The organism is Herminiimonas sp. Marseille-P9896 (genome assembly GCF_903993245.1).
Taxonomy (GTDB): Bacteria; Pseudomonadota; Gammaproteobacteria; order Burkholderiales; family Burkholderiaceae_D; genus Oxalicibacterium; species Oxalicibacterium contaminans.
Map to the genome: position 1 here is coordinate 459648 of NZ_CAJEVT010000003.1, position 57671 is coordinate 517318.

A 57671-nucleotide genomic window follows, 5' to 3' on the forward strand; every position below is an offset into this window, starting at 1 on the left:
CTTACTTGAGCGCCACGCTGGCACAGACAGAAGCGCACAGCGGCAGCAGCGTCGGCGTATTTTTGGAAGCGTATAGCGTGCTGCAGCGCCTGCCCGGACGCGCGACGCTGGTCAGCAATGCGATCACAGTACCGGGTAACGACGGCATGCAATTGTTATCGGGTGTAAAGCCCGGAGCCAGCGGTAGTGCGGTGATCGGTGGTGCCGGATTGGTATTGGGTGTAGTGGTGTCGCGGGTAGCCGCTGGTTCGTCGACGCAGGGTGTGGTGTCGAGCACCATGCTGAGTCGGGCCGCGGCAGCGGGTGTGCCGACCGGATCCAGTCTGGTACGCACGGTAGGGATCACGCAGATCAAGCAATTCCTGCGGGATGGCGGCATACCGTTTGTGGAAAGCGATGCTGCACAGCTGGGTGCGACGCAGTCACCGGCAGCACGCGCAGCAACTTTGTCGGTAGGGATTATTTGTGGCTGAGCACGATGCTGTGCGCGGCCCGTATTGAAACCAGTATTGAATATGAACGGAAAGACTATGCAAGAAGCAAGCTCGGCAGCAGTAAGCGACCAACCTGGCATGGCTAAACGTGCCTTGCATCGTGTCCTCAAAATGATGGGCGTAGTCGGCGTCGGCCTGACCGTATCGTCAGCGCCCGTCATGGTGCAAACCGCAATGGCGCAATCGGTGCCGCAGCACTGGATCAGCTATGCGCAAATGGCTGCTAATCAACTGGAAGCGTGGCTCAGTGATCCGGCCAATGATGCGGTTGTACGCCTGCATGAATGGATGCAGCAGCGTCTGCTGCAGGAAGGACAGCCATTGCCACCACCACTGGTAGTCAAGGTTTGGGTGGCACCCGATGGAAAAATATCGCGTACAGAATTTGCCTCACTGGGACAGACGCAGGCCGATGCCGATCTGCGCTCACTGATGATGACGCAATCATTGTCTGAGCCACCACCGCGCGATATGCGCCAGCCTATGGTGTTGCAACTCAGCCTGAGCTTCGCGGCCAAGACCTGATGTCCAGACTCGCGCTCTGTCTGTTACTGGCATCCACCTTCATGCTCAGTGCATGTAGCGGGATGCAGAATGGCGCATTGTGGAGCGCACCGGACTTCTCATCACTGGCGCGTAAATATGGCCCGGCGGTGGTCAACATCGGGGTAGCGCGCGACCAGACACAACAACGTTTGCGTGCGCCGCAGAGCCAGAATGAAGAAGCCAGCCTCGGTTCCGGTTTCATCGTCAGCAGCGATGGTTACATCCTGACCAATGCGCATGTCGTTGCACGCGGTACGCAGATCAGCGTCAAATTGCCGGATCGTCGTGAGTTCAAGGCGCGCCTGATAGGTAGTGATGCAGTCGCTGATGTTGCCTTGCTGAAAATAGATGCGCAAGGCTTGCCGACAGTGCGCATAGGTAATCCGGATTATGTCGAAGTGGGAGACTGGGCGCTGGCGATAGGTTCACCATTCGGCTTCAGCAATTCAGCTACCGCCGGCATCATCAGCGCCACGCGTCGCATCCTGCCCGGCGCGGATTACATCCCTTTCCTGCAAACCGATGTCCCGGTCAATCCGGGTAACTCAGGTGGTCCGCTGTTTAATCAATACGGTGAAGTCATAGGCATCAACTCACGTATCTATAGCAATAGCGGTGGTTATCAGGGTTTGTCGTTCGCGATTCCCATCGATGCGGCGATGCGCATCAAGGAACAATTGCAGGATAAGGGCGCCGTCACGCGTGGTCGCATCGGCGTGAGCGTGCAGGAAGTCAGCCAGCCGCTGGCTGAATCCTTTCACCTGCCGCGACCTGCAGGCGCACTGGTCAGCTATGTGGAACGGGGCGCAGCAGCGGATCGTGCTGGTGTGAAGTCGGGTGACGTGATCCTGCAGGTCAAGGGCAGGGATGTGATCCAGTCCGCCGATGCCTTGATTTTTATTGCCGATTCGGCGCCGGGTGAAGCAGCCGTTTTAAAAGTATGGCGCGAGAAAAAAGCGCTGCTGTTGACAGTTGTGCCGGATCGCTTCGATGCGGTACCGGCGCCGAAGATAGAGCCGGAACTGGCGACACCGTTGGGCTTGGTGGTGCGTCCCTTATTCCCGCAAGAACAATTGGTGTTGCGGATAAATGGCGGTTTGTTGGTGCAGCGTATCAACGCCGCAGCCGTGCGTGCCGGTGTGAAAGTCGGGGATGTGATCATGGCGGTCAATGGTCGTACGGTCAGCACCATCCAGGGTCTGGCTGACGAAGTCGGGGTGGCTGACGGTGCTGCTGCATTGCTGATACAGCGCGGTGCGGCACGTTTGTTTATTCCGATTGAAACGCAAAAGCAGGCGACACGTGAGCCTGAATAAACAGCAACGAAGAGCGACAGGAATGGTGAGTGTATTACTTCCGTGTTGCAAAAAATACCGTCATGGAGCGGTCATATTTTCTTCATGGAATGGCTGCCGTAAGCAAAGGCGCAAAGGCCGCCATGAATATCTGCCTTCCTGATTTCCTCCAACACCCCGCATGAACAGGCATCCAATCTCATATGGCAAACATAGTCGCATATACCGGTGTGCGCCCATTGATGGGATGTATGGCTGCGCTGGCCTTGAGCCTGGTATACCACCAGGTGCGTGCCGGCACCAATCTGTCGGTGTTCTTTTCTTCCGAGCTGGCGGCGGGCAAGGTATCGAGTGCGGTGCAAGGCTTTTTCCTGCCGCGACAAGCCTTGCAAATGCTGCTGGAAGGTACCGGGCTGACGATACAATCGGTCGCATGATGATGCTTTTGTACTGATTCCTGTGGCGGGCAAAGCATCACCTTCGCATTCTGTGGTCACGTCCGCGTCGCGCTATTTTGACGGCCTGGTTCGCAATGAAGCGCGTAAAAACCTGCCATCGATCTTTACGGTACGGGTGCTTGGTTTTGGAAATGAAGACGGAGAAATGCCACGCCGTAACGATGAAGGTAACAAGAAGCCGACTGCTTACGATCCTAACGGTGCAGTGGAGGTACTGGGCCAGATGGATTTGAGCGAGAAGCAATTGCGCCAACTCACGGAGACAGAGAGACGGAACCTGCGACGCTGATTGGTGGGTCGCCAGGTCCAGGGAAGTGGAGGGTTTCGACCAGGACCTCCTCACATATCCTGGGCCTGGATGCTGGTATTTATCCTTGCATATCAACGCTGAAACCAAGCAAGTCAGCGCGGTATTTACCCGGCGATACGCCGACAAAGCGTTTGAAAAAACGGGACAGATGCGACTGGTCGGCATAGCCGCAGGCAAAGGCGATATCGACCAGTGATAATTTGCGGTCGTGCAGTAATTGCTTGGCGCGATTAACCCTGAGTATTTGCAGATACTGGTTAGGCGTGTACTTCATCGTATGTACAAAGCGCTCAAAGAAAACAGTCCTGCTCAAGCCAATGCTGGCCGCCAGGTCGGCGATTTGGAAAGTGCCGTGCAGATGGGCTTGCAGGTAATCGTTAACCCGTTTCATCTGTCCCTGCGACAGCGGCACCCTGCTATCCATGACCCGTGGTACATCGCGCAACTGCGTATGTTTCGTATAGAACTGGGCCACTATCGCCTGTGCAATATAGTCGCTGCGAAAACTGCTGTCATGTGATTCATTCAACATGTGGCGGCAACTGTGGAGCAGGGATTGCAAGCCTTTATCCGTTTCCTGCAAAGGCGAAAACATATCGACGTCATCCAGCCGTTTGCCAAAAATCTCATCCGCTACATTCACCAAAATCTCATTCTTGATGAATAGATAGAAGAAGGTGCCTGGCCGCTGCAATTCAACCGTGTAGCTCACGCCGGGGGCAATAATGCCGTGGCTATCGGCCGGCATTTCAGCCTGGTGTATCCGGCCTTCGGTTTCGATGGCCAGGGGCATATTTTCGAGCGGGACGGCAAAAAACAGCGAAGAATTGGCAGGGACGAAATCTTCCAAGGGTTGACTGCGCGTGAGCGCCGCCACCATATTGTTCCACCCGAGGCCATCGCTGCCCTGGATGAGTTCGCGTTTTTTTTCAAAGACTAATGTTGTTTCGTTGAGGATAAATTCAGAGTGTGCCGATGATAATGGCCTGAGATCGCGAGCTGTATCTTCCGTGATAACGGAAGTGGGAAGGGGGAGTGGCGTAGTATGGTTTTCGCTTGAAAATACTTGTTTCATGTTGCGCCTCGACGATCAAGAAATATTCTTGCTACAGACTTGTCGGCACATGGTCTTGCTTGCTGATTTATACAATCCAAAAATAGGAATAAATGGAGTTGTTGAAATTCATCTTATCAGGGTTTTTTCGCTTGTAAACACCGCTTGATATGCGTAGGCCAATTTTTTGTGCACAAAACAAATCCGGATATATGCGTGCCTGTCATACCGGCATGGCTAGCTATTGCTAGAACAGGATCCGGAGTCCGACGGTCGCACCCAGCGAGGTGCTGTCGCCAAAATTATTCAGGCTGGTGTTGACGCTGCCCTGGCCGTAGACCATGTATTTGCCATCTGCCCAGCTGTACGAAGCACCGAGGCCCAGGCCGCCCCACAAGCGTGTATTGCGATTGATGAAGCTGAGGTCAGATACATGGACCTGCATGCCATCCTTGAATTCGTTATAGAGGTTGACGATGGCGTAAGTATGTTGACGGTTCGCCTTGCCGCTGCCGTCGTGCCATATCTTTTCATTTTCCAGCGACAGGCCCAGGCGTGCGCGCAGGCTGCTGCCCTGGTCCAGCGATACGCGTGCGCCGAAGCCATCGGTGAAGTCATCAAATTTCACCGTGCTATAACTGAGTTGCGCCTGTGGTGTCAGCGTCCAGCCGGGTTCTATCTGAATACGTTGGCCGGCTTCGATCGACGCCGTATAGGCCCGGCCATCATTGCCTTTGGCCAGGCTGATGCCTGCGGTCGGGGAGCTGATGTCGCTATTGTAAAAATTGGCCTGTACTTGTCCGTCGGCATAGAAGCCATTATTGCCATACCAGGTCAGGCTGGCACCGACACCGTAGCCGGCGGTATTGATGCGGCCATTGCCGGCGGGCGAAGATACGGCGCTGCGGCCGTTCGCATATTGTGCCGAGAGGCCGGCGATCAATTTGCCACTTGCTGCTTCTTCATAGAGCAAGCCGTCTATGCCGCCCTGGATCCGGTAGATGTCCGTGTTGTAGCTGGCTTCGGAGGTCGAGCGCGCAGGATTGATGTTATCGCGCCGACCTTCGATATTGGTCCACATCCCGGTACCGGCCTTGTCGCTGCCATAGCGAGTCGCCGCAGCGCTTGCATCAGGCTCTGCCCACATGCGATTGCCGACGCGTTGCTGCAAGCTGGGCAGGCTGCTCAGCGCCAGCAAGGTTTGTGGATAGCTTTCATACGTTGGTACACCGGCCTGATAACGCGAGCGCAAGTACCAGCCGCCATCGGCTGGAATGCCGACACCGTTCTGTTGCAGGGTATATGCATATGGGCCGACCACCATCGCCGCCAGGTTGTCGATGCGGTAGTGGCCCTTGAGTTGGAATGTGCCATTGGAAGCGCCGGCGACATCGATGATCTTGATGCCGGTACCGGTAAGGGCACCAACCCCGCCGATATTATTGATGACGACCGTCGTTGTGCCGGTTGTATCACCTTGTATATTCAATTTATCGGTGGCGCTGTCGTCGCCACCCAGTGCCGTGTTGAGTACGATGCTGCCACCGTTGCCGCTGTAATTGCCGCTAACGGTCAAGACATTGTTCAAACCGCTGCTGGCGATATTGACGCGGCCACCATTATCCAGGCTCAGCAGCGTTTGCTGGAAGCCACGGGTGTCGAGGGTGCCACCGGCTGTTATCGTGTAATCCGAATTGGCACTGAAGCGATTCGCTGCGCCAGCCGCCAGCGTGCCGCCCGAGACCGTGGTGCGGCCAAAATAGTCATTCGCACCGGTCAGGATGGTCGTACCGGCTAACTGATGCACTTCGCCGATCATGGTGTTGTCGAGAGAGATGATGTCGGGAGAAAAGATGTAATCATCGTTGAGGTGATTGAAGACGATTTGGCCAGCGCCGAAGCCAAAGTAGATAAGCGGCGTGTCCAGTGTGCCGGCAGCTTCAGCGGCTGCGCCCGGTGCACCGCCGATCGCAAGTGTGCCGTTTGCATTGCCAAAACTCCCGATACTTACAACGGGTGTGCTGACGACGCCGCCATTGGCTATACGTAGTAAAGCTTCTCCATCGTAGCCGATAGAGATACCCCCGTCATTTTCCCAGCGTGAGCCTGTACCTGTGACATGTACCTTACCTGGCGCAGTAATGCTAAAACTTATGTAAGCGAGACTGCCGCGCAGAATACCGCCATCCTTTATATGTAATTCACCTTCGCCGGTAAAGCCGACGATGGTCATATTGCCGCTATTGAATTCGCCGCCGGCTCCTATCGTCACTCTGCTGGTGCTTGCCGGGCCACCTATCTGGAGATTGGCTGCGTTGACGATACCGTCCGCATTGACATTGAGTTCACCGCTGCCGACGGAACCGACAACCAGGGTATCTCCGACATTCCACGGCGATGCCAGCGTGCCCGGCACGTTGACGACTTCGTCATTCTCTATGTAGACCTGCGCCATGGCTGGCGCAGCGCCCAAAGACAGCAGCATGGCGAGGGCGCTTTGGCTTGACCAGACCAGGCAATGCCGACGTGGAGTGGTAATTGAACATTCGTACAAATTTGGCGAAAAGGCTTTCATGGCTAATCCAATTTCACAATGTTGATCCGACTGGGATGAGCCGGCTTGCAAGGCGACGCAAAACTTTTTGGGGAATGCGTGCCGCCAAAAACATTTATTGCCTCAATGCAATAAGAATGTTCCTGTCTTGTGAGGATTATCTGTAAATAGCTGTTTCCAATATTTAACTATCGTTCATATTTTGGATAATCGTCCTTAAATTTTGATTTTCGGAAAAATTGTCTTTGGAGTAAGGATGCGAATGCGCTGTCTATGTGCATGGCGCGTATTTGGCTGCATCTTCATGGGCAGTTTGCATGTCCGTGAACAGGTGTTTTTATTTTTTAATATCGTTCAGGGCGCTTCTCTTTTGAACCTTGGCCCTTGAGTTTGCTTCCTCCTGGGAGGATGGCTGATTGTCAAAGTAGTCCTCCAGCACTTCTGCCGGCGACGCTATCCGATGCACTTCCCGTTCATACAGATTTCCGGACGATCATTCTCGATCTGGATGATCGTCAAATATTTCCTGAACGCCATCTTGGACAATGGTCCACGCTAACGCTTAAGCCGAGGCATAGGGAGATGCAGAAACCACCAACATAAAACCACCCGCAGAGGTGGTCTTCATGACTTGGTGCGATGCATCAAATGGTATTTCTGTAATCAGGAATTCAGGAAGGATGCAATGAAATTCACCTTGTCCGGTGTACGTCCATCTTCGATGGTGCGGCCTAGTCATGCCCATCGTTTTCTTCATTCACAACACATAAAAATCAAGCTGCGCAATCTGCCTGAAGGTCGGGCATCGTCTTCTTGCGGATGGTGATTTGCTTCACGTCATTGAATGTACTTTTTGTATTCCGGCAAAAACATGATGGATGAAACAGAAAACGGCAATTTGAGTAGTGACTATATCGCCTGGACTATCGTGGCGAATGTGTTGGCGAAGCAGGCAAATATGGCAGGTCCGTCCGTTGCGTATAACGGCCAGGCACCGTTATCGGAAGCACAGATGAAGCGAGTGCATGATTATCTTTTTAATCGTTTGCATGGCGGCTTCCAGATCGCCGAGCTCGCCGCCACCCTAGGCATGAGCAGGACCAGTTTCTTCAAACGCTTCGGACGAACGGCCAGGGTCACGCCGAATCAATATCTGCAAATATTACGGGTCGAAAAAGCGAAAATCCTCTTGCGGAACGAGAATCTCACTCTGATAGAAATTGCGTTTGCCTGCGGCTATGCCGACCAGTCGCACCTGGCGCGCTTTTTCAAACGTTATGTGCGGATGTCGCCGGGACGGTACAGGAGCAAGATGCGCGAAGAAGATGTCGCTTAGTTAATGAGATATGCCCATCGCTATGGGTGTGCACGACGATGGTGTGGAGCATCCGATATGCGGCCTGCAGCATACCGGTGCCGCGGAATTTGGATAGAATAGGGCCTTCGTAGTGGTACACACCCTGGTAAAGCAAAATCGTGGATATCCCCGTCAAGAAATACTTCGCCTTCGCCGTCTTGGTCATGTTTGCATTCGTGACCAACGTTGGCTTATGGAGCGATGATCATTTCAACTGGCTGACCCACGAACTCGAACACAGCGTCAATGTAGTGCCTGATACTGCCACTGCCGATTTTGTATTGCTGCACCAGACCGAGTTGGCGGATGGCACTGACGCAAGCAATTCCATCGCGGTCGAACATGAATTGCTGCATGCGGCGAGTCACCTGCAGCTTTTCCTCGGTATCAGTACGCAGCTCGCCTTCCTGCCGGCAGAGAAATCAGCGGGCTCCTGTTTTCATCTGGTCCTGTCTCCTTGTACAACTGCTGACGCGCCTTTCCGTCCTCCCCGTTTTTCCCCTGTCCTGAGCTAGTAATCCGTCCGTCGTTGCGGACGCGTGTTATCTGGCCTCAATCTCAAAACAATGCAGTGCATCCTGGCCGGGCTTCATCCGGTCGTATTGGAGGACGCTGCGTGCGCAGCATTTGCAGCACGGCACACGTATAGCCGAAAAAATATAAAGAGATTCAGATGGAAAATTTGCATCCTATTCACGGGGTTGATGGGAGTGGCTTGTCGTCGTACAAACTGACAGTGGTGGTGCCGCTTTTTAATGAAGAAAGCGTATTGCCCTTGTTTCATGCACGACTGGAAAGTGTGCTGAAACATATCCGGCATGACTGGGAAATCATTTATGTAGACGACGGCAGCACCGATCAATCACCCATCATCCTGCAGCAGATAAAGGCCGCCAGTGCGCGCGTTGGCGTGGCCCGTTTTACGCGGAATTTCGGCAAGGAAGAAGCGATGAGTGCAGGCCTGAGCCTGGCAAGCGGCGACGCCGTCATCATCATAGATGCAGACTTGCAGGATCCGCCCGAGCTGATACCGGCGATGCTGGATGCCTGGCAGGCCGGTGCCGACATCGTCAATATGCGCCGGTTGCAGCGCAGCGGTGAGTCGTGGTTCAAGAAGGCGACCGCACATGCTTTTTATCGCGTCATCAACCGCCTGAGTGAAGTACCAGTGCCGGAAGATGTCGGCGATTTCCGTTTGCTCAGTCGGCGCGCGGTTGACGCGCTGAATTTGCTCGAAGAAAGAAACCGCTTCATGAAGGGTTTGTTCGCGTGGATAGGCTATCGGAATGTGACGCTGGACTATAACCGCGATGCGCGAGTGGCGGGCAAGAGTAAATGGCAGTACTGGCGCCTCTGGAATTTTGCGCTGGAGGGTATTACCGGTTTTTCCATTGCACCGTTGAAGATTGCCACTTATCTCGGTTCGGCTTGTGCCGGGATTACTTTTATTTACGCTGCTTACTTCTTCCTTAAAACCGTGCTGATCGGTGAATCGGTAAAGGGGTTTCCCACTCTTATCGTGACCGTGATGATACTCGGCGGCCTGCAGTTAATGGCGATAGGGATTATCGGTGAGTACCTGGGACGTTTGTTTGTTGAAAGCAAACGGCGGCCGCTTTACTTGCTGGAAGAGTATGACGCGCCGCAGGCAACCGAAGACTTGCATGCGTACCGGGAACAGCGGAAGTGATGCGTGCGTGGGCAGGACAGCGCTGCCGGCGGGAAAATAAGATGCGGGCAGATTCAATTCAGAATCTGCCCGTGCTGTGCAATGTGCCGGCTGGCGCCAACTTAGCCCCGGTACAACTCTCTGTCGATACGCTTGCTTTCGCCGCTGCGTTTGCTTTGTTCCAGCTCTTGTTTGATTTGCTCGCGTGTCTTGGTGCTTTTTTCTTGCGGCAGGATCGGATAGTCACTATCACTAGCCGACATCAATCCTTTTTCATACGCTTCTTTCAGTTCCCGTTTTACTTCGGCACGCGTTTTAGCCGGGCCATAGGACTGGAGTACCGGATAGTTGGATTCCTCTGCCTGTGCGATTTGCACGCTGCTTGCATGACTGGCATTTGCAGCAGGGATAAAGGCGATGCCGGCAACGATAGACAGTGCAGTCGCTGCGATGAGTTTTGTATTGAGGTGTTTCATTTTATTTCTCCAGATAAAAGGTTGTGGTCATGAATCTCTGCGCTACGTTGCTTGTACTCCTTGCTGCTCAACGTATCGATGACTGCAGTGTAGGAAGGCAGTGCGCACACAGACATGACGACAGCATTACAAATTTGTAATCCATCCCCGGTTTGCTATCAGCGAGAATCAGGATTCAGACAAGACGGGAAGTGACGCATGAAAATACTTTTGGTTGAAGATGAAATTAAATCGGGCGAGTACCTGCGAAAGGGTTTGCGTGAAGCAGGTTTTGTGGTTGATTGGGCGCGGGATGGTGCAGATGGTTTGCACCTTGCGCTGCAGGACAGCTATGACCTGATCATCCTTGATGTGATGTTGCCGGTATTCGATGGCTGGCATTTGCTGCGCGAGCTGCGCAAGACACGTGACACGCCTGTGCTCTTCCTCACCGCGCGCGATGAAGTCGAGGACCGGGTCAAAGGCCTGGAATTGGGCGCAGACGATTATCTGGTCAAGCCTTTCTCGTTTATGGAGCTGACAGCGCGGGTACGCACTTTGTTAAGACGCGGCCCGGTACGCGAATCAGGCTTGATCGAGATTGCCGATATGCAGATCGATGTATTGAAGCGCCGGGTGATGCGGAACGGTGAGCGGATAGACTTGACGGTCAAGGAGTTTGCGCTATTGCACCTGTTGGCACAGCGTCGCGGCGAAGTGCTGTCGCGCTCGGTCATCGCTTCGCAGGTATGGGACATGAACTTCGATAGCGATACCAATGTAGTGGATGTAGCGGTACGCCGCTTGCGCGCCAAACTGGATGATGCGCATGCGCACAAGCTGATACAGACAGTACGCGGTATCGGTTATGTGCTGGAGGCGGGAGAATGAAATTGATACGGCATATGTCCCTGACGACCAGGATAGGTTTGTTGTTCTTTCTGGTTGCTCTTTTTACTTTCATCGCGGTGGGCACGTATTTGTATCGGTCCCTGTTCAATCAGCTGGAGTATCGCGATGATCAGGAATTGATAGGGAAGATTACGCTGATGCGCCATCTGGTCGAAGAGTCGGGAAGCAGCGCGGCGATACGCGCCAACCCGCATGCCTTTCTGGATGCCGCCGCCCATCATGACCGCCTGATCGTCATGCTGAAGGAAATGAATGGAGAGACCATCCTGCATACGAATGCTGACCAGGGGCATTTGCCTGTGATTTCGGTATTGCCTGCCGATATGGCGGTCACGCAAAAGGCCATCACTTTGCTGTGGACTTCCCATGGTTTGGCCGCGCGCGCAATTGCAACCAAAAGCAGATTGATGAACGGTGAGCAAATACTCATCGTGGTGGCACGTACGGCGTCGGATCGCATGGAGTTACTGAAGGCTTACCGGATGGAAGTGTGGATAGCGGCGTTGGCCGGAACCCTGCTGGTGGCAATTTCTGGCTACTTTCTGGTGCGGCGTGGCTTGCGTCCGCTACGTATGATTGCGGCGCAAGCCCGATCCGTCACTGCGCATAAATTGGATAAGCGGCTTGATATTGCTTCGGCTCCTCAAGAGCTGCATGACCTGGTGCAAGCGTTTAATGCGATGCTGGATAGACTGGATAGTAGCTTTCAACGGCTCAGTCAGTTTTCCGCCGACCTCGCACATGATTTGCGTACGCCTATCAACAACCTGATGGTGCAGACGCAGGTGGCGCTGGTGCAGGCGAGGAGCGTGGAGGATTACCAGACGCTGCTGATCTCCAATGTGGAGGAGTATGAGCGGCTGGCGCGCATGGTAGAAAGCATGTTGTTCCTGGCGCGCGCCGAACATACGCATGTAGTGGTGAATAAAAGCGTGGTTTCACTGGCGGAAGAGTTGCAGCGTATCGCTGATTACTTTGAAGGCCTGGCGGAAGAAGCGGGGGTACGGATAGCAGTCCACGCGCAAGGCAAGGTCTATGCAGATGCCATCCTGCTGCGACGCGCACTCGGTAATCTGGTGGCGAACGCGATCCGTTATACCCCGCGCGGAGAAGTTATTTCACTGCATGGTGAGACCAGGACAGACGGTGCCACGATACGTATCGTCAATCCTGGCCCCGGGATTGCGACAGAACACATCCCACATCTGTTTGATCGCTTTTACCGTGCTGATGCAGCACGGTCCAACACAGCGAGTTCGGCTGGATTGGGTCTGGCGATAGTGCAATCCATCATGACCCTGCATGGTGGTAAAGTCGCGGTGCGCAGTGAAAAAGATGGTCTGACGGTGTTTGCACTGATATTCCCTGCCAAATAAAAAGCCCCGTCGTAACGGGGCTGTTTGCTCGATCAGTAACGCTGGCTTACACCGCTTCTGCGCTGTGGATCTCGGCGATTTGCTCGGCCGAGTACCCCAGTTCTGCCAGTACTTCATCAGTGTGCTCACCCAGCAGCGGCGAACCTGTGATTTCCACGGTGGCACCGGACATCTTGATGGGGCTGCCGACGGTCAGGTATTTACCGCGGACTTTGTGCTCGACTTCGACGATGGACTTGCTACGACGCAGCGATTCGTCATACGCAATTTCTTTCATCGACAAGACCGGGCCGCAAGGGATGTCGAATTTGCGCAGGATTTCAATTGCTTCGAACTTGGTTTTATCTGCCAGCCAGGTTTCGATGTAGCCAAAGATATCGAAGATCTTGTCTTGACGTGCTTTGGCGGTCGCATACGCAGGATCGTTGACCCATTCAGGTTTGCCAATCGCGCGTGCAGTTGCTTCCCATGCCGTGCCCTGGATGGTGAAGTAGATGTAAGCGTTCGGATCTTGTTCCCAGCCTTTGCATTTCAGGATCCAGCCTGGCTGACCGCCGCCGCCGGCGTTACCACCGCGTGGTACGACGTCGGTGAAAGTGCCGTGCGGGTACTGTGGATATTCTTCCAGTACACCGGTGCGTTCCAGGCGCTGCTGGTCGCGCAGTTTGACGCGGCACAGGTTCAATACGGCATCCTGCATCGAGACGGCAACCTTTTGCCCGAGACCGGTCAGGTGACGATGCTGGAGTGCAGCGAGGATACCGATGGTCAGATGCATGCCGGTGTTGCTGTCGCCGAGTGCCGCGCCGCTGATGGTCGGTGGGCCGTCCCAGAAACCGGTAGTGGTTGCCGCACCACCTGCTGCCTGTGCCACGTTATCGTAGACCTTCAAGTCTTCATAGAAGTGACCATCGCTGAAACCTTTGACCGATGCCAGAATCAGGCGCGGGTTCAGGCTCTGGATGTGCTCCCAGGTGAAGCCCATGCGATCCAACGCGCCTGGTGCGAAGTTCTCGATCATGATGTCCGAGGTACGGATCAGTTTTTCCAGCACTTCCTTGCCCGCTGCTTTCTTGGTGTCCAGTGTGAGTGAACGTTTGTTGCTGTTCAACATGGTGAAGTACAGGGCATCGGCATCTGGAATGTCGCGCAGGGAAGTGCGCGTTGCATCGCCGGAACCTGGACGTTCTACCTTGATGACGTCGGCACCGAACCACGCCAATTGCTGGGCACAGGAAGGACCGGCCTGGACGTGGGTAAAGTCGATAATCTTGATGCCGTCTAATGGCTTACTCATGATATGCATTCCTTTTAATCGTTTGCTTGGCTGGATTGGCATTTTCGGTAGCTAGTCTTGAAAGCGCCTGTTCCAGATAAAAATCACCACTTGAACAAGACGTCTGCGGAGCAGCTGCAAGGCGCTTATCGGATGGTTCGAAAACGATTCTGCACAGTATGGAAAGGCATTGCCACGCCTATTTTTGGCTTGTCCGTAGAAGGTGGAAGCGCGTCATGACATGAGCGCAGATGTGGCTGAAAATGATCTATGTATAAAAAATGGCCATGTGGGTAAATGGCTGAAAAACGACATTTGACGAAATTTCGCCGGGCGCTATTCCTTAGCGGCGAAGCGCCGCCGATACTCGGCCGGGTCTATCGAAATCCGCCGCATAAACGCTTTACGCATCGCATCCAGGCTGCTGAAGCCACAGCGTTGCGCTATGCGTTTCAGTGGCTGCTTTTGTTCTTCTATGAGGCGACGTGCGTGGTCCAGCCTGGCAGCTTCGACGAAGGAGGCGGGCGTGCTGCCGCTTTCCGCTTTAAAGATGCGGGAGAAACTGCGCTCACTCATGCGTGCACGTTCGGCCAGTGCAGGCACTGACAAATCAGCGCGTAAATTGGCGAGTACATACGCTTGTATGTGGCCGATCGCCGAACCTTCCGTTTGTTGTGCTGCGAGGTGGGTACTGTATTGCGATTGACCGCCTGGCCGTTTGACGAACATCACCATCTCGCGCGCGACCCTGAGCGCCAGTTCACGGCCGTAATCCTCTTCCACCATCGCTAATGCCAGATCCATGCCGGCAGTGACACCAGCTGAGGTGTAGAGCTGACCGTCGCGCAGGTAGATGCAATCCGGATCGACTTCGGTGTGTGGGAACATGGCGGCGAGTTTTTCTGCGCTGTTCCAATGCGTGGTGATGCGTTTGCCTTCGAGCAGGCCTGCCATCCCGAGTATCAATGCACCGGTGCAAACCGAACCCATGCGTCGCACATTCTTCGCACGTTTGCGCAGCCACGCATCGCGTGTGCTGTTCTCTGTGATGACGTCGGTATCCGGACTGCCCGCCACCAGTAGCGTATCGATGTTGCCTCTGTATGTTTGCAGTGTGGCGTCGGGTGTGACCTGCAAGCCGGACGAAGATTTGAACGGGCCGGATTCGGTACCTATGATGTGTACACGATAGGCGGAGGCGTCATTGAGTTGGCGCGCCGCTTCCATGAACACATCGGCAGGACCGGCGATGTCGAGTAATTGCACGCCCGGAAAGGCGAGGATGGCGACCTGGATAGTCATAGGCTAGGAAGTAAACCAATTTGGCGGAAAACGACGTAAATATACAGTTTCCGCCAATTCTTTAACAGTTCAAAATAAACGGCATACCGGATGACATGGTCATCGCGACTACCGGGCTGGTCGCGTGTATGGCCATAGAGCATCCCTATTAAATCCCGGCAGCGCATGCAGATACGCAAACATGCTGTTGCCCGGCACAGGCTATCTTGCATGGAAGCCTGGCCTGGATTTCTCCATTTGAACTGAATTAAAGGAAGTACTATGAGTAAAGCGCTTGCAGGTCTCCGCATTCTTGATATGACCCACGTACAAGCCGGTCCTTCGGCTTCACAGTTGTTGGCATGGATGGGTGCGGACGTCATCAAACTTGAACCACCACAAGGCGACATCACACGCGGTCAGTTGCGTGACATTCCTGGTGTCGACAGTCTTTACTTTGGTACGCTGAATTGCAATAAGCGTTCTCTTACCGTGAACATGAAAACGGATGAGGGCAAGGCCATCTTCGCTGACCTCCTGACCAAGTGCGATGTGCTGATGGAAAACTTCGGCCCTGGTGTGCTGGACCGTTTTGGCTTTACCTGGGAGCGGGTGCACGCGATCAATCCTATGATCATCATGGCGTCTATCAAAGGCTTTGGTTCGACCGGTCCGTATGCCGATTTCAAAGCGTATGAAAACGTCGCGCAAGCCATGGGTGGCGCGATGGCGACCACCGGCTTCAGCGATGGGCCACCGTGCGTGTCAGGCGCACAGGTCGGTGATTCCGGTACCGGCCTGCATTTTGTCATCGGCATCCTGGCTGCGCTGCATCACCGCGTGCAGTACGGCGAAGGACAGTACGTCGAAGTAGCGATGATGGATAGCGTACTGAACCTGATCCGTATGAAGATGCGCGATCACGAGCGCCTGCAAAGCGGACCCTTGCCCGAGTACTCGGTACCGACCGAAGGATTGTTTTCAGTGCCGCGTGGCGGTAATGATTCCGGCGGCGGTCAGTTGGGTAATGTCTTGTGGTGCGCGCGCGGTGGTGCCGAGGAATATCTGTACGTCGTGGTGCAGGAAGCCGTATGGCCTGCGCTGGCGAAGCTGGTGGGCGGCGAGCATTTGCTGGAAGATCCGCGCTTTGCCACCATCGACAGTCGTCGTGCCAATCAGCAGGCGATGTGGGCGATCTTGAACGGCTTCGCCGCGCAGTACACCAAGAGTGAACTGATGGCAGTGCTGAATGAAATCGATGTGCCTTGCGGCCCGGTGCTGTCTACCGCCGAGTTGGCAGAGAATGAACATTTGCATGCACGCGAAATGTATATCGAAGTCGACCATGCGCAGCGCGGCAAGTACTGGACGGTAGGGATGCCGATCAAGTTGTCGGCATCGCCCGCGGTGGTGACACCAGCGCCATTGCTGGGTGAGCATACGGATGAGATCCTGCAACAAGTGCTGGGTTATGACGCCTCTCGTATTGCGCAGCTGCGCACTGCCAAAGCTGTCTAGTCCGAAAGATTAAAGCGCAAATAAAAAAGGCCGGGTCTTATGGACCCGGCCTTTTAGTTTGAAGTCAGCAAGACTTCAGTTCTGATTCAGTGTTGATTAACGCTCGCCGAAAGGACGGCGTGTCGCGCCTGCATCACCGGTACGTGGACCTTTGCCGTAGCTGTTGCCGTCTTTACGCGGTGCGTTAGGCTTGCTGAAGGTACGCTGACCCGGTTTGGAGTTGCGGTTGTCGCCTGGTTTCCAGCCACCTGGTTTGTGGTTCGAACGCGGTGCCGAAGCGCTGCGTTTTGGTTCGAAACCTTCGATGACTTCGACCGGGATCAATTGCTTGATGAAACGTTCGATACGTTTAACGTTCATGCTTTCTGCATGGTTCACCAGCGATACTGCGATACCGTTACGACCGGCACGACCGGTACGACCGATACGGTGCACGTAGTCTTCCGGGAATTTTGGCAAATCGTAGTTGACGACGTGGGTGATGCCAGGCACGTCGATACCACGTGCAGCAACGTCAGTCGCTACCAGTACGCGGATCTGGCCACGACGCAAGCCGTCCAGTGTGCGGTTACGTGCGCCCTGGTGCATGTCGCCATGCAGTGCTGCAGCAGCGAAGCCAGCGATGTTCAGACGATCAGCGATGGTGTCTGCATCACGTTTGGTAGCGGTGAAGACCACAGCCTGATCCAGAGTTTCGTCACGCAGCAGGTGATCCAGCATGCGGTTCTTGTGCGACAGGTCATCGACGAAGTGGATGCATTGCTTGATGTTTTCGTGCTTGGTGGCGGAGCTGGCGATCTGGATGATCAATGGATCTTTGGTGATGCGTTTCGCCATGTTGCCGACCATACCGTCGAGGGTCGCCGAGAACAGCATGGTTTGACGGCCTTCCGGTGTTGCTGCGACGATTTTTTCGATGTCGTCGATAAAGCCCATGTCCAGCATACGATCTGCTTCATCCAGTACCAGGATTTGCAGTTGCGAGAAGTCGATCTTGCCCGATTCCATGTGGTCGATCAGACGACCAGGGGTTGCCACCAGAATTTCAGGATTACGCGACAACAATTGCATTTGTTTCGGGTAAGGCATACCACCCAGGATGGATACAGCCTTGACGCGTTTCATGAACGCGCCGTATTTGTCAGTCGATGTAGTAACTTGCAGTGCGAGTTCGCGGGTTGGGGTCAACACCAGCATTTTCGGTTGTGCAGGTTTGAAACGAGGGCGATCGCCACGTGAACGGGCCGATTGCGCTTCTTGGTTAGGAGTTCTGCCGGTTTGCGGCTGGTCGCCTTCGGAGGCGAATTTGTGCAGGGCAGGCAACATGAATGCTGCAGTCTTGCCGGAGCCTGTTTGCGACGAAACCATCATATCGCGGCCTTCAATTGCTGCAGGGATCGCCTGAGCTTGCACACCAGTTGGGGCTGTGTAGCCGGATTCGGTCAGTGCTTTGATGATGGACGCGTGGAGGCCTAGTGATTCAAAAGTCATTATTTTTCTTTCGTGTATATCAGCGCGACAGCGCGCATCGTGGATTGTGTCCACGATGAATGTCTGCGAGTGCGCAAAAAATGCAACGCTAACCAACGAAACAACTAAGAAAGCTCAGAGAGATTTCGGCACAAAAGCTTTGCGCCGGGACGGTGTTTAAGATTCAACACCAGAAGGCGGGAGGGCTTTATCGTTAATGCTAACGGGTTCGCGATGCTGCAAAGTGCGATGTCTGTACAAAGCACAGCGCGCATTATAGTACGGAATGCCCCTGCTGTCGAGTCATGTACTCGGATCGGCGGGCAGACACCGGAAGTGCTGCCTTGCCATCACTTGTGTCTCTGCCAATAAAAAACGCGGCAAAACCTCTGCCGCGTCCTTCATTTACACAGGGGAGGAATGAATTATTCCAGGCCGCCCATGCCGCCAACCACGTGCGAGAAGCCGCCGTCGACGTAAGTGATTTCACCTGTAATCCCGCCCGACAGGTCGGACAGGAGGAAGGCTGCGGTGTTGCCGACGTCTTCAATCGTGACGTTGCGACGCAGTGGTGCGTGATCCTTGACGAAGTTGAGGATCTTGCTGAAGTCCTTAATGCCGCTGGCTGCCAGCGTTTTGATCGGACCAGCCGAGATGCCGTTGACGCGTACGCCTTTCGGGCCCAGCGATTCAGCCATGTAACGAACGCTGGCTTCCAGCGACGCCTTGGCCAGGCCCATGGTGTTGTAGTTAGGCAGTGCGCGCATCGAACCGAGGTAGGTCAGGGTCAGCAATGCTGCGTTCGGGCGCAGCAAAGGCAGAGCTGCTTTAGCCATGGCTGGGAAGCTGTAAGCCGAAATATCGTGCGCAATTTTGAAGCCTTCACGCGAGATGCCGTCGAGGAAGTCACCGGCAATTGCTTCGCGTGGCGCAAAACCGATCGCGTGTACCAGGCCGTCGAGGTGATCCCAGGATTTGCCGAGGTCGGCAAACAAAGCGGTGATTTGCTCGTCGCTGCCGACGTCGCAATCGAATACCAGCGAGCTGTCGAATTCTTTGGCGAATTCGGTGATACGGTCCTTGAAGCGTTCACCGACATAGGTAAATGCGAGTTCAGCGCCTTCGCGCTTGCAGGCGGCAGCGATGCCGTATGCGATGGAGCGGTTCGATAACAAACCGGTGATGAGAATTTTTTTGCCTTGCAAAAATGCCATGAACGACTCCAGTGTCTTCTTAATTAGGTACGCGGGAATAAGCGCGGAATGGGCAAGATTGTAGGGGCTAGCAGGCGCAACGGCAACTTTTGTCTTGATTCTTTGCTTTTTCGGGCTTGGGCCGGGCTACATCGGCAGTGTCAGAGGGCGGCTGTTTCTGTAGAATAGCCAGAACGTCAATATTGGCTATCAGCATGTAATCAGCATCAATATCTGCATCAGCATCCATATGCGCAGGTATTTGTGTAATGAATTCCAGTGACAGGTGTATGGCTAAATTACTTCCTTCTTTTCTGCTGATCAGTTGCCTTTCCTTGCCTGGCTCCGCTGCCTTTGCCGCGCATGCATTCTCCCTCTACGACACGCCCAAATATCCGCCCGGCTTCACGCATTTTGATTTTGTGAATCCGGATGCGCCCAAGGGTGGCGAGTTATTCCTGGCCAATCCGGATCGTCGCACCAGCTTTGATAAATTCAATCCTTTCTCGATGAAAGGGGTGTCGGCAGCGGGTTTGACCACGCTGATGTTTGAAAGCCTGACCACCAACTCCAGCGGCAGTGAAGCGATTACCGATGAAGTCGCGACCATGTATGGTTTGCTGGCCGAGGATATGGAGCTGGCACCGGACCGCATGGCGATGACCTTCCGCCTGAATCCCAAGGCACGTTTCAATAATGGCGATCCGGTGCTGGCAGCAGACGTCAAACATTCCTTCGATACGCTGGTGGCCAAAGGCGCACCGCAGGTTAAATCCCTGCTTGAGAACGTGAAGCAATGCGTGGTGCTGAATGAGCGCACCGTGCGCTTCGACTTCAAGACGCTGAATCGTGAAATGCCATTGATCGTTGGCAGCGTGCCGGTGTTTTCGCGCAAATGGGCGGCGGGTACCGACTTCGACAAGATACAACTGACTGCGCCCATCACGACCGGTCCGTATCTGATCGACCGTTACGATACCGGTCGCTCCATCAGCTACAAGCTGAACCCGAATTACTGGGGCAAGGACATCCCGACGCGCAAAGGCATGTACAACTTCAATCGCATCAACTATCGCTTCTATAACGATAACGTGGCGCGACTGGAAGCCTTCAAGGCAGGCGAGTTCGACCTGGTGGTCGAGAATAGTGCCAAGAACTGGGCGCGCAGCTACATCGGCCCCAAATTCAATAACGGCAGCATCATCAAGCGCGAGCTGGCGCATTCCAACGGTGCGGGCATGCAGGGTTTCCTGATGAATCTGCGGCGTCCGCAATTCCAGGACGTGCGGGTGCGCCAGGCGCTGGGGCTGGCACTCGATTATGAATGGATGAATCGCCAACTCTTCTTCGGTTCCTATAAACGCATTTACTCTTTCTTCAATAACAGTCCGATGGCTGCAACCGGACTGCCTTCGGCAGAAGAGCTGGTGTATCTGGAGCCGCTGCGCAAGAAACTGGATCCGGTCGTATTCGGTGCAGCACCGATCCCGCCTGATACCAATCCTCCCGGCTCGCTGCGTGCCAATTTGCTGAAAGCGGTAGAACTATTCCGTCAGGCTGGCTGGGAATACCGTGACGGCGCTTTGCGCAATGCCAAGGGCGAAGTGTTTGCATTTGAAATCATGGATGACCAGTCCGCGATGACACGTGTGATCGCTGTCTATGTACGCAACCTGCAAAAGCTGGGCATACAGGTGACGCAACGCACGGCTGACTATGCTTTGCTGCAAAAGCGCATGGAAGAGTTTGATTATGATATGACCAGCATCCGCTTCCCGGATGTCAGCACGCCGGGGAATGAAATGTTCGATATGTTTGGCTCCAAGGCAGCGGATGAAAAAGGCTCGAGTAATTTCTGGGGCCTGAAAGATCCGGCCGTCGATCGCCTGGTTGAAGGGCTGGTGGCCGCGGACAGCCGCTCCCAGCTGCAAGGGGCGGCACGCGCACTGGATAGGGTGCTGCTGAATAAATACATCGTGATCCCGCACTGGTATTCATCGACGCACAGGATCGCTTACTGGAATCGTTTTGGCATGCCGGGCAAGCTGCCGCTGTACTACCAGCCAGATCCGTATGTGATTTCAACCTGGTGGCAGGACAAAGCTAAATGAGGATGCCGCGATGAATCTGTGGTCTTACATAATCAAGCGCGTATTGCTGATGCTGCCCACTTTGCTGGGCGTGATCGCGATTACTTTTGCCGTGATCCAGTTCGTCCCCGGCGGACCGGTTGAGCAGGCACTGGTCGAACTGAAGGGACAGTTTGGTGCCGGAGGTGAAGCGGGCGGTGGTGGCGGTGGTGCGCAGTATCGCGGACGGCAGGGTATAGATGCGGAACGCGTGGCTGAGATCAAGGCGCTGTACGGTTTCGACAAACCGCCGATAGAACGCTTCTGGCAAATGCTGAAGGGCTTTGCCACCTTCGACCTCGGACAGAGCTTCTACCATCACAAGGATGTGTGGGAATTGGTGGTATCCAAATTGCCGGTATCGATCACGCTAGGGATGTGGACCTTCTTCCTGACCTATTTCATTTCGCTGCCGCTGGGCATCGCCAAAGCGGTGCGCGAAGGCAGTCGCTTTGATTCACTCACTACCATGGTGGTGCTGGTCGGTTATTCGATCCCGGGTTTTATCCTCGGCGTGTTCCTGCTGGTGATGTTTGGCGGTGGCAGCTTTGTACAGTGGTTCCCCTTGCGCGGCCTGACTTCGGATAACTGGGAGCAGCTGTCGCTGATCGGAAAGGTGCTTGATTACCTGTGGCACATCGCCTTGCCGGTAACGGCATCGGTCGCAGGTTCGTTTGCGGTGATGACCATGCTGACCAAGAACACCTTCCTCGAAGAAATCCGCAAACAGTATGTGCTGACTGCGCGTGCCAAAGGCCTGAGCGAAAACAAGGTGCTGTACAAGCATGTCTTCCGCAATGCGCTGATTCCCCTGGTGACCGGTTTTCCGGCTGCCTTCATCGGTGCATTCTTCACCGGCAGCTTGCTGATCGAAACCCTGTTCTCGCTCGATGGCCTCGGTTTGCTGTCGTATGAATCGGTGATACGACGCGATTATCCGGTAGTGATGGGGACGCTGTATCTCTTCACATTGATAGGGCTGGTGGTCAAGTTGCTGGGCGACCTTTGCTATGTCTGGGCTGATCCGCGCCTGCAGTTTGAAAGCCTGAACTCATGAACGAACTTGCTACCGCAGCGCCGGTTTCACCGGGACGCAGGGTTTGGCTGCGCTTTAAAAAGAATCGTCGTGGCTACTGGAGCCTGGTTATATTCAGTGTGCTGGTGCTCATCAGTTTACTGGCCGAAGTGCTGTCGAACGACAAACCACTGGTGGCGAAGTACAACGGAGAGCTGGTATTCCCGATACTGAAGACCTATTCGGAAAAGAAATTCGGCGGTGATTTTGAGTCGCCAGCAGATTATCTCGATCCGTTTATCCGCGAGCAGTTCGAGAAAGATGGCAACTGGGCGATCTATCCGTTGAACCGCTATCGCTACGACACCCTGAATTACTTTGCGACCTCGCCGAATCCGGCGCCACCTTCTGCCGAGAACTGGCTGGGTACTGATGATCGCGGGCGTGATGTAGTGGCACGCTTGTTGTACGGTTTCCGTGTCTCTGTGCTGTTTGGCCTGGCGCTGACTTTCACCGGCGTGTTGCTGGGTTTGGTTACAGGTGCGATCCAGGGCTACTTCGCGGGCAAGACGGATTTGTTCTTCCAGCGCTTCATGGAAATCTGGGGCGCGATGCCTGAGCTGTATCTGCTGATCATCTTCGCTTCCATTTTCCAACCCAGCATAGGTTTGCTGCTGATCCTGTTGTCACTGTTTGGATGGATGGGTTTGTCGGATTATGTGCGCGCCGATTTCCTGCGTAACCGCAACCTGGAATATGTACAGGCGGCACGTGCACTCGGTTTGTCGAATGGTCAAATCATCTGGCGTCACGTCTTGCCGAACAGCCTGACGCCGGTCGTGACCTTTTTACCGTTCCGCATGAGCGGTGCGATCCTGGCTTTGACCAGCCTGGACTTCCTTGGACTCGGCGTACCAGCAACGACTGCCAGCCTCGGTGAATTGCTGGCACAGGGTAAAAACAATCTGGATGCGTGGTGGATCGCCTTGTCTACCTTTGTGGTGCTGACCATGATGCTGCTCTTGCTGACGAACATAGGCGATGCCTTGCGCAACTCGCTGGATGTGCGGAGGAAAGCATGAGCCTGCTCGATATACAAAACCTGCAGGTGTCCTTCGATACCAGCAAGGTGGTCAACGAAGTCAGCTTCAGCATTGCTTCCGGTGAAAAATTTGCGCTGGTCGGTGAGTCCGGTTCTGGCAAAACGGTGACCGCACTGTCCTTGTTGCGCCTGAATCAGGATGCGACTTACGGCGGCAAGATATTGTTTGAAGGTCAGGACATCCTGCAAAAGACCGAAGCAGCGATGCGCTCGGTGCGCGGTAATGACATCGCGATGATCTTCCAGGAGCCGATGACGGCACTGAATCCCTTGTTCACGATAGGCAATCAGATCGCCGAAGTGCTGATGTTGCATGAAGGCGTCAGTGCGAAAACGGCCGCCTTGCGCACTGTTGAATTGCTGGACAAGACGGGCATCCCTGAGCCGCAACGACGCGCCTTGTCTTATCCGCATGAATTGTCTGGCGGCCAGCGTCAGCGCGCGATGATAGCGATGGCACTGGCGTGCAAGCCCAAGCTGCTGATTGCCGATGAACCGACCACCGCACTCGACGTCACGATACAGGTGCAAATCGTTGAGCTGCTGAATCAGTTGCAGCGCGAAGAGAATATGGCCGTGCTGATGATTACGCATGACCTGAACCTGGTGCGCCACTTTGCAGATCGCGTCGGCGTGATGGAAAAAGGGCGCTTGCTGGAAGTGGCGACGACACAGCAATTATTCAGCGCACCGCGCGAGGCCTATACCAAGAAACTGCTGGCCAGCCAGCCGCACCAATTGGTGAATGTGGTGAGTGAGGCGGCGACGCCCTTGCTGCAGGCCGAGCAGGTCAGCTGTACCTTCGATATAAAAAAAGGCTGGTTCAAGAAACTGCCTTTTGTCGCCGTCGATCAGGTCGACGTGCAGGTCAGGCCGGGCGAGACGCTGGGCATAGTCGGTGAATCCGGTTCCGGTAAATCAACGCTGGGTCTGGCTTTGCTGCGCCTGTCGAGTGCGCATGTAAAAGGTGAAATCAGTTTTGTAGGCCAGTCGATTACCAGCAAGAGTCGCGACGCCTTGCGTCCTTTACGTGCGCGCATGCAGATCGTGTTCCAGGATCCGTTTGCTTCGCTGTCACCGCGTCGTACGGTTGAGCAGATAGTCGGTGAAGGACTGGCTTTGCATCAGCCGCAGCTCGGGCCGCATGGCATACGCAAAGCGGTGGCAGACGGTTTGCAGGAAGTGGGTTTATCGGCGGAGATGATGACGCGTTACCCGCACGAATTCTCCGGTGGACAGCGGCAGCGGATTGCGATTGCGCGTGCGCTGGTGCTGAAGCCTGATTTGATTTTGCTGGATGAACCTACTTCTTCACTGGATGTCTCGGTGCAGCATCAGGTCTTGTTGCTGTTGGCCGATCTGCAGAAGAAATACGGCATGGCTTATATCTTCATCAGCCACGACCTGGCCGTGATACGCGCCATGGCGCATCGTGTGATGGTGATGAAAGACGGCAAGGTAGTGGAGCAGGGTCTGACGCAAACGGTGTTGTCCAAACCAACTGAAGCTTATACCCAGCGCCTGCTGGCTGCTTCGGTCTATGCCCGTCCTGATGAGGTGGTGGTGTAAGCGTCGATGGCGACGCTTACTTGAGCTTGTTTACTTCAGATTGATTTTACCGCTGGCGGATGCAACGTTGATTTTGGCTGGTGCCTTGTTACCAGATTTGTTGGAAGCGACTGTAGTTTTAGCTTTGGTCGATTTGGCAGGGCTACGGCTAGCCTGCTTGGTGGATTTCGCTACAGCCTTGCTCGGTGCCGCTTTGGATTTGTTGTTGCTTGCGACGGCTGCTTTGTACGGTACGTGCAGTTCCAGTTTCTGACCGCTGGCCAGTTTGTCGTGGCTCAGGTTATTCCATGACTTGATTTGCGCGATCGTGACCTTGTAGCGGCTTGCCAGCGTATTGATGGTGTCCTTTTTCTTGACGGTCACATTGATGCGCTTGGTATCCGGTACGTCCGGTGCCATCGCCAGCGTCGCATTGTCGGCGACTTCCTGGGTAATGTCTTTTTGTGCAGTTTCGTCAGTGCGTGGTACCAGCACGGTCGAGCCAGCCTTCAACACCATCTTCGGCGGAATATTGTTCACCTCGCGTATGACTTGCGGCGTGGTGTGGAATTTCGCGGCGATGGTTTCTATGCGTTCACGTGCGCCGGTCACCTTGTGCGCGGTCCATGACGACAGTGCATGGCTCCATTTCGCCAGGTTAGCCTTGAACTTCTCGGCATTGCTTTGCGGCAGCAGGATTTGCGTGTTGCTGCTACCGGTAATCACAGGGCGGTTGAATTGCGGATTCAGTGCCTTGAATTCATCCATGGGCAACTCAGCCAGTTGCGCCGCCAGCTTGACGTCGATGTCGCGGGTTTTGGCGATGCTGACGAAGTAAGGCTGATTATCGACCTTCAGCAGGGTAATGCCGTAGGCGTCTGGTGTAGCGATGATGTTCTTGACCGCTTGCAGCTTCGGTACATAGTTACGGGTTTCTGCTGGCATGTAGGCCGACAGGCTGTTGAAGTCGGTGCCTACGCCTGCTGCTTCTGCTTTCTTGATGGCGCGCTGAACCGAGCCTTCGCCCCAGTTATACGCCGCCAGCGCCAGTTGCCAGTCGCCGAACATGCCATACAGTTTTTGCAGGTAAGTCAGCGCAGCATCAGTCGAGGCCAGTACGCTGCGACGCTCATCCTTGAACATATTCTGTTTCAGGTTGAAGTCGCGACCAGTCGATGGAATGAATTGCCACATGCCTGCCGCTTTGGCGGTCGAATAGGCTTGCGGGTTGAATGCGGATTCGATGAACGGCAGCAGTGCCAGTTCTGTCGGCATGCCGCGTTTTTCCAGTTCTTCAACCACGTGGTACAGATACAGCGAAGCACGTTTGGTGGTGCGGCCGATGTAATCAGGGCGCGAGCTGTACCAGATGGTCTGGTTGATCACCAACTGGTTGTCGGTCAGGTCAGGTATGCCAAAGCCCTTGCGGATACGCCCCCAGACGTCATCTTCACCGGTGACGACAAATTCACTGAGGGGATCGTTGGCGAGGGAGGGATTGTCTTGCAGGGCTGCGTCTTTTACCCAGTTGTAGGGCGGTAGCGAGAGATCGCTGGCGTGGGAGAGGCCGGCGAAGCTTAGCAGGACGGCGGCGGTGATGGTTTTGTAGGGCACTTTAAAATCGGATGTAGGCATGGGATCTCGCAAAATTACCGACCCATGAGCAGCCGGTTGAAAAGGATAATGGCCGAGTGTAAGTAATGCGCATTTTGCTAGTCAAGACAATTTACACAACAGCTAGTGTTTATCGCCCGTTTTTACACTAAAGGCAGATATCAAAAAGATAATATTTCTCTCGAAAAACCGGCGTTTGCCGGTCTTTGCTTGCTCATGGGGAATTATTCGGGGTGTTGATAAGAAAATACTGAAATTGCTGGCAGCCTGCTAGAAGTTATTTTTCCACTCGCGCAGGGCGGCGAAGACGGTGACCGGATCGCCATTTTGGGCTTTGCCATTGGCTACCATGTGCTGCGCTATCGCCGGGACACGCGCACGCAGGAAGGGATTGGTCGATTTCTCCAGGCCGATATTCGACGGTACGGTCGGGATATTTTGCTTGCGTTTGGCCTGTTCCGCCTCGAAGCGGGCTGCCAGTGCGGTATTGGCTGGTTCTGCCGCCAGCGCAAAGCGCAGGTTGGAGATGGTGTATTCGTGTGCGCAGTAGACTTTGGTGTCATCCGGCAGCGCGGCTAGCTTGTCGAGCGAAGCCAGCATTTGCGTCGGCGTGCCTTCAAAGATGCGGCCGCAACCACCCGCGAACAGTGTGTCTCCGCAGAACAGCCAGCCTTGCTCTGGCGCGACGTAAGCAATGTGGCCCAGCGTGTGGCCGGGTACATGCAGGACCGATAATTTCAGGCCGAGTTCAGGAATGGTGACGCTATCGCCTTCATCCAGTGGCTGCGTGACGTTGGCGATAGGGTCTTTGCGCGGTGCATAGACCGGGACTTTGAAATGCTGCAACAAAGTAGATACACCGCCGACATGGTCACTATGGTGATGAGTCAGTAGAATAGCGACCAGAGAAAGTTTATGCGCTTCCAGCGCGGCAAGTATCGGTTGGGCATCGCCCGGATCAACCACGGCAGCATGGACGCCATCGTGGATAATCCACAGGTAATTGTCGTTAAAAGCGGGAACAGTCAGTACACTCAACATACGCATGGAAACATCTTCTACAGAAAAGTCCATTATATCCCTCGGCCCCTGGCTTGAGACAGCGACCGGCAACTATGTGCGGGATTGGGAACACGCGCGTCTGGATGAGTTGACTGTAGACATCTTTGGTTTCAACGCCACCCAGATCGGTTTGCCGCAAATCCAGGCCTTGCGTGCCAACCGCATGCCGCACACCTGGTTGACCGACACCGGCTTTCCGGCCAAGGGGCATGACAACGAAGCGAAGCCGCTGGTGGTGGTGCAGGATTTTGAAGAGTTGCCGTATGCATCGGCCAGCATAGACCTGGTCATCCTGCCGCATGCCTTGGAGTTCGCGAAGGAGCCGCATCAGGTGCTGCGTGAAGTTGAGCGTGTGCTGATCCCGGAAGGGCAGGTCATCATTTGCGGCTTTAATCCGTATAGCTTCTGGGGTGCACGCCAAATCATCGGACGTCTGAGTGAATCCTACTTTCTGCCGCAACAAGGTGAATTCATCAGCCTGCCACGCGTGAAGGATTGGCTGAAGTTATTGAATATGGAAATCAGTGGCGGTTACTTCGGTTGCTATGCGCCACCGTGTGAAACCCAGAAATGGCTGGATCGCTTTAACTTCCTGGAAAACATAGGTGAGCGCTGGTGGCCTTACCTCGGTGCAGTTTACGTGGTGCAGGCAGTCAAGCGCGTGCGTGGCATGCACCTGATAGGCCCGGCCTGGAAAACACAAAAAGCCACTGCGCCGCAAGGCGTACCGGCGACCAACAAAATACATAAGTCACACAAGTAGCAGAGAGAAAAGAAAGCAGCATGGACAAGATAGATATATATAGCGATGGCGCATGCAAGGGCAATCCTGGCCGTGGCGGCTGGGGCGCATTGCTGGTAATGGGCGAGCATGAGAAAGAAATATTCGGCGGCGAACTCAACACCACCAACAACCGTATGGAACTGAAAGCAGTGATCGAGGCGCTCAACTTGTTGACGCGTCCGTGCGAAGTGGTGGTGCATACCGATAGCCAGTACGTACAAAAAGGCATTAGCGAATGGATACACGGCTGGAAAGCGCGCGGCTGGAAAACCGCGTCCAAGGAACCGGTCAAGAATGTAGACCTGTGGCAGGAGCTGGATGCAGCGCAGGCGCGTCATAAAATCGAATGGCGCTGGGTGCGCGGACATAACGGCCACGCAGGTAATGAACGCGCCGATGCGCTGGCCAATCGCGGCGTTGAAGTCGCTGCCTGAGTGCAGCAATTATTTTTATACTTTTGAATACTGATTAAGCATGCGACAAATTGTTCTCGATACCGAAACGACAGGGCTGAACCCACGCTCGGGTGATCGCATCATTGAAATCGGTTGCGTTGAGCTGGTAAACCGACGCCTGACCGGTAATAACTTCCATCACTACATCAATCCGGAGCGCGACTCGGAAGAGGGCGCGCTGGCAGTGCACGGATTGACCACAGAATTCCTCAGCGACAAACCGAAGTTTGCGGAAATCGCCGACGAGTTCCGCGACTACATCGCCGGTGCGGACGTCATCATCCATAACGCACCGTTCGATATCGGCTTCCTCGATGCCGAGTTGAAGCGTGTTAACACGCCGACTTTCAAGGAGCATGTAGGCGAAGTCATCGATACGCTGGTGCAGGCCAAGGAAATGCACCCGGGCAAACGTAACTCGCTGGATGCACTGTGCGATCGTTACGGCATCTCGAATGCACACCGCGCATTGCACGGCGCGTTGCTCGATGCGGAATTGCTCGCAGAAGTCTATCTGGCGATGACGCGTGGTCAGAACAGCCTCAGCATGGATTTGGGTGGCGGTGACGTCGATAGTGATGGTGTGGTGCTGGAAGCGGTAGCGATAGCACCGGTGCAGTTGCAACTGGCCAGCGAGGAAGAGCTCGCAGCACACGCAGTGCTGGTAGAAGGTCTGGACAAGCAAGTGAAAGGGCAATCCATCTGGCGCAAGCTGGAGTCGGAGTCTCCGGAATCCTGAGCAACTGCTGTTTTATGAGATAATTTGCCGACTCCGGGAGGTTAGCTCAGGGGTAGAGCGATCGCCTCACACGCGATAGGTCACAAGTTCGAAACTTGTACTTCCCACCAGATTCCATAAAAAAGCCTGACGATTATTCGTCGGGCTTTTTTGTTTTACGTCTTGCGCTTACTTCTTAAGCGCAGAAATCCAGCGGCAAACGGCGTGGGAAGTGCTGTCCTTTACCCGATCGATCCGCATCACGCAATGTACGCCAGGTGTAAGCCAGGGCATTCTCTACAGCCAGCACCGGTGCTTCACCCAAAGCCAGGCGACCAGCCAGTGTACTGGCCAATGTGCAGCCCGAGCCATGATAGTTACCGGGCAGGCGATCACAGGTAAAGGTATGTGAGCTGCCGTCACGGGAATACAAGCGGTTATGTACTTCCTGCTCGTCACCGTGACCGCCAGTGATCAACAGATGCTGGCAGAAGGGTAGCAGCTTGGCCGCGCATTCATCCGCCGTACCGTCAGGCAATTCGGCCAGTATGCGTGCTTCCGGCAGGTTTGGTGTAACGACAGTTGCCAGTGGCAACAGACGTTCGCGCATTGCATAACCGACTTCATCCTTGCCCAGTGCACCGCCGCCACCCGCACGCAAGACCGGATCACACACTACCGGTACATTCGGCAGGCGTTGCAGGATGCTGGCAACGGTGTCCACCATTTCAACCGAACCCAGCATGCCGAGCTTGATACCGGCGATAGGCAAGTCGGTAATCACGGCTTCGGCTTGCGCCAGTACCCAGGCGGAATCCAGTACCCGGAAATCGGAAACGTCGACCGAGTTTTGTACGGTCAGTGCGGTGACGGTAGGCGCAGCGTGGCAGCCTTGCGCCATCAGTGCTTCGATATCTGCCTGCAGACCGGCACCACCACTAGGATCGTGGCCGGAAAGACAAAGGACGACAGGGCGGGAACTGGAAGTATTCATAGTGCTGATTAACTCTTTAAACATGGTGCTTACACAAGCAAATTCCACCGGGAATGACGCAAGGATAAGCAACCTGAAAAAACGGTTCACTCAAGGTTGGAACCGGACTAGCTCGCCAGACGCGTTGCGCCCGCCATTATAGCCGCGACTGCAGCAGAAGGGCCGAATAGGGAAGCCCGATCCGGAAACAGCGCCGTGGCAGGATCAGGGGAAGAGATTTTGCTTGCGTATCATGTCGGCAATATTGTCTGCCGGTAGCGGCCAGGCCACGTAGTAGCCCTGTACCTCGTCGCAGGACAGGGTTTGCAGGATATGCAGTTGTTCCAGCGTTTCCACGCCTTCTGCCACCACGCGCATGCCGAGCGCCTTGGCCATGGAGACGATGGCGGTGAAGAAGATTTCGCCATCTTTGCCACGCCCCAGTTGCGAGGTGAAGGCTTGGTCTATTTTGAGAATGTCCATGTCCAGTCTTTGCAACAGCGACAGCGAGGAGTAGCCGCTGCCGAAGTCATCGACGTGTACCTTGATGCCCATTTCATTGATGGCTGTCAGTTCATCAAAGATGTCGCCGATGTTGCGCATCATCGCTGATTCAGTCAGTTCGATTTCCAGCAGCGAGGCCGGAACGCCATATTTGGCGAGGCTGGCCGCCAGCGATTTCTTGACCTTGCCTTCATTGAATTGATGCGGTGAGACATTGACCGATACCGGCACGGCATCCACGCCTAGCCTGAGCCAGGTCGCCAGTTGTGCGCAGACTTTGTCCACGACCAGTTCGCCTATAGGATTGATGAGGCCGGTTTCTTCTGCCAGGCTGATGAAGTCGTTCGGCATCACGAGGCCGCGGGTCGGATGCTGCCAGCGTATCAAGGCTTCTATACCCAGCAATTTACCAGTCTGGGTTTGCACGCGCGGCTGGTAGTAGATGATGAACTGGTCATCACGGATCGCCTGTTGCAATTCCTGTTCGGTGTTGATCCGCATCTTGATGTCTTCATACAAGGTGTGATCGTAGAAACGGAATTGGCCCTTGCTGCCTGTTTTGGCAGCATACATGGCGATGTCGGCATTCTTGACCAGGGTTTCCACATCCTGTCCATCACGCGGGAAGATGCTGATGCCGATGGAGCCGCCGATTTTGTTTTTTTGTGAACCGGTATCACGTGAGAAGTCGAAAGGTTCGCGCAAGACCTGGTTGATGCGAAAAGCGATATGCGCGGCTTCTTCTTCGCTATGGATGGCTTCCAGGATGACGGTGAATTCATCGCCGCCTATGCGTATGACCTTGTCAGTCGGGCGCAGCACCGAGCGCAGTCGCTTGGCGACCGTGCACAGCAATTGATCGCCTGCCGAATGACCGAGCGTGTCGTTAATGTTTTTGAAGTCGTCGAGATCGATGAAGAGGATCGCCAGCATGGTGCCTTGTGCCTTGGCTTTCTCAAGGGCTTTCGGCAGATAGCCCATGAACCAGTGGCGATTCGGCAGCGCGGTCAGGCCGTCTTCCGTTGCCATGCGCGACATTTCACGTTCGTGGCGCTTGGGTTCGCTGATGTCGCGCAAGGTGACCGCCAGGCCGTTTTCGGAGCGGACGAATTTCCGCTTCAGCCACTCGGCATCCACCGGACTGTCTGGCGGGACTTCATAGTCGTCTTCAAAGAAACCGGTTTCCATCGCGATGCGATAAGCACGCATTACATTGTCAAAGTATTCGCCGGAGTAAAAGTCCGAGACGCGGACGCCGGTGAATTTGTCCTTGCTCATGTTGTAGAAGGACGCACCTTTTTCATTGCAATCCACGACCTGGAAGTCGGTGATGTATTCGTTGCGGTCGCGGGTCGGCAGCAGGATGTAGAAACCTTCATTGCCGCCTTCGGTTGCAATGCGATAGGTTTCGCGGATCGCATCGGCTTGCTGTTTGCGCCACGCCAGTCGTATCGACATCCACATCGCAGCGCTGGCAAACAGGAGCAGCAGGGCACTGCCGACGATAGCAATCTTGCGATACATGGCAAGATTGTTTTCATAGGGCAGCAGGATGTCTTCCTTGCTCAGGCCGACCATCACATAGAAGGGATAGCCCTTGATCTTTTGCGTCGCGATGAAGTGGGTGTCTATGTCGGAATACTGACGGGCATTGCCGACGACGTTGGGTGCCGTGTACTCAGCGCGCAGCGGGAAGGAAACCAGCGAGAGCGCATCATCTTTGCGGCCGCGCATTTGCGCAACACGCTCGACGCCGTCATTGCCGATAAAGGCCAGCACGCCATCATGTCCGAGGATAGGATCGTCGGAGAACAGCGTGAAGAATTCCGGTGCCAGGCCCAGTACCAGCACGCCAGCGAAGGTACCGTCTGCATTCTCGAGACGACGTGTGACCTGGACGATTCTTTCCTTGCTGAGGCGTCCTATGGTCGGCGTGCTGATACGCAGTTCGGTGGACGCGTTCTGTGCATGGAATTTGAAATACTCGCGGTCAGCGACCGTGAACATTTGGGTGACCGGGATGCTGGTGGTGAGTGGGTGGCCATCCACGTCATAAATGGCGATGGATGAGAATTGCGGCACATTCAGCAAGCCTTTGCCTATCATCTCTTCAAAGCCGAGATAGCCCTTGGATTGCTCCCAGCCGTATTTGATTTGCTGCGCCAGTTGATCGAGCTGCTCTATGCTCCTGGTCAGGTACTGTGCATAGGCCTTGGAGATGGAGACAGCCTGTTTGGCTGCATTCTCTTGCAGGATGCGTTTGTCGTTTTCCAGCTTGGAATAAACCACGCCCCACAGCAGGGCGATCAGCAATAGGGCCGACAGCGGCCACAGGATCACAAGGCGCAGATGCCTTTGGATAAAGCTGATTTTAGGTGAACTATCGCGCGGGTAATCACCTTGGTTTTTCGCATGCATAAGAATAGTCAACCGAGCATAGGTTATGTTCTGTGATGGAAACTAGACGAGGTAAGCGAGCGATAGCGGAAGAATGCGACTCTACGCTTGCTCATGGAACTGACGAATGTGCAGTCCGGGAGGTCGAAGAACGGTTCTTGCGTTTCTGTTTTGCGTTGTCAGCGAGCTTGTCTATAAAAATATTCTCTAAATATCGATCAGTTTCTTTACATAAATCGGCTACCGGCGGGCTTGCTGCCGTGGTGAATATTTGGGCTGTTTCCGCACTTTTTACGGTACGCATGCAGGAAAGCGACCAAGTGTAGCCATTAGGAAATATTGCTGTTATCCCATAGATATGGGAGAAAAGGGCGGCCTGACACCTTAATTAACAAATGCGAGTGATTTGCTTTTCCACATGAATGTTGCCTATAGGGAAAACTGGTAAAAGGATCTGGCGTCCGCCTATGGCCAGATATTTATTTAATTTTAAATTTAACAATTACGTTGGGAAAATCTCGGATAGTCTTGATTAATTGGTATCTAAATTGACATTTCGACTAGCAGGCAGCGGGTGGGCAAAGGCGCGCCGAACCGCATCTGCTTTGCTTTTGGGTGTTAACAAACGGATCCGGACAGGGCCTGAGCACGCGGCATGTACAGACCTGCTTAGGATGACTTTTCTTGAACGCCGGGCAGGTTTGCCTGCATCTGCATCTTGCTGTCAGGCTATGGGACGCGTACCATGAAGCCATAAAACAATGACATTTTTTATGGAGACATCAATGTCAGTTCACTTGATTGAAGCAGTCCGTTTTAATGAGGCAGGCGACAGGGTAGAAATGGTGAAAATGGGCCGTGGCCACCGTAAAGGTGACGGCTCACCGGGTTGGGAGGCAGTAACAGCGGAGCATGACGTCAGCCTCGTAGTTGACGCGCTGCACTTTGGTGACGAAGTGGCGACCGCCTTCCGCGTAGGAAATGAAATGGTGCTGGGCCCGCGCGTCCACATCGTGATCCATGAACATGGCATAGAAGACATCGATACGATAGACCACGATGTCCCGGGCCGCACATTGGCAGATTTGCCGCGATTTTAAGCTGCCGCCAGGTGGTGGTCGTGACTTATATATTTGAGATTGGAAGCAGTAATGGGTGGTGATTTAACGACGGATGAGTTCGACGCGCTGGGGCAGATAGTTGCCGGTATCAAGCACGGAGAACGGCCATCCGCTTGTGTAGCAAGAAATACCAAGCGCCTGCTCGGTCTCAAATATATCGAATACGCAAAAAATGGTCAGTTGGCCTTGACTGAAAAGGGCAAGCAAACCTTATTCATCAAGAGCTGTATCAATGGCTTGCGCGCCATTGCGACTGATCCCGCAACAGTATTGAAGTCCGATGTGCAAACCTTTCTGGGCAAGAAAGGGCATATCGCAGAGAAAGATGGTGGTTACGAAATTACGGAAAAAGGCCGGGAATGCCTGGCCGATATAGATGCCCGCAGTAAATAATCTATTTTTTCCTGCCTGCTAATCGCTACTGTATCGCCTGCATATTGCAGCGCGATGCACGCTTGTAAACATAATCGTATAATCGCCTCTGATTGCTGCCTTGCCATCTCCATGGCATGGCGGTGATATTTCCAATTTAATCTGTACGTATCAAGACACTGCCCCGGCATGTTGCTACGTCATACAGTGTCGCATTAGGTCGAAGTAATCGTTTTTCTTTTTAAATAAGGGGGAGCGTTACATGAAATCTGTTTGCTTACCTGGATTAAGTCCTCCGTCGCGTTCTGTGGATGGGAGGGCAAATATTGTCTGCGCAGTACCGGCAGCCATTCTTCACAGGCGCTATGAACATAGCGCCGCGTTTCTTGTCTACAGCATACTTATTGCCGCCGCACGAGCGTGTGCGGTCCCATCAGAAATTTTTCAGATAGGGCTTAAGCGATGAACGATCGAAACAACCATCTTGTTACACCAGCTGCATTAGTGGCTGACTCTTTCAGTAATGCGCAAATAGAAGCGGCACTGCGCATCCTGAAGCATCTGTTACACAACTTCCCCGGTGCGACTGCATTCCGTGTGTTGGGCGAAAAGCTCGACCAGATAGAAATTGCGACACCCAAGTTCACGCTGCTGTTGCGTGATCCGACTGTGCTGCGCAAACTGGTATTCGGGCGTAGTCCCTTGCCGTTGGCGGATGCTTACATCAACGGCTTGATCGATATCGATGGCGATCTCTATGCCGCTTTGGGTCTCAAGCAGTATTTCGCTTCGTTTGACTTCTCGCTTGCAACGCGCTGGGCACTCCTGCGCGATGCCTGGCGTTTGCCATCGAAGCCAAGGAATCTGCCGACTACGCCGTTTGGTTCTGGTGAATTCGCGCACAAGCATTCCCGCAGCAGCGACCAGGCTGCGATCTCCTTCCACTACGACGTGTCCAACTCCTTCTACAAGCTATGGCTGGACAAGCAGATGGTGTATTCATGTGCTTACTTCCACTCGCTGGAAGATACGCTGGAACAAGCGCAGGAAAACAAGCTCGATCACATCTGTCGCAAGCTGCGACTTAAACCGGGCGAGCGTTTCCTCGACGTCGGTTGCGGCTGGGGGGCGATGGTGTGCTGGGCTGCCAGTCACTATGGCGTCAAGGCGCATGGCATCACCCTCAGCGAGAAGCAGTACGAATACGCGCAAGCGCGCATACAAGCGGAAGGACTGGGACATCTGGTGACGGTAGAGCTGCGCGACTATCGTGACCTCGAAGGTGAATCCGTCTACGACAAAATTTCCAGTATCGGCATGTTTGAACATGTGGGCCTGGCCAATCTGCCGGTCTACAATGCCACCATCAAACGCGTGCTGCGTCCGGGTGGGCTCTTCCTCAATCACGGTATTACGCATGATGAAGAGGGCTGGCAACGCACGATAGATACCGAATTCATCAACCGTTATGTGTTCCCGGATGGTGAACTGGATACCGTCAGCAACATCCAGCGCCGGATGGAGCAGACTGGTTTTGAAATCCACGATGTTGAAGCCTTGCGTCCGCACTACGCGCTGACGCTGCGACAATGGGTCAGCCGACTGGAAGATCACCGCGAAGAAGCATTGCAATACGTTGGTGAGTCAGCCTACCGCGTCTGGCGTCTGTACATGGCGGCATGTGCACTGGAGTTTGAGTATGGCGGTACCGGTATCTATCAGATACTTGCTTCCAAACCAGGTGGCGCTGAAGCAGCAGTGCCGCTGACACGCAACGACATCTACGCTGCTTCCTGATCTGAACTGTCCAGGCCGCACCCTTGCTACTAATGTAAGGGTGCGGCTTTTTTATTGCTGCGTATGTGTTGGCAACAGCAATTCGCACAATACTTGATCGATATCAAATACCCGAAATGGCGGAGGCGTAACGTAGAACCGTTCCCATCCAACCAAGAAGGTAATCATGAAAAAATCGGTATTGGCCATCGCCCTGTGTTCGTTGGCAGCCCTCAGTTCGCAAGCATTTGCCCAGCAATCGCAAGAAGGTTCGTGGCTGGTCCGTGTGCGCGCCGTCAATCTCGATCCGGCCAACAAGTCTGATCCGATAGGCGGCGTGGGCGCATCGGACCGCCTCACTATCAATTCCAAAGTCATACCGGAACTCGATATCAGCTATTTCTTCACGCCGAACTGGGCGACTGAGCTGGTGTTGACCTATCCGCAAAAACAAAAGGTATCTCTGGACGGTGCGCAGATCGGTACCTTCAAACACCTGCCACCTACCTTGACGCTGCAGTACCACTTCACACCTGAGAAGACCATTAGCCCGTATGTCGGTGCTGGTATTAACTACACGCGCATCTCCAGCGTTAATCTGCTGAATGGTGCAGCGACGCTGGAAAAAAGCAGTGTCGGCCTGGCCTTGCAAGCAGGTGTTGATTTCAAAATCGATAGAAACTGGTCGATTAACCTGGACGTGAAAAAAGTGCAGATCCGTAGTGATGTGAATACTGCGGCCGGTCAGTTGAGTGCGGTCAAGGTTGATCCGTGGCTGATAGGTGTCGGTGTGGGTTATCGCTTCTAAGCTTTAGAGCCAGCCGCTTAGTGCAAGCGGCAAGCCGGATAATAAAAATGGCTTACGCATGTGGCGTAGGCCATTTTGCATATTCCAGCTCACTTCCTTATAGCCTCAATTTTTCCACCGCAGAGCGGGAGGAATTTCCTCGCATAAATCATTTGTCGGCTTTCGATATGGCTGGAACGCCATATATATGGGATGGTATTATGGCAACAAATCTCTTATAAGTGACGGAATAAAAATCACGAGAGATCGGGCTATGAAAACGCTTTACGAGGTGTTGGGAGTGAGCAGGCAGGCGACGCAGCCTGAAATCGAGCAAGCGTATAAAGTCACTCTGGCTGCGCTGGCGATAGAGCCCGCTACCCTGACCGTCGAAGAGCGCGACATCCGCGAGAAAGTCATACGCGAGGCCTACGTCATCTTGTCTTCATCGCATCGCCGCTCTGCCTACGATGAGAAATTAAGAAACAAGTCGCGACCGACCGAGCCAGTCATATCAAGTCCCCCATTGCCGTGGAAAAAGATAGTTGCGACGCTGGTGCTGGTCGTCGGCTGTCTGTATGTCTACCAGGTGCAGGCAGATAAAGCTGAAGTTGAGTTGGCAGCACTGGAAGCGAAGAGGGCTGAGGCAGAAGCGGATCGTGCTGAGCAACTTGCGCTGGCTGAACAGGCACGACTGGAACGTCAGAAGCTGCAGGAAAAACGGGCGATACAGGTGAAACAGGATCAGGAGATCGCGCAGGTCAGACGTGATGAACGCATAAGGCAGGAGCGCATCCAGAAGATGGATGCGCAAGCCGCGCAAGAGAAAGCTTCTGCAACGCGTTGACTGGTCAGTACCACTGCACGCGTATCAGGACGGCAAGCAGTATGACCGCTAAGCCGAATAATGCGACGAATTCGCGATTATGTGGTGTGGCTTTGGATGGCGGATAGCGTCCCAGGGTCAGGACTCTGAGAAATAGCCAACCCGGCCAGTAAAAGATCCCAGTCAAAATAAGGTCGACTATCAACCGGCCAACAGCGCGTACTGCTACCTCTGCAATTGCATCGAGTGCCATAGGTGCCTTCCACATTAGTTGAACAATGCAGGACATCTTTTTCTTCTGTATGTTTGCGGGTGATAATTTCAGGCAGAGTCGGATGCCAGATTCTTATGTCGGGCTGTCCTGATCTCCGCCGATTCTACTGCAAATAATGAGCGTTCTTAAGCGGTGGCAAGTGCCTGCGATAATTTCTCTGACAGTGGCTGGCGTACTTCACTGACCGCCTGTGCCACTGCCTCAGGACCAAAGACTAAACCTTGCAATGGATAGAAGTGGGTATCGTTGATACCTATCGAAGCTAGTGCATAGCGCAGGTAAGGCGTGAGGAAGTCAGCCTGCTTCGCCCGTTCTCCGGCAAAGAAACCACCCGAACTGACCAATACCAATGTAGGCCGGTCTTTCATCAGCCCGACCTTACCTTGCGGTGTCGCGGCGAAGCTGCGATGGATGCGGATTACATGGTCCAGCCATAGTTTCAATGCGGCCGGGATCGTGAAGTTGTGCATAGGAGTGACGATGAAGAGCACATCGTGTTGCTCCAGCTCGGCGATGAGTTGCTCTGACCATTGCAATTCGCTGGCGTCATGCGCAACGTTAGACGTAATCGCGAGTGCATAGTCGCGTGCAATGGCGGGGAGCGGTGTTTGCACCAGGTCGCGTTCAGTGATGTGGGCATCACTGATGCCGGATGCTGCCAGTGTTTCTTTCGCCAGGCGATAACCGTGGCTGGCATCGCTGTGCGGGCCGCAGTTTAATAACAAAATACGTGTCATGGGATTCCTGTAAAACGATTTTGAGTAGAGTTGAAAGCGATCTTACAGTGCTTCCACGAAATGCATGCCGCGCGCCAGCAGCCCTTGCCGGAAGTAAAAGCGTTGTGCCAATGCCATATGCAAGCCGGTATCCAGCACAAAGTGTTTGCAGCCTAGTAATGCAGCTTGCTGACGTGCTGATTGCAGCAAGAGCTCACCTATGCCGGAACGGTGCAATGTGCTGGTAACGACCAGATCGTCGACATAGACGAAGCGGCTGTAGATCGTACTTTCCAGTGAGCGATAGCCTGCCAGTCCGACGATGCTGCCCTTGCGCCATGCTGCCAGCAAGCGATAGCCTTGTTCATATTGGCGCTTGATCTGTGCCATATAGCTTGCGCTATCTGTCAGGTGCGGCCGCAGTTCCTGCATGACCGGGAACGACGCCGCCAGATCAGCGTTGTTTTCTATATGCCTGATATCCACTTCGGATTGCATGTCTTGCTCCAGATTATTTTGCTGACTGCGACTTGCTGAGCCAGGCCGAGAATCCTGTTGTCGCAATGCGTGCTGCGCCTGTCGGTGTCAGCGATTGATCATTGATTTGTGCGCCGTAGTAGGCCGCTTTCGGATCGGCAACCACGACACGTTGGTCGCCCAGTGCATCCAGATAGCGTTTCATCAATTCGGCAAGGCCGACTTTTTCCGGGCCTGCTGCGTCGAAGCCGCCGTTGATAGGCTCTTCCAGTGCCGTGTCAGTAACGACTGCTGCAATGTCGTCGGACGAGATAGGTTGCACATGTGCGGGCGACAGGCGGATTTCGTTACCGACGGTACCGAATTGTGCGATACCACTCAGGAATTCAAAGAACTGGGTAGAGCGCACGATGGTGTAAGGCACTTTGGATTGCTTGATGAGGTTTTCCTGTGCCATCTTGGCGCGGAAGTAACCGCTTTCCAGCATGCGATCGGTACCAACCACGGACAAGGCGATGTGGTGTTTGACGCCAGCTTTTTCTTCCGCTGCCAGCAAGTTGCGACCAGCAGTTTCAAAGAAGTCGAGCACGGCCTGGTCTTCAAACGAAGGCGAGTTGCTCAAATCGATCACGACTTGCGCACCTTTGACTGCATCATCCAGACCTTCACCGGTCAGGATATTGATGCCATTGCTCGGTGAGCCGACCAGTACGTCATAACCAAGCTGGCGCAGATTGTTGACGACTTTGGAGCCGATGAGGCCGCTACCGCCGATAACCAGGATTTTCATATCAATCTTTCTGTGTCTGCCCGCCGCGAGTGCGGGACTGGGTGTGTTTGCAGGGTTTATTCCGGATTAGCTAGGCATCTTGCGGAATGCGACGGAGAAGCGATTCCAGCTGTTAATGGATGTAATCAACAAGGTCAGTTCTACCAGTTCTGCATCGGTGAAGTGCGGGCGTACCGCTTCCCATACGGCATCCGGCACGTGGTTTTGTGCGACCAGTGTCAGCGATTCTGTCCATTCGAGTGCGGCACGTTCTTTGTCGCTGAAGAACGGTGCTTCGCGCCAGGCTGCGACGGTCGCCAGGCGGCGTTCTGTTTCGCCGGCCTTGCGTGCATCGGTCACGTGCATGTCCAGGCAGAAGGCACAGCCATTGATTTGGGAGGCGCGCAGGCGCACCAGTTCTTTGAGGAGGATGTCCAGCGTGCCTTTGGCAATCTGGTTTTCTACACCCATCATGACGCGGATGGCATCTTTATCGGCAGTGAGGAAGTCGAGACGAGTTTGCATGTGTAACTCCTGGTTCAGGTTGATTTAATTAAAAATGGCGTTTCCTTGATGTGTAGTATGCGAATATCATGGCCGTGTTAGAAGGGCCAAGAAATGCAAAAAGGACTAGTCCATGAAAAATCCCAAGCCTGAGCTCGACCTGAGCATAGATCGTACGCTGGAACTGCCCATGTATATGCAGATTTGCCAGCGTTTCAAGACGGCAATCGAGCAAGGGCACTTGCATGCAGGCGATCGCGTACCGGCAGTGCGGGCGCTGGCCACCGAGCTGAATCTGGCGCGCGGCACAGTGGAGATGGCCTATCGCATCCTGACCGACGAAGGTTACCTGCAAGTGAGGGGCGCTGCCGGAACAGTGGTGTCTCCATCCTTGCCGCAACCTGCAGTGGTCAAGCCACCGACAGCTATTCCCGGGCAAACCATCTCCGCCTTTCTCGATCACGATGGTAAAGCTCCCAAGCCATTGCAGCTGGGTCTGCCTGCGCTGGACGCTTTTCCGCGCAAGGTCTGGAATCGTCTGGTCGGTCATCGATTGCGTGGCAGCGAACCGGCACGGCTCGGTTATCCCGATCCCGCTGGTTACGATCGTTTACGCGAGCGCATAGCCACATATCTGGGCGTGTCGCGCGGCGTGACTTGCTTGCCCGAACAGGTCTTTATCACGACTGGTTTGCGCAATACGCTGGAGCTGACGCTGAGTAGTCTTTCCACTCCCGGTGATGAATTCTGGTTTGAAGATCCGGGCTATATCCTGGCGCGTCCCTTTCTGCAGAATGCGGCAGTCAAGGTCGTACCGGTACCGGTTGATGCAAATGGCTTGATCGTCGACGAAGGCAAGCGCCTCAGTCCTTACGCGAAGTTCGCAATGGTGACACCATCGCATCAGAGTCCCCTGGGTGTGACCTTGTCGCTGGAGCGGCGCATGGCTTTGCTGGATTGGGCCAGCAAAGCCGGAAGCTGGATCATCGAAGATGACTACGATAGTGAGTTTCGCTATCAGGGCAGGCCCTTGCCCGCATTGAAAAGCCTGGACCGAAATGATCGCGTTATTTACAGCGGTACCTTTAGCAAGGTGATGTTTCCTGGACTGCGTCTGGCCTATGTGGTTGCACCTGTCAGCGCGGTACCACGTTTCCAGGCGGTCTCTTACAATCTGAACGCGGGTTGCCCGTATTTATTCCAGGCCAGTGTGGCCGACTTTATTGCGGAAGGTCACTTCTCGCGTCACCTGAAAAAGATGCGTACGCTATATGCCGAACGTCGGCTGGTGACGCAGCAGGTATTCCAGCAGGTGCTGGGCGAGCGCATACGCATAGACTTGCGTCCCGGCGGTTTGCATATGCTGGCGCAACTGGGTGAGCATGAAAACGATATCTTGCTCGCAGACCAGGCACGTGCAGCAGGTCTCGCGTTGCATCCTTTGTCACGCTGGTACGTCAACGTGAAGCCGCAGCAGGGTTTGTTACTGGGCTTTGCCAATGTCGTGGATGAGAAGGATGCGCGGCGTATCGCGCTGAAGTTGAAGGGCGCCCTGGATATCAAATAGCTGTCGCGCGTGGTGTCCGCTCGCAAAACAACACTGTCGCGATAGAAATTGCGCAGCGCAAGTCGCTTGAGTTAATATGAGAATAGTTCTCATTAACATCAATCTGCGCTGAATCTCCCTTCATGTCTTCCTTCGAACCAGCTTTGCAGCAGCAAATGCATACGCTATACAGCAACCATCATGGTTGGTTGCATGGCTGGTTGCGCAAGAAGCTGGGCTGCGCACATCAGGCAGAAGATCTGGCGCATGACACTTTTTTACGTCTGATCGTGCGGCCGCGCCAGTTGGATAGCGCATACGATCCGCGTGCCTATCTGACCAAGATTGCACAGGGTCTGGTGGTCGATCTCTGGCGACGTCAGGAAATCGAACGGGCATGGCTGGCCACATTGGCTGCGCATCCTGAGTCCGTTGTGCCATCGGCCGAACATCAGGCCATCATCATAGAAACACTGATCGAAGTCGATCGCCTGCTCGCGCAATTACCGGAAAAACCGCGTCGCGCGTTGCTGCTCGCGCATCTGCACGATATGACTTATGCCGAGATGGCCGATGTGCTTGAGGTATCCGAGCGCATGGTCAAAAAATATATGGCGCAAGCCATGTTGCATTGTTTGCTGCACGGCGCAGCATTCAAAGAAGCGTTGGCTTGAGCATGACCATGAGTGTTGCAGGGGCCGTTCCCATTAATCAGGAATTCGAATTCGCCACGCTGGAGCAGGCGGCCGAATGGTTTGCCGTGCTGCGTTCCGGTGCTGTCAGTGACGAAGAACGACAACAGTGGCATGCATGGCTGGACCTGCGTGAAGAGCATCGCCTGGCCTGGCAAAGGGTGGAGGCGATCAGCAATGGATTGGCGCTGCCCAAAGCGGCACCGGAAGCGGCCAATGCGGCATTGAGTGCGGCGGTGCTGCAACGCCGACGTAGCCTGAAGATGCTGTCCCTGTTCGCGGTGACCGGCCTGGTCGGATGGGGCGTCAGCCGCAACAGCGCGGTACAAACCGTATTGGCCGATTTGAATGCTGATTACCGTAGTGCGGTCGGGGAGATGCGTAACCTGACTTTGGCTGATGGCAGCGAGATCTGGCTCAATACGAATAGTTCGCTGGACCAGGATTATGATGCGCAAATCCGACGCATCAAGCTGCGCAAGGGCGAGGTCTTGATTGCCACCCATCCGGACACCCAATCACCAGCACGGCCTTTCATCGTCTATAGCGCCGAAGGCAGTTTGCGTGCCTTGGGAACGCGCTTCAATGTTCGCCAGCTGGATGGTAAAACCCGACTCAGTGTGCTGGAGGGCAGGGTGGAAGTCGCACCACTGGATGCACCGGGCGCACGCCGGATCATAGAAAGCGGTCAGCAAGTCGATTTCAATCGTAGCGAAGTGCTGGCTGTAGCTACGGCAGATCCGACGCAACAGGCATGGAGCCAGGGTTTGCTGGTGGCTGACAATATGCCGCTGGCTAGCTTCATCGAAGAGCTGGCGCGCTATCGTCCCGGCTATCTGGCTTGCGATCCTGCCGTCGCCGATTTGCGCGTAGTCGGTGGCTTCCCCCTCAATCAGCCGGATCAGGCACTTGCCATGCTGGAAGCGTCTTTACCGGTCAGGGTGCATCAAACCTTGCCGTGGTGGGTCACGGTACGTGCCGGCGAATAAAGTCTGTTTAAATAATTTCAAAAAATCAGTTCCCCTTTTCTGATCTCGTACGGAAAGCAGAGTGAAGGCCTGCTGCCTGTCCTTACTTTTTCCGAAAGATCAGATCATGAAACATGATGTCCTCAGCCGCATTGTCGCAGCCCGCGCAGAATTCAAGTTGACGCCGGTGGCACTGGCAATGCATGCGCTGTTTGCAGGTGCACTCATCCTGAGTGTGTTGCCGACCAGTTCATTCGCGGCCGAGCCGCCTGCAGCCAAAGCCGCCACCTATAACTTCAATGTTCCGGCCGGTCCGCTGAGCAGTGCGATTGCGCGTTTTTCGGCACAGTCGGGCACCTATGTTTCCGTCAATGGTGCGCTGACCGACGGCAAGAATAGCCAGGGCGTGCAGGGTAATTTATCGGTGCCGGAAGCCATCACACGGCTGCTGGCGGGTAGCGGGCTGGAAGCCTTGATGCAAACCAATGGCAGCTATGTACTGCGCATGGCACCGATAGCCGATTCAACGCTGCCGGCAGTGACAGTCACCAGCGATGTCGTCCTGCCCGGCGAATTACCGAAACCTTTCGCTGGTGGACAGGTGGCCAAGGGTAGCCGTGTCGGCATCCTGGGTAATGTGGATATCTTCGATACGCCATTTAGCACGCAAAGCTACACAGAAGAATTCGTGCAGGACCAGCAGTCGCGACGCGTCGCCGACATTATTTCGGTTGATCCTTCGGTACGCAGTGCGATGGCTGAGTATGGCGATAGCGAAACCTATCTTATTCGCGGCTTTCCGGTATTCGTGAACCAGGTTGGTGTGAATGGCTTGTACGGGATGACAGAGAGTCGCCGTATTACGCCAGAGTTTTATGAACGCATTGATGTGCTGAAAGGGCCGGCCGCGATGCTGAACGGCATCAGTCCGTTTGGCGTGGTCGGCGGCAATATCAACCTGACCAGCAAGCGTGCCGACGACAAGCCTTTGACACGTGTTACCGGCAGCTATATTTCAGACAGCCAGTTTGGCTTGCATCTGGATCTGGGGCGTCGCTTCGGTGAAGACAATGCCTGGGGTGTACGCGTGAACTTGCTGAAACGGGATGGCGATACACCGATAGACCGGCAAGACGACCATATGAAAAACGGCGCACTGGCGCTGGATTATCGTGGCAGGCAATTGAAAGCGAGCCTCGATGTGGCCAATCAGGATCGCCTGACGAATGGTTACTCCGCCAACATCACCTATGATTCCGGCTTTGCATTACCCAAGCCACCGCAAGTTGATAAAAACTACGTAGACAATTGGGAATACATTAAAACCAAGGCGAAGTACTGGATGGCGCATGCCGAATACGAATTCAGTCCGGCTATCACTGCCTATGCCAATTACGGCAAGTCGGAGGGGAATGAAGAGTATTACTACGCTGGCTCGCAAGGTCGCAAGTTCATCAATAGTGCCGGTGACTTTACTGCGCGTGCAGGTGGATTCCGCGGATCATACGAAGTTGATACCTATGACGTAGGTTTGCGCGGCAGGTTTATGCTCGGCAGTGTCTCCAATAGTTATGCGCTTTCATACAGCGACTTTAGCCGCAAGGCATATGGCGCGACAGTGAATGCAACTGCGCAATACACCGGCAATGTCTATAACATTCCGAATCGCCAGCCGCCGGTCGTGAACTATGGGGCCATCCCGCAAAATGGTGATTTGCAATTAAGCAGTATTGGCCTGGTCAATACCTTTGGTTTTATGAACGACAATGTATTGCTGACACTGGGCTTGCGTAAGCAAGACCTGTATAGCGGTATTTTTACAGCCGGCATCAAAACCAGGGCATATGACGAAAGCAAAATCACACCTGCAGCAGCCTTGCTGGTCAAGCTTGGTAGCTATTCACTTTATGGCAATTACAGTGAAGGCCTGGCGCAAGGCGCAACCGCACCTGCGACCGTGACCGGCAACCCCAATGCGCTGTTGCCGCCGGCTGTTACCAAGCAGGTGGAGGGCGGTGTCAAATACAACGCTGGAACCTTTGGTGTTACAGCAGCGGTGTTCCAGATATCGCAACCGAATACCTTTACCAACTCGAGTGGTTTCTTTGTCGCGGATGGCGAACAGCGCAACCGGGGTCTTGAGTTGTCTACCTTCGGCCAGCCCTTGCGCGGTGTACGTTTGCTCGGAGGTATTACTTTGATTGATGCAGTACAAACCAAAACGGCAAATGGCATCAATAACGGCAAAGACGCAATCGGTGTACCGAAGGTAAACGTGGTGCTGAATGGAGAATACGATGTGGAAGCGCTGCAGGGTTTCACGCTTACCGGTCGCATTAATGCATTCAGCGGTGCGCAGGCGAATGCCGGTAATACGCAAAGCATCCCCGGCTGGCAGACGCTGGATGTCGGCGCACGATATGTCACGCAAGTGGCAGGCAAGGCCGTTACCTTCCGTGGCAATGTGATCAATTTGACTGATAAGAATTATTGGAATTCAGTATCGCGTGGTTTCATTACACTTGGCGCACCACGTACCTTATTGTTGTCAGCTTCGGTAGATTTCTGATCGCTGCAGGAAACTTGCAGTGTGGCTTGATACTTTTCAGTGCGGATAGCGGCGGTAGCGGATCTTTTTTGTAAGATGGAACTCTGGTCGGCTTGTGCCGGCCTTGGCCCGAATCAAGGAAGACTTCGTTGTAATGACTGCCCGCATCGATACCTTTGTAGCACCACCCTGTGTAGATGAGATAGAAATCATCTACCAGGATGAGGCTATCTTGCTGATCAATAAACCCAGCGGTTTGCTGACGCTGTCAGGGAAGAATCCACTTAATTTGGATTCAGTACATTACCGTCTGGTACAGCAATTCCCCGGTGCGTTGATGATACACAGGCTGGATCTGGGCACTTCCGGTTTGCTGGTAGTCGCGCTGAACAAAATCGCTGCCGCTCACATCAACCGCCAGTTCCAGTTACGTACTGTCAACAAAACCTATCAGGCCGTATTAGCCGGACACATGACGGACGATAGTGGCGACATCGAATTACCCATCGCCAAAGACCCGGTCAATTTCCCGAAGCTGAAGGTGTGCTTGGCCACCGGCAAACCGGCCAGCACGCATTTCGAAGTGCTGGACAGGGGCGCTGACACGACGCGGGTCTTGTACACACCACATACAGGGCGCACGCATCAATTGCGTATCCACAGCGCGGGAGTAGGGCATCCGATACTCGGGTGTGATTTATACGGAACGCTTGAGAGTGAGCGTATGGCGAATCGGTTGTTATTACATGCGATGACGCTGGAGTTTGATCATCCGCTTAGCGGAGAACGGATGCGCGGTGTCAGCGCATGCCCGTTTTAAGCCCTTTGTTGTAGCGGGCTTGCTATATCGTAAATCTCGGCAAACTCGGTGGCAGGTAATGGTCGTGAAAACAGATAACCCTGTCCTTCAGCACAGCCGATAGCGAACAAGGCCGAACGCTGTTCTTCCGTCTCTATGCCTTCGGCTATGGTTTCGAGTTTGAACGCATCAGCCATATCGAGTACCGCGGCGATCACGGTTTTATCTTGTGGCGAAGCGATCATGCCCTGCACGAATGAACGATCAATTTTGATGCGACTCAATGGATATCGCTTGAGCAAACTCAGTGATGCATAGCCGGTACCAAAATCATCGAAGGCAACGCCCACACCTTTATCACGCAAGAGCTGTAGCGACTTGAGTACCAGATCATCATGATCAAGTACGATGTCTTCGGTGATTTCCAGCTCTAGCGCTTCTGGCGGCAGGCCATGCCTGTCCAGTGCAGAGATCACCCGGCTGGCCAAATCATCCATGCGGAACTGTGCGCCAAACAAATTAACGCCCATACGGAAATGACTGACACCATAACGCATCCACTCAGCTGCCTGCGCGCAGGCTTCATCCAGCACCCAGGTACCGACCGTCGCCGCCAACGGACCGCTTTGTAATGCGGGCAGGAAAGCGGTAGGTGACAGCAGGCCACGTTCCGGGTGACGCCAGCGCAGCAGCGCCTCGGCGCCAGCCAGCGCGTTATCAGACAGACGGATCTGCGGCTGGTAAAACAATACGAACTCGCCCTGATGCAGGGCGCGCTGCAATTCCAATCCGTACAAATGACGCGCAACTGCTTCCATGCGTAGCAGATTCACATACATAAAGGTCTGTGCACCGCCCAGACGCTTGGCGCGGAACAAGGCCAGGTCGGCATTGCTGATTAACTCCAGCGCTTCTTCCGCATGCTCAGGAGCAGTGGCGAAACCGCAGCTGGCTGTGACGCGTATCGTGTGATCATCGATACGCAGCGGCGTGCCGATCTGATCGATGATGGTCTGCGCCATGCACTGCACCCAGGTAGGATCGCTGGTGTCCGGCAGCAATACGGCGAACTCATCACATCCTATCCGTGCTGCCAATCCGGTTTTGCCAATGACAGACTCCAGCCTGCGCGCGACTTCACACAGGATGGCGTCACCTACCGCGTGACCCAGCGTGTCATTCAAATCCTTGAAGCCATCGAGATCTATCATCAAAACCGACGATGGTGTACCAAGGGCCAGCAAGCGCTCCACTTCGCGATACAGGCAGGCACGATTGGCAAGGGCGGTGAGGGGATCGGTATTGGCAAGGCGATACAGCTCTGCTTCTTCGCGTTTCTTTGCCGAGATATCCTGCAGGTGCGCATTGAAAACCAGCTGACCGCGCTCTTGCCAGCAAAAGAGCGACAAGCCTAACTGGAACTCCGTGCCATCTTTGCGCAAGCCATAAATCGTTTCGGGTATCGGCAAGCCATCAAAGGTACCCTTTAGGACAGCTTCATGCACCAGTTCCTGAAACAGAGGGCGGGCACATTCAGGCATGAGCACATCGGCCAACATGCCATTGCCTTCCTCCAGCGCGTAACCATGCAAAGCTGCTGCAGCCTGGTTCCAGTTGACGATCTTGCGATGCTCATCAAACCAGACCACTGCGGTCGGCGAGTTGCGTGCGAATTCTTCAAACGAAGGACGTGCTTTTTCCAGCGACAATTCTATGCGTCGCAATTCAAGACGATCAACTGTCATCTTCGCCAGCTCACGCAAGCGTTCGCAGTCTTCATCTGTAAACTCGCGCGGCTGACCATCAATCACGCATAAAGCGCCGAGTGCGTAGCCATCAGGTGATAGTAAAGGTACGCCAGCGTAAAAGCGCAGATTGGCAGCGCCGGTAACGAGTGGGTTATCACTAAAGCGATCATCCAGATGTGAGTCAGGGATGACCATCACATCGTTTTCCAGGATGGCGTGCGCGCAGAAGGAAACATCCCGGCACATATCAACTTCACCAACGCCGGTACTTGCCGCAAAAAATACGTGATCGTTGCCTATCATATTGACGGCAGCGACTGGCATGCCGAACATGCGTGCGGCGATCTGTACTACCGGATCAAGGGAAGGGAGCGGCCGGTCGGTACTCAAACCATAAGCAGCCAACGCCTGCAGGCGTTGAATTTCATCCGGCGGAATGGGAGGACATTTCATAGGAAATTTCCGTTCAAAGGCGCTGACAGATGCAAATCTTTTTCTAATATAACGTTTTTTGAAACATGCACAAAGGAAAGTGTTGACGTTCGGCACCATGCAATACCAAGTGCTTACACTTTCTTTGTGATTCCACTATTAACGTCTGATAACGCACGATTTTTATCCCATGAATATGGGAATTTGAATGAGGATGTGCAGGATTTTGCGTAAGAACGGTATGTATGAAGCTGAGGTCTCTCAAAGTAGAACTTCTATTCTGAGAGACCTGATGTCATGAAAATTTGTGCTGTTGAAGAGTCAAGATTGTGATTTTAGATTGCTGCAGCAATCGCCTTGCCGACATCAGTCGTATTGCCACTGCCACCCAGATCCGGTGTATTCGGACCTTGCACCAGCACCGTTTCTATCGCTTTCATGATGGCATCGTGCGCTGCTTTGTAATTCGCATCACCATTGCCGAGGAAGTCGAGCATCATCGCGCCGGACCAGATCATGCCGATAGGGTTGGCTATATTCTTGCCGTAGATATCAGGAGCGGAACCGTGCACCGGTTCAAACAGAGAAGGGAACTTGCGTTCTGGATTCAGGTTGGCAGATGGTGCGATGCCTATGGTGCCAGTGCAGGCCGGTCCCAGATCGGACAGGATATCGCCGAACAGATTCGACGCGACTACAACATCGAAGCGCTCCGGTGAAAGTACGAAACGCGCACACAAAATATCGATGTGATACTTGTCCCAGCGTACATCTGCATAAGATGGCGCCATCGCTTCGACGCGACTATCCCAATACGGCATGCTGATCGAGATGCCGTTCGACTTGGTGGCTGAAGTTAAATGTTTCTTCGGTCGGCTTCGTGCCAGTTCAAATGCGTACTTCAGGATGCGATCAGTACCACGACGCGAGAAAATCGCATTCTGCGATACGAACTCGTGCTCGGTACCTTCAAAACTCTTGCCGCCTACAGCTGAATACTCGCCTTCAGTATTTTCCCGCACTACGTAGAAATCGATGTCACCCGGTTTGCGATTCGCCAGCGGGCAAGGCACGCCAGGCATCAGGCGTACCGGACGTAAATTCACATACTGATCAAAGTCACGGCGGAACTTGATGAGGGAGCCCCACAAGGAAATATGATCCGGAACCAGCGCAGGCATGCCAGCAGCACCAAAGTAAATCGCCTCAAATCCTTCCAGCTGTTGACGCCAGTCATCCGGCATCATCTGCCCATGCTTAAGGTAGTACTCGCAGTTGGCCCATTCCATCGTCGTGAATTCAAGCGCGATATTGAATTTGCGCGCGGCAGCCTGCAGCACGCGCAAACCTTCCGGCATCACTTCATTACCTATACCGTCGCCGGCGATGACTGCGATCTTATGAGCTTGCATCAGACAACCTTTCACGTGGGAGAAGGACAGATCGATTGATCTTACCGAAACCAGATGAATATACAAGCGGCTGATTGAGGGGTAAAAGCAGCCTCCCTCATGGCTAAACTACCAGCGATTTATTCCTTTTACGCAGCGAGATGATCTGAGCCGTCACACCAATGATCAGGATGATGAACAGCGCACCTAAAGCGCCAAGCAGCAGAGGTGACTTTGGATCAGTTACGAATGGATGACCGTCAGGTACGCGCCGCAGGGTTTCACTGACGCTAGGAACCATCAACAGGAACACGGTCAGGCTCAGACATACGGTTTCGATGTAAATCGCAGCACGTCCAGCAAAGCGGATAAAAGCGATTCCATAACCCGTCACCAGCAGCAGGATAGTGGCAACAGCGATGCCGTAGCTCTCGGGCTGGTGCGCCACCAGAAAGACGGTAACGGCACCTATCAGCATCGAAATGAAGTAGGCGATGCCAGCTCCTGTGCGCGGCGTGATCCGGCCATAGCGTAGCAACATATACAGCGCGAGGGGAATGGCGGGCAAGCTGCCCAGTGTGTGTAACCAGCCTAAAGGTGATATTCCAAACATGATGATTCCTTTCGTATGTTGATCAAATGATGCGGCTGTTAAAACCCAAAACTCCCTACTAGTTGGTAGGTGAATGGGTAAAATAAAATCGCTGCAACATAAATCCGGCCTCAGGCTGCCAGTAAACGTTGCAACGATGGTTGGGTAATGACTCCGAAAATCTTCGCGTCCTGGTAGGCACGCGCTGAGAGCATGGCGCCATGAACCGTGGCCATAAACACTTCCGCTTCGTCCTTGGCAGAAGCGCTCAGTCGTATGCTGCCATTCGCTACGCCACGCTCCAGCACCTGGCTCAACCAATCCGAGAGCGTACGGAAATGGGCGCTCACTTCATGCGCGACTTCTTCCGGCAGAACCGGTAACTGCGTTGCGAGCAATGCACACACGCAGAATGGGGCGCTGCCATCAGCGATGCAGGATTCCCAGTACTGGATATAGGCACGTAGCTGTTCAACCGGCTCCGGCACGTTACGCTCCAGTTCGGCCATACCCAGTTGGACCTCCCATCGGTAATTAACGACGAGCGTCCGCACCAGATTGGATTTGGTCGGGAAGTGGTGGTGTATGGTCGCGTTGCGTACCCCAACTACTTTGGAAATATCGGCATAGCTAAAGCCGTTATAGCCCCCGGCAACGATCAGCGACCGGGCGCAATTAATGATCTCTTCGGATGTGTTGTTCGCTTTCATTTCAAGCACTCTACATACTAGTAGGTAAGCTGTCAAGCGAGTCGATATTTGGGATGTTATTGCCAGGTAGCGATTGGTGTCAGCCGGTGGGTGGGGGAGTTGCGGCGGCCTGCTTTTCCTTGGGAGCGTGTAAGCCGCGTATGAAGCTACACGCTATAAACGTGTGTGTGTTTACAAGCGTGCACCTTGACTATGCTTTGGGGAACAGAACCGTCGGTTTAGGCTGGAACTCCTTGTACACCTCGCGGTAGCAGTCGCGTATGAACTGCATGTCCGTATCACCTAATGCTTGGAGATCGTAGCCGAATGGTTTCTGCACCAGTTCAACGCCATAGTCCGGGTTGCTGCCTGGGTACTGTGGATCTGTAGCGAGTGCATTAATTTTATCGGTGAATTCTTGAGGCGTGATTTCCATGAAGGCTTTCGTTTGGTTTGGCTGCAAGATAAGTGCGGCCGTAAAGGGCTGGAGTCTACCTCATAGAGATTGAGTGTGCGTAGACTCGGTATGATTTGCGAGCTCTTTGATTCCCGAATTGAATTCGGTGGGGGGATATTGGACGCTGTCTAATATCGAAGTGAATTACACAAAAGAAAAGGGCCAGCACGTAGCTGACCCTTCATATTCTGTGGCTCCCCGACCTGGACTCGAACCAGGGACCTGCGGATTAACAGTCGATCCACTGGGTGTTGATTTGCGTCGAAAACTGACCCACTTAGCCGCATAATTTGCATCCAAAACTGACCCACGTTTAGAACACAATCCTACTTACCAAAGTGAGTAGGAGATATGGAGTGATCGACGTGGCTTTACTTGGAATTATTCGACGCTGGCACCTTCGTGACCAGGTCTCATTGAGGGAAATATCCAAACGACTGGGTATCTCCCGAAATACCGTCAGACGTTATCTACGCTCGGAAATTGTCGAGCCGGCCTATGCTGATCGACGTTCCCCAACATCTCTCGACAAATATGCGTTCAAGCTTTCAGCCTGGTTAAAGACCGAGGCAGCGAAGTCTCGGAAGCAACGACGGACTTTGAAACAGATGCACATCGACCTATGTGCTTTGGGATTTGAAGGTTCGTATGATCGGGTTGCAGCCTTCGCTAGACAATGGAAGGTGGATCAATTGGAGAGGGTCAATTCTGCGAGCAAATCAACAGGTGGGTCAGAATTCGATGCAAAAAGTGGGTCAGCATTCAGCGCAATTCAACATGGAGTGACTTCGGACAAGTAGCGGAGGAGGGCATCATGAAGAGAGAGCTTGCTAGCTTCTCTAAAGGACTCGCCATGACCTTGCTTCGTTATCAACTCAACGGAGGTCGCCCATGCAACTGCATTGGCTTTAGACGTGAAAGTACGACTAGCTTCAGGATGATCTTGAAGTCGAACTCGTGCTTGATATTGGAGTGGTGCGTGTTTTCTTATCTGTGCCATTTAGCGGCCTCCTAGATTGGAGACCCAATGGCGCAAAAATGGCGCAAGAGCTGAAATAGAAAAGGACCTAGTTTTTCAACTAGGCCCTTCATATTCTGTGGCTCCCCAAAAAAGACTTATCTGGGCAATGGTGGCAGTTCACTTTCGCGCTATCTACCTCTGAGAACTGACCGGATTTGTCTTGATAATTGAATCAGTCGGCGATCGCCGGGGCGGTTCTTCAGTTCGGCGGCGAGCCAGACGTTACTCTGATCCAGATAGCTCCGCACCTTTATCGAGGTGGGAAACTTTCTTTGATACTTCATTGCTTGTTCTGAGTAAACCTTAGAATGATATATCTTGCGGTAGTCATCGTTATAGCAGCGGGAGAGTATGGACATGCTCTCGTCTAGCGTTGCCATTACGTCAGCCCCTTCTGGCTTGTCATAATTGGCATTGAATAGAATGACTGCGTAAGTGTTCCTTACCGTTGGGTTATTCCTACCAGCCATTGCCAATGCGTCATCGACCCAAGAAAACGCGAGTTCATACTGACGCTTGTTTGACAAATAAAGTGCACATTGCTGTTTGAAGGAATAACTTTGGTCGCGGTGGGAGACGCTGTTATAGAAAGCGACACCGTCTTCCCAGTCGGGGAAAGCTCTCGCGACAATTCTGGCGTCATAGGCGTTACGCCTGAATACGTCATAGCGACCAATCTTGGTAGGCGACACCTCTTCATGGAATATTTCGAGGACACGACGGAGTTGTGATGACTCGATTTTCCAGAGAACAGCTTCCGCCACTGCGCGTGAACGGGGAACAAAATAGGACTGAGAAGCATCTGATAATGCCCCTTCGTATGCGGAAAGAAGGTTTCCCATCGATTCGAGCGCAGAAAGGACTGTTGTCACGTCAGAGGCGAAGCGACGCGCGAAAGCAGTGGCGATGTCTACGGAAGTCGGAATTCGGCAGGAGTACAAATAGCAGGCCACAAGGAGTAAGTCATGCTCCATAGGCTTTGTCGCACGAAAAGAGCGCACGGCCGCCATAAAGCGATCGGCGAGAGAATCGGCTGTAATGGTTGAGGTGATAACTTCAAAGAACGTTGGCTCCGAATTCCCTTCCAAATGGTCTGATGTTGGCTCAAAGGTTTTGCGTTGAATGTCGTTTGGAATGAGCTGCTGAACTGCCTGCGCGTCCATTGGAGACAATCCCGAAACGTCGAGAATGTCGAACCGTGCCTGTGGAAAGCGATAAGAGACGCTATCGAAAATGTAGTCGCGTTCGGCGCAGACTATTCGAACGTTTGAGCTCGCTATTAAAATCTGAATGGCTTCGGAGGCGTCTGCGGCGTTATCGACAAAGATGATTACCTTTTGGCCTTCGGCATCAAGATCCCGTATCAATAGCCGCGCTTTCTCGGGGGTTATTTCGTCAATAAATAATATGGTTTCCTGAGAGGAAAGCCAGTTCGCGAGTTGTTTCAGAAGAGTCGATTTGCCAGTGACAGCGGCACCTACGATCATTAGATGCTTACCACCCAGTATTGTATTTTTAGCAAGTGAGAAATATCGGGTCTGGTATATCTTTCCCGAATGAATGTCGAACCATGTCGGATCGGCGCCGAGATAAAATTCGGTAAGGCTTCGCACGGGAACGGAACCAGCGGGAGGAAGGTGGTACTCCCGAAAATTTTTGGCTAGCAGGGATTTCGGGGCGCCGGCCACTTTAGGGAGCTGTAATTGGCCAATATATTTGAGGAGATCTGCTGTATCCGCGACAATTATTTGGAACCCGAGGGATTGATAATATTCAATCGCTTCCGGCTCGCTTTTGCGAAGCGTTATCCATGAGTCCGCCTTTGGCCTGTTTCCTGTAGATTCCTTCGCGAGTGCTTGTAGGACACCGGCATCTTCAAGTCGATATCCCCAATATAACGTTGGCGTAGATTGAATCCTGCTTATATATCCAAACCACTTGTCTTTATCGCGCTCGAAACTGGAGGCAATTTCGACGGGCGAAAAATCAAATGCTCCGTCGCCGTGTGCCACGGAGCCATGCAAGGCGATATAGTCAATCGCACTAGCGCCCGGCATGGCTGGTCCCCGTTGAACGATGTCATTTACGTAGTGTTTGATGCTCTCCTCATAAATCTTGAAGACTAGGTCATCGATGTTAGTGGTAAAAATTGACTTGATGTTAGCTCGTTCAAGGTTTTTATATAGAGGATCGAATCTCGTTACCGTAAATCGATTCATGAAGAACTTTGCTAGCTCTTCGCGTTGGCTGCTTGACAGGATTTGGCAAAGTTGCGGCAGTGTAAATTTTGATGTCGACGGACGGTTGAAATGCTTTAGAAGCTCTATTCTTAGCCCGTCACCTACCGGAAGCGTTGTGTCCAAGCTTTCCGCCAACACGGAAAAACCAGCACCTAAGAAGAGGTTTATTCCGTTCGTCAGACTGTGCCTGAATATATTCTCGTTTGGGATATTCATCCGTTTTTCCTTGAATTGGATCGTGGTTTTTTGCGCTTCGTTATATTTATGTATATTTAAAGGAAAGCATTTTTTTCCTTCGGCTCGCATAAGAGGGGCAAACAAATCTAAGCGGTTCGTTTCTAATTTTGGTCAAGTCTACCATCCGCATTTGTGCATGAAGGGCGTTGGGATCGTTTCCCGTTTATGTAACACGGGGGTCTATAAATACATAACAACAGAACATACCTCTTACTTGCAGGAAATACAATTAAAAGGTTTTCACAGGCCGACTGTGCGGGGTGTGGGTAGCCGCTGTGCGGCTGCCTGCGCATCGCACTGTCGGAAAAAATACATGAAACATTTAATTGACATTCATTAAAATGTAGATAAACTGCGCTTACTAACTTTAAAAAGGGTAGGCCATGAAAGCATCAGATCTCGTCAATCTCTGGAGTGCTCCAGATAACAGCCGCTTAACGGCAAAGCAACTTTCCTTCCGTCTTCCTGTTGAAATCGCAGCCAAGCTTTCTGCACTTTGCGAACTGTACCCAAACAAAAACCGCACTGAAATTGTGGGTGACTTACTTCGTTCTGCGATTGCGGATGTTGAAAAAGCACTTCCAAGCTATGCAGGGGCATATGTAGATAAACATCCTGATACTGGCGAGGAAATGTATCGAGAAGAGGGAGTGAAAGCGAAATTCCGTGAATTGGCAAATAAATATCATAGAGAGCTAGAGGTCGAACTTGGTAACGAGTCTCCGAGAAAGCTCTATGACGGTAATTACTGTACTCACGCAGATAAAGCCTAATCACTATGCAGCCACTCCTCTCAGGTCTTGATACAGTGGAATGCGCATATTACTTGCGTCCCACCGCACAATGCGCAATCGACTTTGGTCAACTTGCTATCGATAAGGAAGTTTTACGTCAAAGCAAAAAGCGCGAACCGCAAAAAATCGAGATTGGTGGAGTGGAGTTTTTCCTGCGGCCTAATGGCACGTCTTCGGGCTATCCATTCTTGATCGAAAACGAAGACATGAGCGTTGAATTTGGTGAATTCAATGATCCATCGTTTTACGTAACCTATCGCAGTGTCGCGCTATGGCACAAGGGCGCCGCAGAGTTGCATCAGCAGTTTGTGGGCTGGTCAGAGCGCATTGGCTTTATCGCCGCCAAGCCTGAAACACTGTCCCGCGTGGACTTTAC

At 53.6% G+C, this 57671-nt stretch carries 51 protein-coding genes, 1 tRNA gene and 1 pseudogene (2 of these 53 cut by a window edge); 32 read left to right on the forward strand and 21 right to left on the reverse strand.

Going from position 1 to position 57671, the window contains the following annotated elements; translation table 11 throughout:
• The 5 genes from H7U06_RS12435 to H7U06_RS12455 form a co-directional block, all read left to right on the forward strand.
• A protein-coding gene (locus tag H7U06_RS12435) for a serine protease (protein WP_175626466.1) crosses the window boundary here: on the forward strand, window positions 1-473 show its 3' portion. It extends 274 nt beyond the left edge of the window; the window shows 473 of its 747 coding nt (coding positions 275-747); the start codon falls outside the window, past its left edge; its stop codon occupies window positions 471-473.
• 57 nt (window positions 474-530) lie between these two features.
• Window positions 531-1019: a YbaB/EbfC family DNA-binding protein gene (locus tag H7U06_RS12440; protein ID WP_175626467.1), complete on the forward strand. Its 489-nt coding sequence runs from the start codon at window positions 531-533 to the stop codon at window positions 1017-1019.
• Window positions 1019-2356, forward strand: coding sequence for a trypsin-like peptidase domain-containing protein (locus tag H7U06_RS12445; protein WP_175626468.1), 1338 nt, complete (start codon window positions 1019-1021; stop codon window positions 2354-2356). The genes H7U06_RS12440 and H7U06_RS12445 overlap by 1 nt, the downstream gene beginning before the upstream one ends.
• A 182-nt stretch (window positions 2357-2538) precedes the next feature.
• A complete protein-coding gene (locus H7U06_RS12450; RefSeq protein ID WP_175626469.1) occupies window positions 2539-2772 on the forward strand; it encodes an STN domain-containing protein in 234 nt (77 codons plus the stop codon).
• 52 nt (window positions 2773-2824) lie between these two features.
• A complete protein-coding gene (locus H7U06_RS12455; protein ID WP_175626470.1) occupies window positions 2825-3082 on the forward strand; it encodes a hypothetical protein in 258 nt (85 codons plus the stop codon).
• Window positions 3083-3161: 79 nt separating this feature from the next.
• On the opposite strand, the gene H7U06_RS12460 is transcribed toward H7U06_RS12455, so the two are convergent.
• Together H7U06_RS12460 and H7U06_RS12465 are read right to left on the reverse strand one after the other, a co-directional pair.
• Window positions 3162-4178: a helix-turn-helix domain-containing protein gene (locus H7U06_RS12460; RefSeq protein WP_175626471.1), complete on the reverse strand. Its 1017-nt coding sequence runs from the start codon at window positions 4176-4178 to the stop codon at window positions 3162-3164.
• A 226-nt stretch (window positions 4179-4404) separates the two neighbouring features.
• A complete protein-coding gene (locus H7U06_RS12465) occupies window positions 4405-6642 on the reverse strand; it encodes an autotransporter outer membrane beta-barrel domain-containing protein (RefSeq protein ID WP_175626472.1) in 2238 nt (745 codons plus the stop codon).
• Between the two features lie 940 nt (window positions 6643-7582).
• On the opposite strand from H7U06_RS12465, the gene H7U06_RS12470 reads away from it, so the two are divergent.
• From H7U06_RS12470 to H7U06_RS12480, 3 genes are all read left to right on the forward strand, one after another.
• Window positions 7583-8047 carry an AraC family transcriptional regulator gene (locus H7U06_RS12470; protein WP_254873237.1) on the forward strand — a complete coding sequence of 155 codons (465 nt, stop codon included), beginning with the start codon at window positions 7583-7585 and terminating at the stop codon, window positions 8045-8047.
• A gap of 140 nt (window positions 8048-8187) precedes the next feature.
• The gene (locus H7U06_RS12475) at window positions 8188-8583 is read left to right on the forward strand and encodes a hypothetical protein (protein ID WP_175626473.1); all 396 of its coding nucleotides are present in this window, start codon (window positions 8188-8190) and stop codon (window positions 8581-8583) included.
• Between the two features lie 158 nt (window positions 8584-8741).
• On the forward strand, window positions 8742-9758 hold the full coding sequence (locus H7U06_RS12480) for a glycosyltransferase family 2 protein (protein ID WP_175626474.1): 1017 nt from the start codon (window positions 8742-8744) through the stop codon (window positions 9756-9758).
• 101 nt (window positions 9759-9859) lie between these two features.
• Here H7U06_RS12480 and H7U06_RS12485 read toward each other — a convergent pair whose 3' ends face one another.
• On the reverse strand, window positions 9860-10213 hold the full coding sequence (locus tag H7U06_RS12485) for a DUF4148 domain-containing protein (RefSeq protein WP_175626475.1): 354 nt from the start codon (window positions 10211-10213) through the stop codon (window positions 9860-9862).
• A gap of 198 nt (window positions 10214-10411) precedes the next feature.
• Here H7U06_RS12485 and H7U06_RS12490 point away from each other — a divergent pair, with 198 nt between their 5' ends.
• Both H7U06_RS12490 and H7U06_RS12495 read left to right on the forward strand, forming a co-directional pair.
• Window positions 10412-11083, forward strand: coding sequence for a heavy metal response regulator transcription factor (locus tag H7U06_RS12490; RefSeq protein WP_175626476.1), 672 nt, complete (start codon window positions 10412-10414; stop codon window positions 11081-11083).
• Window positions 11080-12480, forward strand: a complete 1401-nt coding sequence (locus tag H7U06_RS12495) for a heavy metal sensor histidine kinase (RefSeq protein ID WP_175626477.1) — start codon at window positions 11080-11082, stop codon at window positions 12478-12480. Before H7U06_RS12490 ends, H7U06_RS12495 begins: the two co-directional genes overlap by 4 nt.
• A gap of 46 nt (window positions 12481-12526) precedes the next feature.
• Here H7U06_RS12495 and frc (H7U06_RS12500) read toward each other — a convergent pair whose 3' ends face one another.
• Both frc (H7U06_RS12500) and H7U06_RS12505 read right to left on the reverse strand, forming a co-directional pair.
• The gene (frc, locus tag H7U06_RS12500; protein ID WP_175626478.1) at window positions 12527-13777 is read right to left on the reverse strand and encodes a formyl-CoA transferase; all 1251 of its coding nucleotides are present in this window, start codon (window positions 13775-13777) and stop codon (window positions 12527-12529) included.
• A gap of 315 nt (window positions 13778-14092) precedes the next feature.
• Window positions 14093-15058, reverse strand: a complete 966-nt coding sequence (locus H7U06_RS12505) for a GlxA family transcriptional regulator (RefSeq protein ID WP_217703465.1) — start codon at window positions 15056-15058, stop codon at window positions 14093-14095.
• Between the two features lie 261 nt (window positions 15059-15319).
• Here H7U06_RS12505 and frc (H7U06_RS12510) point away from each other — a divergent pair, with 261 nt between their 5' ends.
• Window positions 15320-16555: a formyl-CoA transferase gene (frc, locus tag H7U06_RS12510; protein ID WP_175626479.1), complete on the forward strand. Its 1236-nt coding sequence runs from the start codon at window positions 15320-15322 to the stop codon at window positions 16553-16555.
• Window positions 16556-16651: 96 nt separating this feature from the next.
• Here frc (H7U06_RS12510) and H7U06_RS12515 read toward each other — a convergent pair whose 3' ends face one another.
• Window positions 16652-18046, reverse strand: coding sequence for a DEAD/DEAH box helicase (locus tag H7U06_RS12515; RefSeq protein WP_175626480.1), 1395 nt, complete (start codon window positions 18044-18046; stop codon window positions 16652-16654).
• Window positions 18047-18450: 404 nt separating this feature from the next.
• On the reverse strand, window positions 18451-19239 hold the full coding sequence (gene fabI / locus H7U06_RS12520) for an enoyl-ACP reductase FabI (RefSeq protein ID WP_175626481.1): 789 nt from the start codon (window positions 19237-19239) through the stop codon (window positions 18451-18453).
• A gap of 269 nt (window positions 19240-19508) precedes the next feature.
• On the opposite strand from fabI, the gene H7U06_RS12525 reads away from it, so the two are divergent.
• The 4 genes from H7U06_RS12525 to H7U06_RS12540 are packed head-to-tail and all read left to right on the forward strand — an operon-like array spanning window position 19509 to window position 25033.
• On the forward strand, window positions 19509-21329 hold the full coding sequence (locus tag H7U06_RS12525; protein ID WP_175626482.1) for an extracellular solute-binding protein: 1821 nt from the start codon (window positions 19509-19511) through the stop codon (window positions 21327-21329).
• 10 nt (window positions 21330-21339) lie between these two features.
• Entirely contained in the window at window positions 21340-22404 is a 1065-nt protein-coding gene (locus H7U06_RS12530) for a microcin C ABC transporter permease YejB (protein ID WP_175626483.1), read from the forward strand.
• The gene (locus tag H7U06_RS12535; protein ID WP_175626484.1) at window positions 22401-23444 is read left to right on the forward strand and encodes an ABC transporter permease; all 1044 of its coding nucleotides are present in this window, start codon (window positions 22401-22403) and stop codon (window positions 23442-23444) included. The genes H7U06_RS12530 and H7U06_RS12535 overlap by 4 nt, the downstream gene beginning before the upstream one ends.
• A complete protein-coding gene (locus H7U06_RS12540; RefSeq protein WP_175626485.1) occupies window positions 23441-25033 on the forward strand; it encodes an ABC transporter ATP-binding protein in 1593 nt (530 codons plus the stop codon). The genes H7U06_RS12535 and H7U06_RS12540 overlap by 4 nt, the downstream gene beginning before the upstream one ends.
• A gap of 30 nt (window positions 25034-25063) precedes the next feature.
• On the opposite strand, the gene H7U06_RS12545 is transcribed toward H7U06_RS12540, so the two are convergent.
• Window positions 25064-26647: a transglycosylase SLT domain-containing protein gene (locus H7U06_RS12545; RefSeq protein ID WP_254873238.1), complete on the reverse strand. Its 1584-nt coding sequence runs from the start codon at window positions 26645-26647 to the stop codon at window positions 25064-25066.
• Window positions 26648-26896: 249 nt separating this feature from the next.
• Window positions 26897-27667: a hydroxyacylglutathione hydrolase gene (gloB, locus tag H7U06_RS12550; RefSeq protein WP_175626856.1), complete on the reverse strand. Its 771-nt coding sequence runs from the start codon at window positions 27665-27667 to the stop codon at window positions 26897-26899.
• Window positions 27668-27671: 4 nt separating this feature from the next.
• Between gloB and H7U06_RS12555 the strand changes: the two genes are divergently transcribed.
• The 4 genes from H7U06_RS12555 to H7U06_RS12570 all read left to right on the forward strand — a co-directional run bounded on the left by H7U06_RS12555 (window position 27672) and on the right by H7U06_RS12570 (window position 29776).
• Window positions 27672-28451 carry a class I SAM-dependent methyltransferase gene (locus tag H7U06_RS12555; RefSeq protein ID WP_175626486.1) on the forward strand — a complete coding sequence of 260 codons (780 nt, stop codon included), beginning with the start codon at window positions 27672-27674 and terminating at the stop codon, window positions 28449-28451.
• 20 nt (window positions 28452-28471) lie between these two features.
• On the forward strand, window positions 28472-28906 hold the full coding sequence (gene rnhA, locus H7U06_RS12560; RefSeq protein ID WP_124575257.1) for a ribonuclease HI: 435 nt from the start codon (window positions 28472-28474) through the stop codon (window positions 28904-28906).
• 40 nt (window positions 28907-28946) lie between these two features.
• The gene (gene dnaQ / locus H7U06_RS12565; protein ID WP_175626487.1) at window positions 28947-29666 is read left to right on the forward strand and encodes a DNA polymerase III subunit epsilon; all 720 of its coding nucleotides are present in this window, start codon (window positions 28947-28949) and stop codon (window positions 29664-29666) included.
• 35 nt (window positions 29667-29701) lie between these two features.
• Window positions 29702-29776 (forward strand) — tRNA-Val (locus tag H7U06_RS12570).
• 65 nt (window positions 29777-29841) lie between these two features.
• Here the strand turns inward: H7U06_RS12570 and H7U06_RS12575 are convergent.
• Both H7U06_RS12575 and H7U06_RS12580 read right to left on the reverse strand, forming a co-directional pair.
• Window positions 29842-30639, reverse strand: coding sequence for a hydroxymethylpyrimidine/phosphomethylpyrimidine kinase (locus H7U06_RS12575; protein ID WP_175626488.1), 798 nt, complete (start codon window positions 30637-30639; stop codon window positions 29842-29844).
• A 204-nt stretch (window positions 30640-30843) separates the two neighbouring features.
• The gene (locus tag H7U06_RS12580) at window positions 30844-33540 is read right to left on the reverse strand and encodes an EAL domain-containing protein (protein ID WP_175626489.1); all 2697 of its coding nucleotides are present in this window, start codon (window positions 33538-33540) and stop codon (window positions 30844-30846) included.
• Between the two features lie 764 nt (window positions 33541-34304).
• Here H7U06_RS12580 and H7U06_RS12585 point away from each other — a divergent pair.
• From H7U06_RS12585 to H7U06_RS12605, 5 genes are all read left to right on the forward strand, one after another.
• Window positions 34305-34619 carry a hypothetical protein gene (locus H7U06_RS12585; protein ID WP_230089458.1) on the forward strand — a complete coding sequence of 105 codons (315 nt, stop codon included), beginning with the start codon at window positions 34305-34307 and terminating at the stop codon, window positions 34617-34619.
• A gap of 51 nt (window positions 34620-34670) precedes the next feature.
• On the forward strand, window positions 34671-35033 hold the full coding sequence (locus H7U06_RS12590; protein ID WP_175626491.1) for a hypothetical protein: 363 nt from the start codon (window positions 34671-34673) through the stop codon (window positions 35031-35033).
• A gap of 441 nt (window positions 35034-35474) precedes the next feature.
• Window positions 35475-36809, forward strand: coding sequence for a cyclopropane-fatty-acyl-phospholipid synthase family protein (locus H7U06_RS12595; protein ID WP_175626492.1), 1335 nt, complete (start codon window positions 35475-35477; stop codon window positions 36807-36809).
• Window positions 36810-36975: 166 nt separating this feature from the next.
• A complete protein-coding gene (locus H7U06_RS12600; protein ID WP_175626493.1) occupies window positions 36976-37596 on the forward strand; it encodes an OmpW family protein in 621 nt (206 codons plus the stop codon).
• Between the two features lie 253 nt (window positions 37597-37849).
• Window positions 37850-38422: a DnaJ domain-containing protein gene (locus H7U06_RS12605; protein ID WP_175626494.1), complete on the forward strand. Its 573-nt coding sequence runs from the start codon at window positions 37850-37852 to the stop codon at window positions 38420-38422.
• A gap of 378 nt (window positions 38423-38800) precedes the next feature.
• On the opposite strand, the gene H7U06_RS12610 is transcribed toward H7U06_RS12605, so the two are convergent.
• The 4 genes from H7U06_RS12610 to H7U06_RS12625 all read right to left on the reverse strand — a co-directional run bounded on the left by H7U06_RS12610 (window position 38801) and on the right by H7U06_RS12625 (window position 41162).
• Window positions 38801-39412, reverse strand: a complete 612-nt coding sequence (locus tag H7U06_RS12610; protein WP_175626495.1) for an FMN-dependent NADH-azoreductase — start codon at window positions 39410-39412, stop codon at window positions 38801-38803.
• A gap of 42 nt (window positions 39413-39454) precedes the next feature.
• A complete protein-coding gene (locus H7U06_RS12615; protein WP_175626496.1) occupies window positions 39455-39889 on the reverse strand; it encodes a GNAT family N-acetyltransferase in 435 nt (144 codons plus the stop codon).
• A 13-nt stretch (window positions 39890-39902) separates the two neighbouring features.
• Entirely contained in the window at window positions 39903-40658 is a 756-nt protein-coding gene (locus H7U06_RS12620) for an SDR family oxidoreductase (protein ID WP_175626497.1), read from the reverse strand.
• A 66-nt stretch (window positions 40659-40724) separates the two neighbouring features.
• Window positions 40725-41162 (reverse strand): carboxymuconolactone decarboxylase family protein, encoded by a 438-nt coding sequence (locus H7U06_RS12625; RefSeq protein WP_175626498.1) that lies wholly within the window; start codon window positions 41160-41162, stop codon window positions 40725-40727.
• A gap of 112 nt (window positions 41163-41274) precedes the next feature.
• Between H7U06_RS12625 and H7U06_RS12630 the strand changes: the two genes are divergently transcribed.
• The 5 genes from H7U06_RS12630 to H7U06_RS12650 all read left to right on the forward strand — a co-directional run bounded on the left by H7U06_RS12630 (window position 41275) and on the right by H7U06_RS12650 (window position 47715).
• A complete protein-coding gene (locus H7U06_RS12630) occupies window positions 41275-42708 on the forward strand; it encodes a PLP-dependent aminotransferase family protein (RefSeq protein ID WP_175626499.1) in 1434 nt (477 codons plus the stop codon).
• A 122-nt stretch (window positions 42709-42830) separates the two neighbouring features.
• On the forward strand, window positions 42831-43361 hold the full coding sequence (locus H7U06_RS12635) for a sigma-70 family RNA polymerase sigma factor (protein WP_175626500.1): 531 nt from the start codon (window positions 42831-42833) through the stop codon (window positions 43359-43361).
• Between the two features lie 8 nt (window positions 43362-43369).
• Window positions 43370-44368, forward strand: a complete 999-nt coding sequence (locus H7U06_RS12640) for a FecR domain-containing protein (RefSeq protein ID WP_175626501.1) — start codon at window positions 43370-43372, stop codon at window positions 44366-44368.
• 106 nt (window positions 44369-44474) lie between these two features.
• Window positions 44475-46916, forward strand: a complete 2442-nt coding sequence (locus H7U06_RS12645; RefSeq protein WP_175626502.1) for a TonB-dependent receptor — start codon at window positions 44475-44477, stop codon at window positions 46914-46916.
• Window positions 46917-47049: 133 nt separating this feature from the next.
• A complete protein-coding gene (locus tag H7U06_RS12650) occupies window positions 47050-47715 on the forward strand; it encodes an RluA family pseudouridine synthase (RefSeq protein WP_175626503.1) in 666 nt (221 codons plus the stop codon).
• Here the strand turns inward: H7U06_RS12650 and H7U06_RS12655 are convergent.
• From H7U06_RS12655 to H7U06_RS12675, 5 genes are all read right to left on the reverse strand, one after another.
• A complete protein-coding gene (locus H7U06_RS12655; RefSeq protein WP_175626504.1) occupies window positions 47712-49895 on the reverse strand; it encodes a bifunctional diguanylate cyclase/phosphodiesterase in 2184 nt (727 codons plus the stop codon). The genes H7U06_RS12650 and H7U06_RS12655 overlap by 4 nt on opposite strands.
• 314 nt (window positions 49896-50209) lie before the next feature.
• Window positions 50210-51286, reverse strand: a complete 1077-nt coding sequence (locus tag H7U06_RS12660) for a tartrate dehydrogenase (RefSeq protein WP_303049239.1) — start codon at window positions 51284-51286, stop codon at window positions 50210-50212.
• Window positions 51287-51389: 103 nt separating this feature from the next.
• Window positions 51390-51878 (reverse strand): hypothetical protein, encoded by a 489-nt coding sequence (locus H7U06_RS12665; protein WP_175626505.1) that lies wholly within the window; start codon window positions 51876-51878, stop codon window positions 51390-51392.
• A gap of 110 nt (window positions 51879-51988) precedes the next feature.
• Window positions 51989-52567, reverse strand: coding sequence for a TetR/AcrR family transcriptional regulator (locus H7U06_RS12670; RefSeq protein ID WP_175626506.1), 579 nt, complete (start codon window positions 52565-52567; stop codon window positions 51989-51991).
• Window positions 52568-52757: 190 nt separating this feature from the next.
• Window positions 52758-52982: a hypothetical protein gene (locus tag H7U06_RS12675; RefSeq protein WP_175626507.1), complete on the reverse strand. Its 225-nt coding sequence runs from the start codon at window positions 52980-52982 to the stop codon at window positions 52758-52760.
• Between the two features lie 377 nt (window positions 52983-53359).
• On the opposite strand from H7U06_RS12675, the pseudogene H7U06_RS12680 reads away from it, so the two are divergent.
• Window positions 53360-53728 (forward strand): annotated as a pseudogene (locus H7U06_RS12680) (helix-turn-helix domain-containing protein); the annotation flags it as partial.
• 424 nt (window positions 53729-54152) lie between these two features.
• Here H7U06_RS12680 and H7U06_RS12685 read toward each other — a convergent pair.
• Window positions 54153-56480, reverse strand: coding sequence for a hypothetical protein (locus tag H7U06_RS12685; RefSeq protein WP_175626508.1), 2328 nt, complete (start codon window positions 56478-56480; stop codon window positions 54153-54155).
• A 404-nt stretch (window positions 56481-56884) separates the two neighbouring features.
• On the opposite strand from H7U06_RS12685, the gene H7U06_RS12690 reads away from it, so the two are divergent.
• A complete protein-coding gene (locus H7U06_RS12690; protein ID WP_175626509.1) occupies window positions 56885-57274 on the forward strand; it encodes a hypothetical protein in 390 nt (129 codons plus the stop codon).
• A gap of 5 nt (window positions 57275-57279) precedes the next feature.
• Window positions 57280-57671: the start of a hypothetical protein gene (locus H7U06_RS12695; protein WP_217703467.1), read on the forward strand. The gene runs 679 nt beyond the window's last position; only the first 392 of its 1071 coding nucleotides appear in the window; its start codon is at window positions 57280-57282; its stop codon lies off the right edge, out of view.

Bases quoted from the DNA above. Each gene is read 5' to 3' on its own strand.
- H7U06_RS12440 (WP_175626467.1), top strand. From the start codon at position 531: ATGCAAGAAGCAAGCTCGGCAGCAGTAAGCGACCAACCTGGCATGGCT.
- H7U06_RS12445 (WP_175626468.1), top strand. From the start codon at position 1,019: ATGTCCAGACTCGCGCTCTGTCTGTTACTGGCATCCACCTTCATGCTC.
- H7U06_RS12450 (WP_175626469.1), top strand. From the start codon at position 2,539: ATGGCAAACATAGTCGCATATACCGGTGTGCGCCCATTGATGGGATGT.
- H7U06_RS12460 (WP_175626471.1), bottom strand. From the start codon at position 4,178: ATGAAACAAGTATTTTCAAGCGAAAACCATACTACGCCACTCCCCCTT.
- H7U06_RS12465 (WP_175626472.1), bottom strand. From the start codon at position 6,642: ATGCTGCTGTCTTTGGGCGCTGCGCCAGCCATGGCGCAGGTCTACATA.
- H7U06_RS12470 (WP_254873237.1), top strand. From the start codon at position 7,583: ATGATGGATGAAACAGAAAACGGCAATTTGAGTAGTGACTATATCGCC.
- H7U06_RS12480 (WP_175626474.1), top strand. From the start codon at position 8,742: ATGGAAAATTTGCATCCTATTCACGGGGTTGATGGGAGTGGCTTGTCG.
- H7U06_RS12485 (WP_175626475.1), bottom strand. From the start codon at position 10,213: ATGAAACACCTCAATACAAAACTCATCGCAGCGACTGCACTGTCTATC.
- H7U06_RS12490 (WP_175626476.1), top strand. From the start codon at position 10,412: ATGAAAATACTTTTGGTTGAAGATGAAATTAAATCGGGCGAGTACCTG.
- H7U06_RS12495 (WP_175626477.1), top strand. From the start codon at position 11,080: ATGAAATTGATACGGCATATGTCCCTGACGACCAGGATAGGTTTGTTG.
- frc (WP_175626478.1), bottom strand. From the start codon at position 13,777: ATGAGTAAGCCATTAGACGGCATCAAGATTATCGACTTTACCCACGTC.
- H7U06_RS12505 (WP_217703465.1), bottom strand. From the start codon at position 15,058: ATGACTATCCAGGTCGCCATCCTCGCCTTTCCGGGCGTGCAATTACTC.
- frc (WP_175626479.1), top strand. From the start codon at position 15,320: ATGAGTAAAGCGCTTGCAGGTCTCCGCATTCTTGATATGACCCACGTA.
- H7U06_RS12515 (WP_175626480.1), bottom strand. From the start codon at position 18,046: ATGACTTTTGAATCACTAGGCCTCCACGCGTCCATCATCAAAGCACTG.
- fabI (WP_175626481.1), bottom strand. From the start codon at position 19,239: ATGGCATTTTTGCAAGGCAAAAAAATTCTCATCACCGGTTTGTTATCG.
- H7U06_RS12525 (WP_175626482.1), top strand. From the start codon at position 19,509: ATGGCTAAATTACTTCCTTCTTTTCTGCTGATCAGTTGCCTTTCCTTG.
- H7U06_RS12530 (WP_175626483.1), top strand. From the start codon at position 21,340: ATGAATCTGTGGTCTTACATAATCAAGCGCGTATTGCTGATGCTGCCC.
- H7U06_RS12535 (WP_175626484.1), top strand. From the start codon at position 22,401: ATGAACGAACTTGCTACCGCAGCGCCGGTTTCACCGGGACGCAGGGTT.
- H7U06_RS12540 (WP_175626485.1), top strand. From the start codon at position 23,441: ATGAGCCTGCTCGATATACAAAACCTGCAGGTGTCCTTCGATACCAGC.
- H7U06_RS12545 (WP_254873238.1), bottom strand. From the start codon at position 26,647: ATGCCTACATCCGATTTTAAAGTGCCCTACAAAACCATCACCGCCGCC.
- gloB (WP_175626856.1), bottom strand. From the start codon at position 27,667: ATGTTGAGTGTACTGACTGTTCCCGCTTTTAACGACAATTACCTGTGG.
- H7U06_RS12555 (WP_175626486.1), top strand. From the start codon at position 27,672: ATGGAAACATCTTCTACAGAAAAGTCCATTATATCCCTCGGCCCCTGG.
- rnhA (WP_124575257.1), top strand. From the start codon at position 28,472: ATGGACAAGATAGATATATATAGCGATGGCGCATGCAAGGGCAATCCT.
- dnaQ (WP_175626487.1), top strand. From the start codon at position 28,947: ATGCGACAAATTGTTCTCGATACCGAAACGACAGGGCTGAACCCACGC.
- H7U06_RS12575 (WP_175626488.1), bottom strand. From the start codon at position 30,639: ATGAATACTTCCAGTTCCCGCCCTGTCGTCCTTTGTCTTTCCGGCCAC.
- H7U06_RS12580 (WP_175626489.1), bottom strand. From the start codon at position 33,540: ATGCATGCGAAAAACCAAGGTGATTACCCGCGCGATAGTTCACCTAAA.
- H7U06_RS12585 (WP_230089458.1), top strand. From the start codon at position 34,305: ATGTCAGTTCACTTGATTGAAGCAGTCCGTTTTAATGAGGCAGGCGAC.
- H7U06_RS12590 (WP_175626491.1), top strand. From the start codon at position 34,671: ATGGGTGGTGATTTAACGACGGATGAGTTCGACGCGCTGGGGCAGATA.
- H7U06_RS12595 (WP_175626492.1), top strand. From the start codon at position 35,475: ATGAACGATCGAAACAACCATCTTGTTACACCAGCTGCATTAGTGGCT.
- H7U06_RS12600 (WP_175626493.1), top strand. From the start codon at position 36,976: ATGAAAAAATCGGTATTGGCCATCGCCCTGTGTTCGTTGGCAGCCCTC.
- H7U06_RS12605 (WP_175626494.1), top strand. From the start codon at position 37,850: ATGAAAACGCTTTACGAGGTGTTGGGAGTGAGCAGGCAGGCGACGCAG.
- H7U06_RS12610 (WP_175626495.1), bottom strand. From the start codon at position 39,412: ATGACACGTATTTTGTTATTAAACTGCGGCCCGCACAGCGATGCCAGC.
- H7U06_RS12615 (WP_175626496.1), bottom strand. From the start codon at position 39,889: ATGCAATCCGAAGTGGATATCAGGCATATAGAAAACAACGCTGATCTG.
- H7U06_RS12620 (WP_175626497.1), bottom strand. From the start codon at position 40,658: ATGAAAATCCTGGTTATCGGCGGTAGCGGCCTCATCGGCTCCAAAGTC.
- H7U06_RS12625 (WP_175626498.1), bottom strand. From the start codon at position 41,162: ATGCAAACTCGTCTCGACTTCCTCACTGCCGATAAAGATGCCATCCGC.
- H7U06_RS12630 (WP_175626499.1), top strand. From the start codon at position 41,275: ATGAAAAATCCCAAGCCTGAGCTCGACCTGAGCATAGATCGTACGCTG.
- H7U06_RS12635 (WP_175626500.1), top strand. From the start codon at position 42,831: ATGTCTTCCTTCGAACCAGCTTTGCAGCAGCAAATGCATACGCTATAC.
- H7U06_RS12640 (WP_175626501.1), top strand. From the start codon at position 43,370: ATGAGTGTTGCAGGGGCCGTTCCCATTAATCAGGAATTCGAATTCGCC.
- H7U06_RS12645 (WP_175626502.1), top strand. From the start codon at position 44,475: ATGAAACATGATGTCCTCAGCCGCATTGTCGCAGCCCGCGCAGAATTC.
- H7U06_RS12650 (WP_175626503.1), top strand. From the start codon at position 47,050: ATGACTGCCCGCATCGATACCTTTGTAGCACCACCCTGTGTAGATGAG.
- H7U06_RS12655 (WP_175626504.1), bottom strand. From the start codon at position 49,895: ATGAAATGTCCTCCCATTCCGCCGGATGAAATTCAACGCCTGCAGGCG.
- H7U06_RS12660 (WP_303049239.1), bottom strand. From the start codon at position 51,286: ATGCAAGCTCATAAGATCGCAGTCATCGCCGGCGACGGTATAGGTAAT.
- H7U06_RS12665 (WP_175626505.1), bottom strand. From the start codon at position 51,878: ATGTTTGGAATATCACCTTTAGGCTGGTTACACACACTGGGCAGCTTG.
- H7U06_RS12670 (WP_175626506.1), bottom strand. From the start codon at position 52,567: ATGAAAGCGAACAACACATCCGAAGAGATCATTAATTGCGCCCGGTCG.
- H7U06_RS12675 (WP_175626507.1), bottom strand. From the start codon at position 52,982: ATGGAAATCACGCCTCAAGAATTCACCGATAAAATTAATGCACTCGCT.
- H7U06_RS12685 (WP_175626508.1), bottom strand. From the start codon at position 56,480: ATGAATATCCCAAACGAGAATATATTCAGGCACAGTCTGACGAACGGA.
- H7U06_RS12690 (WP_175626509.1), top strand. From the start codon at position 56,885: ATGAAAGCATCAGATCTCGTCAATCTCTGGAGTGCTCCAGATAACAGC.